Origin of the sequence: Nocardia sp. NPDC005978, from assembly GCF_040614455.1 — a bacterium.
Lineage (GTDB): Bacteria > Actinomycetota > Actinomycetes > Mycobacteriales > Mycobacteriaceae > Nocardia.
The window spans coordinates 57672-114211 of record NZ_JBEXUS010000014.1 but is presented as its reverse complement, the minus strand read 5'-3'; the positions used below and the strand labels follow the sequence as shown (position 1 = coordinate 114211).

The following is a 56540-nucleotide window of genomic DNA, read 5'->3' as shown; positions in this document are numbered from 1 at the left end:
GCCGTCCAAGCCCGGCGTGCGCGCCCAGCGCCGCATGGACCACGACTTCGAGCGCCTGGCGGCCTACCGGGCGATCAACGTGCCGTGCCTGTCGGTCGGATTCGCCGATGACCGCATGATTCCGCCCTATCTGTCCCGCGAGGTCGCCGAGGCCATCCCGGGCGCTCGGTACCACGAGATCCCCGATGCCGGGCACTTCGGCTACCTGGAACGACCCGAAGCGGTGAACAAGATCCTGCTGGAATTCTTCGCCGCGTGAAGGTAACCGCCCGGGCGTAACACCACCCTTGCTAGGGTCGAATCAACGTCGGGGGCTAGTCCCGTCGCCGCGGTGCCCTACCGTGGTCGACGGACGAACCGTCAGCGTTCCCGTACACAGCGCCAGTATCCAGTGAGGTGAAATGAGCACCAATCCCTTCGACGACGAAGACGGCCGGTTCTTCGTCCTTGTCAACGACGAGGAGCAGCATTCGCTGTGGCCCGCCTTCGCCGAGGTCCCGGCGGGTTGGCGAGTCGTCTTCGGCGAGGACTCACGCGCCGCGTGTGTCGAGTATGTCGAGAAGAACTGGACGGATATGCGTCCGAAGAGCCTGCGTGATGCCATGGCCGCCGATGACGCGGCCCGTCAGGCGGCGCAGTCCTGACAAGAGCGGTTGACCCGATACTGCGTGGGAACGATTCCGAACGCGGCCGGTGGGGCCACAAGCCCCGCCCGGCCGCCGCTCGGCCCTGACCCCGACGGTATCGAAATCACCTGGGGAACCCGGCTTTTCCGCGCAGCCGGCCTACCTGGTTATGATGGGCACCGCTTTCCCGCCTCCTTAGCTCAGTGGTAGAGCACCGCTCTTGTAAAGCGAAGGTCGTCAGTTCAATCCTGACAGGGGGCTCCCCCGCCTCCCCGCGACTTTTACGGTCGCCGGGGAGGCCATTGCGTTTCATCCCCGGACTCACCTACGAAGGTGGCTGAGTTCTGGGCGTACCCCGGGAGTTACCCCGAAGGTCGCGAGATCAGGCGTTGCATACCCCTTTCGGCTCGCCTTCGGCATCGCGCTCGGGGGTTGACGAGGCCGCGTGAGCATGGGTGGGTTCCGGGGCGAGCGGTCGTCAACGTGCCGCGGTTCCGGGAGGTGTGTCGCTCTCGGTGAGAAAGTGGTGCAGGGCTGTCGCGAAACCTGGTGCGGCGGGGACGAAATGGCCTGCGCCGGGGGTCCTCAGGCGGTGGGCGTCGAGGGCCTCGGCCAGGTTGTCGCAGATCGTTTCCAGGGCGGGGGAGTGGGCGCCGGAGGCGACCAGGGACGGGATCCGAGCCTTTCGTAGCGGTTCTAGGTCGGGGTGGGCCTCGGAGGGGAGTCGGGCTCCGGTGGCCCGGCGCAGGGCGGGTTCGGAGAGTTCCAGGGTTTCGGCGGGCGGCGCGCCCGCGAGGGTGAGGAACTCGCGGAGCATGGCGGGGTCGGCATCGCGGCCGCGGGTCAGGACCTCGGTGCCGAGAGCTTCTATGCGGGCCACGGCCGGGTCGGCGGGGGCCAGGTAGTAGAGGGGTGGCTCGATGAGGGTCAGGGAGCGTAGGGAGCCGGGGGTTCGGGTGGCGGCTATGAGGGTGCCCAGGACCCCGTAGGAGTGGGCCATGACGTGGGGGCGGTGGGTGCGGAAGAGGGGGTCGAGGTCCGCCGCGTCCACGTCGAAGTCCTGGCGGCCGTTCGGGGGCGGCGGGCTGTCGCCGTAGCCGCGGCGGTGGACGTAGTGCAGGGTCCAGTGGGCGGTGAGGGGTTCCAGGCCCCGCCAGGTGGTTCTCGGGCCTGCGCCGCCGTGGACGAGAACCAGGGGCGGGCCGCTGCCCAGGGTGGTGATCGCGAGGGCTTGCATGGGTTCGAGTGTGCGCTTTTGGGGCGTCCGGGGGCTCGCAGGAAACTCACAGGGAAGGTCCAGGGAGATCACCGGGGGTGCGCGCAGGATGGGGGTATGAGCGGTGTGGGGTCTGTGCGCGAGGTCGAGGCCAAGGTGCTGGTTGTCGACGACGAGCCGATGATCGTCGAATTGTTGTCGGTCAGTCTGCGGTTCCAGGGGTTCGAGGTCGCCACGGCGGGTAGCGGGACCGAAGGGCTGGACCGGGCGCGGAGCTTCCGGCCGGACGCGTTGATCGTGGACGTCATGATGCCGGGGATGGACGGGTTCGGGTTGTTGCGGCGGCTGCGGGCGGACGGGATCGACGCTCCGGTGTTGTTTTTGACCGCGCGGGACGAGGTGGAGGACAAGGTCACCGGGCTCACGCTGGGGGCGGACGACTACGTGACCAAGCCGTTCAGCCTCGAAGAGGTGGTGGCGCGGTTGCGGGTGATCCTGCGGCGGGCCGGGCACAGCGCGCCGATCGAGAAGTCCTCGCGGCTGCGGTTCGCCGACATCGAACTGGACGACGACACGCACGAGGTGTGGAAGGCGGGGGAGCCGGTGCCGCTCTCGCCCACCGAATTCACGCTGCTGCGATACTTTCTCGTCAACGCGGGCACCGTGCTGAGCAAACCGCGGATTCTGGATCACGTGTGGCGCTACGACTTCGGCGGTGAGGTCGGGGTGGTGGAGACCTACGTGTCGTACCTGCGCAAGAAAGTAGACACGGGCCCGGATCGGCTCATTCACACCCTGCGCGGGGTCGGCTACGTCATGCGGGAATCGCAGCGCACGCCGGGCGCGCGATGACCGAGCCCGCCTCGGCCGGCCGCGCACTGCCCGGCGGGACGGCGTCTCCGCGCGAAACCGGTGTGCGAGCGGCACTGTCGAACCGGCTGTCCGCGATTCCCCTGCGCACCACCCTGGCGCTGGCGCTGGTCTCGCTGGCGGGTCTGGGCCTGCTGGTCTCCGGGATCGGTGTCACCGCGCTGATGCGGGACGTCCTGGTGGACCGCATGGATCGCCAGCTCGCCGACGCCAGCCACGGCTGGGCCGCGCCGGGCGCGCGCCGGCCCGAGGTGCTGCCGCAGCCGGCCGAGAACAAGGAGCGCCCGCCGGATCTGATGTATGTGCGGGTGGAGGATTCGACCGGCAAGAACACCCTGCACCTGGACGTGGGCACGGGTCAGCCCGATGTGCCCGCCGACCTCGGGAACAAGCCGATCACGGTCGGCTCGGTCGGCGACGCGGGGGAGAAGTGGCGGGTGCTGCGGGTGCGCACCGACAAGGGCACCAGCACCCTGGCCCTGCGCATGGATCAGACCCGTTCGATCCTGGACCGGCTCATCCTCTTGCAGGCCGGCATCGGGCTGGCCGTGCTGACGGCGCTGGCGTTCGTCGCGCGCCTGGTGATCCGGCGCAGCCTGCGGCCGCTGCAACAGGTCGAGCAGACCGCCGCCGCCATCGCGGGCGGTGATCTGCATCAGCGAGTCCCGGTGCGCGGCACCGACACCGAGGTCGATCGGCTCTCGCAATCGCTGAACACGATGCTGACCCAGATCCAGCAGGCTTTCGCGGCCACGGAGGCATCCGAGGAGGCGGCGCGGCGCTCGGAGGCCAATATGCGGCGCTTCGTCGCCGACGCCAGCCACGAACTCCGCACCCCGCTCACCAGCATCAAGGGCTTCTCGGAGCTGTATCGCCAAGGGGCGATCCAGGATCCGGCGCTGGTCATGGATCGCATCGAACACGAATCCAAGCGGATGGGCCTGCTGGTGGAGGACCTGCTCATGCTGGCCAGGCTGGACGCCCAGCGCCCGATCGAACGGCGGCCGGTGGATCTGCTCACCGTGGCCAGCGACGCCGTGCACGGCGCGCGGGCGCTGGACGCGGTGCAGCACCCCGACGGTCCGGCCCGGCGCATCGACATCGAGATCTGTTCCGGCGCGGGCACACTGGAGGTGCTCGGGGACGACCAGCGCCTGCGTCAGGTGCTGGCGAATCTGGTGAACAACGCGCTCGTGCACACCCCGCCCGACGCGGCGGTGACCGTAAGACTCACCCCCGAAACGGACGACGTGCTGCTCGCGGTCGCCGATACCGGCCCGGGCCTGGAACCCGAACAGGCCGAGCGGGTTTTCGAGCGCTTCTACCGCGCCGACGATTCGCGCAGCCGGGTCAGCGGCGGTACCGGTCTGGGTCTGTCGATCGTGCGCGCGCTGGTGGCCGCGCACGGCGGCACGGTGTCGGTGGCCAGCGTCCCGGGCTCGGGCACCACCTTCACCGTGCGCCTGCCGCGCGAGCGGTAGCGGCTATTCGGGGACGTTCGCGCCGTAGCCGAGATCGCGCAGCGCCTGCTTGATCTTGGCCTGCGCCTCGTCCAGCGACTCCTTGCTGGGTTCGGGATCCGCGCCGGTGATGTCGAAGTCACCGAGTTCGAACGCCGGGAACACGTGCAGGTGCAGATGCGGCACCTCCAGGCCGGCGATGAGCATGCCCGCCCGCGGGGCGTCCCATGCCGCGCGCACGGCCTGCCCGATCTTCTGCGACACCGCTGTCATCCGCGCGAACGTGCCGGGATCGACGTCCTGCCACTGATCGATCTCCTTGCGCGGCACGACCAGCGTGTGCCCCTGCGTGACCGGGGAGATGGTCAGGAACGCGACGAATTCGTCGTCCTCCCAGACGAATCGGCCCGGCAGCTGACCTTCGATGATCATTGAGAAAACAGAAGCCATGCCGGGCAGACTACGCGGATCCGGTCCGGTCGCCCGCGCCTCGCCCGCATGTCCGCCGGACATCCGGGGCGGCTCCGGATTCCGGGGGCACGGGGGCGGCGGCCGGGCCCGTCGGACCGCGCCGCGCCAGCGGTCAGACGGCGACGAAGTGCGAGAGGATGCCCTGCACCTCGTAGATGTCGACCTGCCGGTTGAACCGTTTCTGCAGCGGATCGTCCGCGCCGGAGATCCAGATCTTGAGTTCGGCGTCGAGGTCGAAGGTGCCCGCGGTCTCCACCGAGAAGTGCGTGATGGCCCGGTAGGGCACGCTGTGATAGCTCACCTTGCGGCCGGTCACGCCCTGTTTGTCCACCAGGATCAGCCGCCGGTTGGTGAAGAGCAGGGCATCGCGGACCAGCAGGTACGCGGCGTAGACCTGTTCGCCCTGACCGAGCAGCTTGCCGTACTCCTGTTGCGCCCCCGCGGGATCGATGCGTCCCGCATTGCCCATGATTCCGTCGATCAAGCCCATCGCAGGCACATCCTCAGTGTGATTCGCGGTGACCGCCGTCATCGACCATCATCCCCGTGACCGGCGGGCAGCGCACGGATACCGGGCGAGGCGACCGGCGGCCCGGCGGTGTTCGCGCACGCTTTAAGCTGTCAGCCGTGCGCGTACTCGTCATCGGTTCCGGAGCCCGTGAACATGCCCTCGTCCTGGCCCTGCGCCGGGACCCGTCGGTGTCGGCGGTGTACGCGGCGCCCGGCAACGCGGGCATCGCCCAGCACGCCGAGGTGCGCCCGGTGGACGCCTCCTCCGGCGCCGAGGTGGCGGCGCTGGCCCAGGAGCTGAACGCCGATCTGGTCGTGGTCGGTCCCGAGGTGCCGCTGGTGCTCGGCGTGGCCGACGCGGTGCGGGCCGCGGGCATCGCGACCTTCGGGCCGTCGGCCGCCGCCGCGCAGATCGAGGGCTCGAAGGCCTTCGCCAAGGACGTCATGAACGCGGCCGGGGTGCGCACCGCGCATGCGGAGATCGTCGATCATCCCGGCGAGCTCGACGACGCGCTGGATCGCTTCGGCCCCACCTGGGTCGTGAAGGACGACGGCCTGGCCGCCGGCAAGGGCGTGGTGGTGACCGCCGATCGTTCGGTCGCCCGCGACCACGGCGCGGAACTGCTGGAGAACGGGCATCCGGTGCTGCTGGAGTCCTTCCTGGACGGTCCCGAGGTCTCGCTGTTCTGCCTGGTCGACGGCGAGAACGTGGTGCCGCTGCTGCCCGCGCAGGATCACAAGCGGGTGGGCGACGGCGACACCGGGCCCAACACCGGCGGCATGGGCGCGTACACGCCCCTGCCCTGGCTGACCGACGAGACGCTGCGGGCCATCGTCGACGACGTGGTCAAACCCGTTGCGGCGGAGATGGTCCGGCGCGGGGTGCCGTTCAGCGGCCTGCTGTACGCGGGGCTCGCGATCGGCTCGAACGGCCCGGCCGTCATCGAATTCAACTGCCGCTTCGGTGATCCCGAGACCCAGGCGGTGCTGGCCATGCTGGACAGCCCGCTCGGCGAGCTGCTGAACGCGACCGCCACCGGCACCCTTGATCAGGTCGCCGCCCCGCGCTGGAAGGACGGCGCGGCCGTCACCGTCGTGCTGGCCGCGGAGAACTACCCGGCGCGCCCGCGCAGCGGCGACGTGATCACCGGGGCCGAATCCACCGGCACCGGAACCGAATCCGAGGTGCTGCACGCGGGCACCGCGCTGCGCGAGGACGGCGCGCTGGTCTCGGCGGGCGGGCGCGTGCTCGCCATCGTCGGCCAGGGCGCGGACCTGACCGTGGCCCGGCGCAACGCCTACGACCGCCTCGCGGGAATCAAGCTGCCGGGCGGGCACTTCCGCTCCGATATCGCCCTCGCGGCGGTGGAGGGCCGGATCAGCGTGCCGACCCCGGCGGTCTGAGAAGTCTCCGAAGACTCGGCCCCTTGCGATCACGCAAGGGGCCGAGTGCTTTCCGGGCGACGTCGTTCCGCCGGCCGTGGTGATCGGGCCGGGTCGTCCGGAGGCCGAGCCGGGCGGCGTTCGCGTGGCCGACTCGTCGCACGCGCCCCGCCGACCCGCGTTCGGACGGCAGGTGGTGCGCCCGTTCGCAAGTCGTGCCATGTGCGTCCGAGCCGTAGCTGGGCCGGGTGCCCGCCGGACCTTGCCGGCGGGCGACGGCCTCAGGTGAGCATGAGCCCGTGCAGGGCCAGCCACGCCTGGGGATCCACGCGCTGCCCGTTCTGGACGATCTCGAAATGCAGGTGCGGCCCGGTGGAATCGCCGCGGTTGCCGATGCGGGCGATCTGCATGCCCGCCGGGACGCGTTCGCCCGCGGAGACGAAGAAGTCGTACATGTGGCCGTAGATGGAGATGGTGCCGTCATCGTGCCGAATGCGCACCCACAGGCCGAAGCCCTGGGCCGGGCCGGCTTCGATGACGGTGCCCGCGGCGACCGCGTAGATGGGTGAGCCGAGCGGCCCGGCGATGTCGATGCCCGCGTGGAAGGTGCCCCAGCGCGGTCCGAAGCCGGAGGTGAACATGCCCTGGGCGGGGAGGGCGAAATTGCCGACGCCGGGCAGCACGAAGGTGCCGGGCGCGGTGGTGGTCATCCAGTCCTGATGTTCCCCGGCCACGGCGGCCGCGGCTTCGGCCTTGGCGCGTTCCAGGGTGGCGCGGGCGGCGGCGGCCACCACCGCCCCTTCGCGCAGTTTCTCGCCGTTGTTGATGGCGTCGAGATAGCGCTTGGCCGATTCCGCTGGCGTCTGCACCTGAATCGGATGCGCGCTCGGAACACGCAGCGCCGTACCGGGTTCCAGGGGCGCGTCGGTGGGGAACCGGCCCAGGGCGCCGTCCGCTCCCACGAACACGACCACCGCGACCAGCCCGGCGATCAGCACCCGATGTCCGACGGCCCAGTCCCTGGCGATCGGCGCCTGCCGTCGCGCCTCGTCCCGCCCCCGCGCGAGCAGCTCGGCCGCCTCGGCTCTCGACCGCGGTCGCCGCCCCCAGAATTCGAGCGCTCTGTCTCGCACCGCGGGCGCTCGCCCGCGCGCCCACGCCACCCCCGAGGCTCCCGCCCGCGCGGCCCGGGCGACCCGCTCCCGCGCCGGAATGTCCGAGTCGCCGTGCAGCGGTAGTCGTAGCCCGGGCGTGTAGCTGTCCGGTATCGCCCGCCGCACCGTGTCCGCTTCGGGCACTGGCGCTTCGGGCTCGGACGGCCGCGCCGTGCTGCTCGAGCCGGTCCGCGCCGGGCGTAGCCGCCGGAATCCGCGACCGGCCCCACGGGCCGCCGCCGACCTGTGGACGTCCAGCCCCGGAGCCGCGGTCGATCTGCCGACACCTGTTCCACCGCCGGGTGAGGACTCGCTCTGGTCCTCGGCAATGAATGACAATTCGCCGTCGGCCTCGCGTACGGATGGCAACTCGCCACCGGTTCGTGCCTTGCCGTCCGGTGCCTCCGCGCCTTCGGCCCGGGGTGCACTCCCGGCCGCGCGGCCGCCGCGCCACCGGACGAGCCCGCGTCTGCGCGCGGTCTCGGTTCTCGATCTTCCGGCGGGCGTGTGCGACTCGTCGCCTCCGGGTCTCGCCGTGTCTTCCGCGCCGCCCCCGGGTCTGCCGGGGCTCGGCTCGGGTGTCGAGGTGGGGTGCTCGGCCGCGGTGTAGGCGAACGGGTGGGCTGCCGCCGAGTCTTCCTCGGTGGCCGCTCCCCCCGGCACGCGTCCCTCCTCAGCCATTCACACGCCTATTACCGGACAGTGGGGAGAGCGAGTGCTCTACCGTCTGTCGGGTGCGTATCGAATCTCGGCGGTCGGCCATCCCACCTTTCTACGTCATGGATGTCTGGAAGGCAGCAGCTGAACGGGCGCGTACACACGGAGATGTGCTGGTATTGGCGGCCGGGCAGCCGTCCACGCCCGCGCCGCGCCCGGTGTTGCGGGCCACGAAGGCGGCGATGGACGCCGAGTTGCTCGGCTACACCGAGACTTTCGGCATTCTGTCGCTGCGCGAGGCGATCGCCGCGCATCACCGGAGTGTCTACGGCATCGAAGTGGACGCCGATGACGTCGTGGTGACCACCGGTTCCTCCGGCGCGTTCACCCTGATCTTCCTGGCGGCTTTCGATCTGGGCGACACCGTGGTGGTGGCCCGGCCCGGCTACCCGGCCTACCGCAACACCCTCACCGCGCTGGGCTGCCGGGTGGTGGAGCTCGATTGCGGTCCGGAGACCCGTTTCCAGCCGACCGTCGCCATGCTCGAGGCGCTGCCCGAGCCGCCGGCCGGCCTGATCGTGGCGAGCCCGGCCAATCCGACCGGCACCATGATCGATCCGAGCGAGCTGGCCGCGCTGGCCCGCTGGTGCGACGAGCACGGCACGCTGCTCATCTCCGACGAGATCTATCACGGCATCGCGTACGACACCGAGTCGCCGGGGGCCGAGCCGACGTCCTCGGCGTGGGAGACCTCGCGCGAATCCATTGTCATCGGCTCGGTCTCGAAGTATTTCTCCATGACCGGTTGGCGGCTGGGCTGGATGCTGGTGCCCGCGGGTCTGCGCCCGGCGTTGCAGCGGCTGGCCTCGAATATGACGGTGTGCCCGCCCGCTATCTCCCAGTACGCGGCGGTGCACGCGTTCGGCGCGGAGGCGAAAGCCGAATTGGACGGGCATGTCGCGCGGTACGCGGCGAATCGCCAGTTGCTGCTCTCGGGGCTGCCGAAACTCGGCATCACCGATCTCGCGCCCGCCGACGGCGCCTTCTACGCGTACGCCGATATCGCGCACCTGACCGATGATTCGATGCGCTGGTGCACCGAGGTGCTGGACGCGACCGGGGTGGCGCTGGCGCCGGGCATCGACTTCGACACTGTCAATGGGTCTCACACCGTGCGGTTCTCGTTCGCGGGCGCGAGTGCCGATATCGAGGAAGCACTGGACCGGTTGGAACGGTATCTCGCCTGATTCCCCAGTCGAATCGCCCAGGGAATTGGAATCACCACAGATCGCACAGATTCGGCACAGATGAACCGATGATGACTGGCACGATTGCACCGTGACCACTGCGACGACTCCGAAAGGCGAGAAGCGTCGCCAAGCGTTGGTATGTGCCGCCGCCGAGCTACTACTCGAGGGCGGCTTCGAGGCGGTGCGGCACCGCTCGGTAGCGACGCGGGCGGAGTTGCCGCTGGCTTCGACCACCTACTACTTCGAGTCCCTCGAGGATTTGATCGCGCGCGCGGTCGAATTCTCCGGCAATGCCGAATTGGAGGCCATGCGCCGCCGGGTCGGCGAGGTGACCCATCGCCGGCGCGGCGCGGAAGCCACGGTCGATCTGGTGCTGGACCTGTTGGTCGGCCCGGAGCACAACGACGACGATGCCCGCGGCCAGCTGATCGCCCGCTACGAACGAACCGTGGCCTCGGCCCGGCATCCCGAGCTACGCGAGGTCCAGTTCCGACTACGCGCCCAGCTCGACGAGCTATTGGCCGACGTCCTACGCCGCTCCGACCGCCTGGTCCGCCCCGAGCAAACCCGCAGACTCGTCGCGGTGGTGGACGGGGCCGTGGTGACCGCCCTCGGCGAGCCCGACCCCCAACCCCGCCGCATGGCCCGCGGCGCCCTGCTGGAAGTGATAGACGTCGTCGCCCCGCCCGCCTAGCCGCGTGTCGGCAGCCCGCTCGCGAGTGCGACGCCATCACCCGGAAGATGCACCCGCCCGAACGATTCGCACGCCGGTGGTTCGCGGCCGTCTCGTTCTGGACTGAGTGGAGCGGGGGAGCGAAGCGGAGGAGCGGAGGGAGGGAAGAACGAGACTTCGGGGCCGCGAACCCGCCCGTAGCGAAGCGGAGGGCAGATTAGACACAGCCCCGCGAACCCGCCGGAGCGAAGTGCAGGCAAAATAGACTCCGTGACCTTTGTGCCGAACGTTCTTGCTACCCGTTACGCCTCTCCGCAGCTCGTGCAGCTGTGGTCGCCCGAGTACAAGATCGTGCTCGAGCGCAAGCTGTGGCTCGAGGTGCTGCGCGCCCAGGCCGAACTGGGCGTGGACGTTCCGGACGGTGTCGTCGAGGATTACGAGCGGGTCATCGACCAGGTCGACCTGAAGTCCATCGCCGACCGTGAGCGCGTCACCCGGCACGACGTGAAGGCGCGGATCGAGGAGTTCAACGCCCTCGCCGGGCACGAGCACGTGCACAAGGGCATGACCTCGCGCGACCTCACCGAGAATGTCGAGCAGCTGCAGATCCGGCTCTCGCTCGAGCACGTGTACGCGCACGGCGTCGCGGTCGCCGCCCGGCTGGGTGAGCGGGCCGCGCAGTACCAGTCGCTGGTCATGGCCGGTCGTTCGCACAACGTGGCCGCGCAGGCCACCACCCTGGGCAAGCGGTTCGCCTCGGCCGCCGACGAGGTGCTCATCGCGCTGACCCGGATCCAGGAACTCCTCGACCGGTACCCGCTGCGCGGTATCAAGGGCCCGATGGGCACCGCGCAGGACATGCTGGACCTGTTCGACGGCGATGCCGCCAAGCTGGCGCAGCTGGAGCAGAAGGTCGCCACCCACCTCGGTTTCAAGAACGTGCTCACCAGCGTCGGCCAGGTGTACCCGCGCTCGCTGGACCACGACGTGGTCTCGGCGCTGGTGCAGATCGGCGCGGGCCCTTCGTCTTTCGCGCACACCATTCGCCTGATGGCCGGCAACGAGCTCGTCACCGAGGGCTTCCAGAAGGGGCAGGTCGGTTCCTCGGCCATGCCGCACAAGATGAACTCGCGCTCGGCCGAGCGCGTCAACGGCCTGCAGGTGATCCTGCGCGGCTACGGGTCCATGGCCGCCGAGCTCGCGGGCGCGCAGTGGAACGAGGGCGACGTGTTCTGCTCGGTGGTGCGCCGCGTCGCGCTGCCGGACGCCTTCTTCGCCGTCGACGGCATGATGGAGACCTTCCTGACCATCCTGGCCGAATTCGGCGCGTACCCCGCGGTCATCGATCGCGAGCTCGAGCGCTACCTGCCGTTCCTGGCCACCACCCGCCTGCTGATCGCCGCGGTCCGGGCCGGGGTCGGCCGGGAGACCGCGCACGAGGTCATCAAGGAGCACGCCGTCGCGGTGGCCCTGGACATGCGCGAGCAGGGCCGCGAGCCCGATCTGCTGGATCGCCTGGCCGCCGACGACCGCATGCCGCTGGACCGCGCCGGCCTCGACGCTGCCCTCGCCGACCGCTCGGCGTTCATCGGCGCGGCCGAGGCGCAGACCGCGGCGGTCATCGCCCAGGTCGAGAAGCTGGTCGCGGACAATCCGGAGGCGGCGCGGTACACGCCCGGCGCGATCCTCTAGAGCGAGCGCTGTCGCGGCCCGGTTCCCTGGGAACCGGGCCGCGTCGTATCCGCGGGGTGGCCGGGCCGGCGGCGAAGGCGGCCGCCCGATCAGTCGAGGTTCTCGTATTCGGTAGTGCCCGAGCATGTCTCGTGTCAGCCTCGCCGACAAGCGGTGCGGCGCGAGCCCGACCGGCGCGTATGGCACGCTCCCAGCATGGATCCGTACACGATTTTCGCCGACATCGTCGCCGGTCGCGCACCCTCGAGCAAGGTCTACGAGGACTCGGATGTGGTGGCGTTCATGGACATTCGCCCCTTCACCCCCGGGCACCTGCTGGTCATTCCGAAGGTCCCCGCGCGCAGTCTGGCCGAGTTGGACCCGGAGGTCGGCGGCAAGCTGTTCCGGGTGGGGCAGCAGCTGGCCGCGGCGCTGCGCGAATCCGAGGTGGGCGCGGACGGGGTGAACTTCTTCCTGGCCGACGGCGTGACCGCGGGACAGGAGGTTTTCCACGTCCACCTGCATGTGATTCCCCGCACCCCCGGTGACGGCTTCGGGCTGCGCGGGCGACCCACCTCGCCGCCGCGGGCGGACCTGGATTACCTGGCCGGATCCATCCGCGGGGCAGTACAGCGAAACGCTGACATTTAATAGCTGAATCGCATTACCATATGTGAGCTACGCGGTTTGCCAGGGACACGCGGAATCATGATTATTCCTCGCTATGCCCATCACTCGAGTTACGTTGGATAGCGCTTGTGATGGGCTGATGGAGGTGGGGCCATGCGTCGAAGAACCGTCGCCGCGGCAATTCTTACGGTTGCCTGCGGTTTGCTGAGTCCGGTTGCCATATCGCCGCCAGCGGCGAACGCGGCCCAGGTCGTCCGGGTGGACGAGCTGAATTCCACCCGCTCGGCCCTGTTCATCGATTCGCCCGCCATGGGCCGCGTCATTCAGGTGCAGGTATTGCATCCGGCCGGTGGCGGTTCCCGCGGCAGTTACTACCTGCTAGACGGTCTCGACCCCGGCGCGACCCAGTCCACCTGGACCCAGGCCACCGACGCCGAACCCTTCTTCCGCGGCAAGAACGTCAACGTGGTGCTGCCGATGGGCGGCCAGGCCAGCTACTACACCGACTGGATCAGCGATGATCCCCGCTTCGGCCGGTATCGCTGGGAAACCTTTCTGACGCAGGAACTTCCGCCGATCGTCGACGACTACTTCAGTGGCAACGGCGTGAACGCCATCGGCGGGCTCTCGATGGGCGGCAACGCCGCCTTCACCCTCGCGGTGCGTCATCCCGAGATGTACACCGCCGTAGCCGGTTACAGCGCCTGCCCGGACACCACGATCGCGCAGGGGGCCACCATGTTCTCCATCGCCAATCGCGGTGGCAATCCGCTCAATATGTGGGGTCCGCCCGGCGATCCCGCCTGGGCGGAACACAATCCGGCGCTGCTCGCCGAGCGCCTGCGCGGCAAGACGATCTTCCTGTCCACCGGCACCGGTATCCCGGGCCCGCACGAGCTGGAGATCAAGCCGCAGCTGCCGGAGAACCTGTTCTTCGGCGGTCCCATCGAGGTCGGGGTGAACGCCTGTGTGAGTGCGTTCGCGTCCCGGCTGGCGCAGTTGAACATTCCCGCGCGGGTGGATTACAGCCCGGTGGGCACGCATTCGTGGTCGTACTGGCAGGACACCTTGCACGCGTCCTGGCCGACCATCGGCGGTGCGCTGGGAGCCTAGGCTCCCAGCGGCCGCGAATCGGGACGAATCAGGCGGTGGGACGGTTGAATTCGCCGTCCTTGGCCCCGGCCACGAAGGCTTTCCACTCGCCCGGGGTGAAGATCAGCACCGGTCCGTCCGGATTGCGAGAATCGCGCAGACCGATGTTTCCGCTTGCCAGGAAGGCGATTTCGACGCCCTCGGTGCGATCGTCGCTGCGCCGCCATACGACGTCCGGCTCGATCTCGCGGTTCTTGGCTTCCACCTGCGGGGCCCCCTACCTGGCTGCGGGTACTGGTCGGTGATGTAGATCGCACTCATGATGCCAGTGTTTGCGGAGCTGTCGGATCGGATATTCCATTCTGTGTCCGCGAAAGGAGGTATGTGGTGCGTACGTCTTGGTCACACCAGCGCGCTGCCCCCATCTCCGACAGCTGTGATGTCGTCCCGGAACGGTTCACGGTGGAGATGGCACAGAGCATTCTGGGGATTCACCAATCCTGCCCCACCGATCAGTGCGCCCGCCGAAAATCGGCGGTCTTCTACCTCTACGAGCACCGCGAACTGCGCCGCTGACCCCGCCGGGACACCGGCTCAGCGGCGGGCCACCCGCACCACCACGGCCAGCAACACCCCCACGGTCACCAGCAGCCCGGCCGCCAGCGCGGCCGAACCGGCGGGGAATCCCAGGAATTCGAGCGTTTCGGTGCGGTGTACGACCCGCCGGTAGTCCTTGTCCTCGGTGGCGGTGAGCGTGAAGTCCGAGGTGATCTCGGCAGGCTTCGGTATGACGACCGACAGTTCGGTCAGGTAGTCGCGGCCGTTCGCGGCGAGTTCCCGCAGCGCCGGGTCGTCGAGTTCGGTGACCCGCCCGGCGAATTCGACGTTCACCTGCTGTTTTCCACGATCCGGATCCGAGCGCTGGACCCGGTGCTCACCCAACACGTAGAGCCGCACGGTCTGGGCGCTCGTCGCGGCGGACGACATGCGCATGGGGTAGACGAGCCGGTCGGCGGGGAAACTCAGCCGTACCGGATCCAGGTCCCCGCTCAGCGTGGCGGTCCCGGTGAGCCGCATGGCCACGAACGACCAGCCCTCGGCCAGGTACGGGGCCATGGTCGCGACGACCTCGGCCCGCATCACATACCCGTTCTCGTCCAGCCACGCCTGGATGCCGGAGACGTCGCCCCCGGTGAGGGTGGTCGCCTCCAGCGGACCCAGTTGCACCCGGTCCAGCACCGTCGGCGCGGCCCGTCCCGGCGCGCCGCCCATCGAGCCGTCTGCGGTCTCCTCGAACCAGCGGTGTTTCGTCACCACCTCCGGCGCGGTGCGTTCGCGCAGCTCGGTGAACACCGCGGCGTCGGCCGCGGTGACGGTGGCCGGTGCGGGCGTGGGCACGATGAGCGCCGCGTGATCTCCGCCGCTCTGCAGTGCCAGTTGCATCACGATGGTTTCGGTCGTGCCGTCCCAGCCCAGCAGGGCGACCTCGTTGCCCACCGTCGCGGTCGCGCCGGCGGGTGCGGCCACCCCGCCGCAGGCGCAGGCGGAAGCCGGTGCGGCCAAGCCGATTCCGCCCGCGGTCACGATCATCGCCGCCACCGCGACCAGGCGCGCGGCCTTACTCGAGAACATGGCGGGGAGCCTAGTCAGGGGACCTTGCGGTTTCCTTGGACTCGAATGCGGGAGCGGGTGATGCGGGTCGGCGGTGGGGTGCGGGGGTGCACCACTAACGTGGACGCATGGCTTTGGACAGCAGCGACAGCGCGACCTCGAATCCCGGCGCGGCGGTGACCGCGCCGATCGCCAAGCGGGTCCCGACCCAGCGCGAGCACCACGGTGACGTGTTCATCGACGAGTACGAGTGGCTGCGGGACAAGGACAATCCCGAGGTCATCGAGTACCTGAAGGCCGAGAACGCCTACACCGACGCACAGACCGCGCATCTGGCGCCGTTGCGCGAGAAGATCTTCGCGGAGGTCAAGGCGCGCACGCAGGAGACCGACCTGTCGCTGCCGAGCCGCAAGGGCGAGTTCTGGTACTACTCGCGGACCTTCGAGGGCAAGCAGTACGCCGTGTCCTGCCGCTGCCCCATCGCGGGCCCGGACGACTGGACGCCGCCCGAGCTCGAGGTCGGCGTCGAGATCCCGGGCGAGCAGGTTCTGCTGGATCTGAACGAGCTGGCCGAGGGCCACGACTACTTCTCGCTGGGTGCGCACTCGGTGAATCACGCCGGTGATCTGCTGGCCTTCAGCACCGACTTCGAGGGCGACGAGCGGTACACGCTGCGGTTCAAGAACCTCGGGACCGGGGAAATCCTGCCCGACGAGATTCCCGGGACCGCGGGCGGCGCGACCTGGTCGGTCGACGGCACGCACGTGTTCTACGTGACCGTCGACGAGTCGTGGCGGCCGGACAGCGTGTGGCGGCACCGGCTCGGCACCGGCAAGGACGACGACGTCAAGGTGTACTTCGAGGCGGATCAGCGCTTCGGGGTCGGGGTCGGCAGCACCCGCTCCAAGAAGTTCCTGGTGATCGGCGTCGATTCCAAGCTGACCAGCGAGATGCTGATCCTGGAGTCGGACAACCCCGCGGGCGAGTTCCGGGTGCTGCTGCCGCGCCGCGAGGGCGTCTCCTACGCGGCCGAGCACGCGATCATCGGCGGTCAGGACAAGGCGCTGATCCTGCACAACGACGTGGTCGACGGGGTGAAGTCGGAGAACTTCCTGCTCGCCATCGCGCCGTGGGACGACCCGGAGAACCAGACGATCCTGATTCCGCACCGCAAGGAAGTTCGGCTCGAGGATGTCGACGCCTTCTCCGACAAGCTGGTGCTGAGCTACCGCCGCGAGGCGCTGCCGCGAGTCGCGGTGTGGCCGTTGACATCCGAGGGCGGCTTCGGCGAACTGACCGAGGTCGACTTCGGGCTGACGCTGTCCGCCTCGGGCCTGAGCGTCAACTCCGAATGGGAGACCCCGACCCTGCGGATGGGTGTGCAGTCCTTCATCACCCCCGCCCAGGTCTTCGACTACGTGCCCGGCACCGGCGAGCTGATCCTGCGCAAGGAACAGAAGGTGCTGGGCCACTACGATCCGGCCGAGTACGAGCAGCGCCGGGAATGGGCGGTCGCACAGGACGGCACCCGCGTGCCGATCTCGATCGTGCAGCGCAAGGACGTCCCGGCGGGCCCGAAACCGTTGCTGCTCTACGGCTACGGCTCCTACGAGTCCAGCATCGACGCGTACCTGTCGGTGGCGCGGCTCTCGCTGCTCGATCGCGGCATGGTGTTCGCGGTCGCGCACGTGCGTGGCGGCGGCGAGATGGGCCGGCTCTGGTACGACAACGGCAAGATGCTCACCAAGAAGAACACCTTCACCGACTTCGTCTCCTGCGCACGGCATCTCATCGATTCCGGGCTGACCGCGCCGGACCGGCTGATCGCCGACGGCGGCAGCGCGGGCGGGCTGCTCATGGGCGCGGTCGCGAACCTCGCGCCGGAGCTGTTCAAGGGCATCCTCACCAACGTGCCGTTCGTCGATCCGCTGACCTCGATGCTGGACGCCTCGCTCCCGCTGACGGCCGCGGAATGGGAGGAGTGGGGAAACCCCTTGGACGACAAGGAGGTCTACGCCTACATGAAGTCCTACTCCCCGTACGAGAACGTCGAGGCCAAGGACTACCCGGCGATCCTGGCCATGACCGGTCTGAACGACACCCGCGTGCTGTACGTCGAGCCGGCCAAATGGGTGTCGGCCCTGCGGGCCACCAAGACCGGTGATTCGCAGCTGCTGCTCAAGACCGACATGACCTCCGGGCACGGCGGCCCCAGCGGCCGGTACGAGCAGTGGAAGGAAATCGCCTTCGAGTGGGCGTGGGTGCTGGACACCGTGGGGCTCGGCGAGGTCGAGCCGGCCGGTGCGGAGGCTGCCGCCGCGAGCTGATCCCGGTTCCGAACGGCGCGAAGGGGTTTGCGGATTTCGATCCGCAAACCCCTTCGGCTCTACCGAGATTCGATGCGTGGTTCCGGTATCCCGATGCCTGCGGGATTACCCCGCCCGGCCTCGAAGAGCAGATCCACGGCCTGGCGGCGCGCCGTGCGCCGAGCTTCTTTGAAGCCGGGCGGGTATCCCGACGCCGGCGGATAACCCCGCGACCGGGCCCGCGCGGTTCGTGTCGAGCCTCGGTGCTGTCGCTCGCCGCCGCTCCGCGGGCTGCATCCGGGACGGCCGCGTTACCTCACTTGCCTTTACCCTTTCCCGGCGTGGGCTTGCTGCCCGGCTTCGGCTTGGCAGCGGCCGTCTTCGACTTCGCCGCCGCCGACTTCGGTTTCGCGGCAGCCGGTTTCGCCGCTGCGGCCTTCGACTTCGCCGTGCCCCCGGACGATTCCGGCAGCACGTGCAGCGCGGGTGTGCGTGGCAGCGGGACCGCGGCGTGGGCGCTGTGCGTGAAGCCGCCCGCCTCCGCGCTGGTCAGCGAGGTCGCCATGGGGTGCGCCCGGAGCTGGGTGAGGCAGCGGGCGACGTCGGCCAGCAGCAGATCGGCCATATCGACGGTGAAGCCGTGCCGGATGACCGCGCGCATGATGGTCTCGTCGCCGCGGTCGGCGGGCAGGGGATAGGCGGCGATCAGCCAGCCGCGCGAACGCAGCCGATCGGACAGGTCGTACAGGTTGAAGACCTGCTCGCCGCGCAGCCGCCAGCACACCGCGGTGATGCCGCGCAGCGGATCACCGTCGTGGATCAGCTGGAAGGGGCCGATGCGGTCCAGCCCGGCCGCGAGATGCCGTGCGACACCGTAGATCGACTCCTGCAACCGGGTGTAGCCGGTGCGGCCCAGGCGGATGAACTCGTAGTACTGGGTGATGACCTGACCGCCGGGGCGGGAGAAGTTCAGGTTGAAGGTGGCCATGCTGCCGCCGAGGTAGTCGACGTTGAAGATGAGTTCCTTGGGCAGATCCGCAGGGGTGCGCCACATGGCCCAGCCCGCGCCCAGCGGCGCGAGTCCCGTCTTGTGGCCCGAGGCGTTGATGGACCGCACGCGCGGCAACCGGAAGTCCCACACCAGATCCGGTGCGGCGAAGGGCGCGAGGAAGCCGCCGCTGGCCGCGTCCACGTGCAGCGGGATGTCCAGGCCGGTCTTGCGCTCCAGCGCGTCCAGGGCCTTGCTGATGCCGGCGACGTCCTCGAACAGTCCGGTGAAGGTCTGCCCGAACGTGGCGACGACCATGATGGTGTTCTCGTCGCAGAAGGCCGCCACGTCCTCGGGATGCATGGTGAGCCGGTCGCCGCGCAGCGGGATCTGGCGGATCTCCACGTCGAAGTAGCGGGCGAACTTCTCCCAGCACACCTGGACCGGGCCGCACACGAAATTGGGGGTGCCGGTGCCGCCGCGTTTGCGCCAGCGGGTCTTGGCGGCGAGGCCGCCGAGCATGGCGGCTTCGCTGGAGCCGGTGGTGGAGGTGCCGAGGGTGGCGGCCGGGTCGGGTGCGTGCCACAGGTCGGCGATCATCCGCACGCAGCGCTTCTCGAGTTCGGCGGTCTGCGGGTACTCGTCCTTGTCGACGATGTTCTTGTCGAGGGACTCGTCCATCAGTCGTCTGGCCTGGTCGTCGATCCAGGTGGTGCAGAAGGTGGCCAGGTTCATCCGCGAGACGCCGTCGAGCAGCAGTTCGCCGTGCACGACCTCGTAGGCGACCTGCGCGGCCATTTCCCGGTCCGGGAATCCGTGTTTGGGCGCGGTTCTGCTCAGCCCCGGCAGCGCGAACAGATCGTCGGGTTCCGGTGTGCCGCTCATTCGACCTCCAGTTTTCGCGTGAAACTGCTGGTTTTCCTCGACTGCCGAATGCTCATCGCCCACTGCGAAATTCGTTGTGGAATGTCCCGTTTCGCCGTCAAGTGATGGTTGCTGAACGATTACTATTCAGCGCTATGGACTATGAGAATGTCATAGAACAGGTGCTGTCGGTGACAGCGCCACACGTCGGGGAGGGTGCGGTCCCGGACTACATTCCCGGGCTGGCCTCGGTCGATCCCCGGCAGTTCGCGATCAGCGTGGCGACGGTCGACGGCCGGGAGTTCCACGGCGGCGACCATGCCGTTCCCTTTGCTATCGAAAGTATTTCCAAGGTCTTCGCTTTGGCGCTGGTGCTCGCGCGCAAGAACACCGGCATCTGGAAGCGGGTGCGGCGTGAGCCCTCCGGGATGCCGTTCAACGATCTGATCGAGCTGGAACTGGAGCGGGGTCTCCCGCGCAATCCGTATATCGACCCCGGCGCCATTGTGGTAGCGGATCAATTGCTCGCCGATACCGGCGATGGGTTGGCCGCGCTGCGGGAACTGCTGCGCGCCGAGACCGGGAACACGACGCTCGAAGTCGACAGCGTCATCGCCGAATCCGAACTCGGCGCCGGGGATCGCAATCGGGCCATGGGCTATCTGATGGCCAGTTTCGGCAACATGCGGTGCCGGGTGGACGAGGCGCTGGATCACTACTTCCGGCAGTGCTCGTTCACGCTCACCTGTGCCGAGCTGGCGCGGGCGGGCCTGCTCGTGGCCCGGCACGGGGTGCGCGCGGACGGCAGCCGGCTGCTCGACCCCGAACCCGCCCGGCACATCACCGCGCTCATGGCGACCTGCGGAACCTATGACGCGGCAGGGGAATTCGCGTACGAGGTCGGGCTGCCGTGCAAGAGCGGGGTGGGCGGGGGGATTCTGGCGGTGGTGCCGGAGGTGTGTTCGGTGGCGGTGTGGGGGCCGGGGCTGGACGCGAAGGGGAATTCGGTGACGGGCGGGATCGCGCTGCGGGAGTTCGCGACGGCGTCCAAGCTCTCGGTGTTCTGAGCCGTGTTCTGAGCCCGGCGTCCGGACCCGCCGGGCGCGCGGATGCGGCGGTCGGCGCGCGGATGGACGAAAATGCCGGGATGACCGACGATTCCCGTACCGCCGCCCTGCGCGCGGCGGCCCGCGGCCTGATGCCGCGGGCGAAAAACGATCTGACCGAGCTCGTTTCGTTCCGGTCCGTCTACGACGCGCGGCAGTTCCCCGTCGAGGAATGCGAACGGGCTGCGCGGTGGGTCGCGGACGCCTTCGCCGCCGAGGGGCTCACCGATGTGGGCCTGCACGAAACCCCCGACGGCAGTAAGGCCGTCATCGCCCGCTACCCGGCGCCGGCCGGTGCGCCGACGGTGCTGCTGTACTGCCACTACGACGTGCAGCCGCCGGTCGACGAGGCCGCCTGGGATACCCCGGTCTGGGAGCTGACCGACCGCGACGGTCGCTGGTACGGCCGCGGCAGCGCCGACTGCAAGGGCAACATCGTCATGCTGCTGACCGCGCTGCGCGCCCTGCGCGAGGTGCACGGCGACGGGTACCCCGTGGGCCTGATCCTGGTGTCGGAGGGTTCCGAGGAACAGGGCACCGGCGGCCTGGAGGAGTTCGTCCCCGGCAACGCCGACCTCCTGCGCGCCGACACCCTGTTGATCTGCGACTGCGGCAATTTCGCGGTGGGCGTGCCGACCCTGACCGAAACCCTGCGCGGGAACGTGAATCTCGTGCTCACCGTCGAAACCCTGGCGAGCTCCATGCATTCCGGGATGTTCGGCGGCGCGGCCCCCGACGCCCTGGCCGCCCTGATCCACCTGCTGTCGACCCTGCGCGACGCCGACGGCAACACCACCGTCGCGGGCCTGGCCAACGATCAGACCTGGGACGGGGTCCAGTACCCGGACGCCCAGTTCCGTTCGGACGCGGGCGTTCTCGACGGCGTCGACATCGTGGGCTCGGGCACCGTCTCCGACATGCTCTGGGCCCGCCCCGCCCTGACCGTCCTCGGCATGGACGTCCCGCCCGTGGTGGGCTCCGCAGCGGCGGTCCAGGCGAAGGCCGCGGCCCGGGTCAACCTCCGCATCCCCCCGGGCACGGATCCGGAGTCCGCCCTGAAGGCGCTGACCGCCCATTTGGAAGCCAACGTCCCCTGGCACGCCAAACTCACGATCACCCCGGAAGCGACGGGCGCTCCGTTCCGCTCGGCCGCCGGCGGCCCCGCCCGCACGGCCCTGGAATCAGCCTTGGCCGTGGCCTACGACCGCCCGTCGACAACCCAGGGCCAGGGCGGCTCGATCCCCCTATGCAACGTCTTCGCCGCCACCTATCCCGACTCCGAGATCCTCCTGCTTGGCGTGGAGGAGCCGACCTGCCTGATCCACGCCCCCAACGAGAGTGTCGACCCGTCGGAGATAGAGAACCTGGCCCTGTCGGTGGCCCTGTTCCTGTCCTCCTACGCCTGAGCCCGACTACAGCGAGGCCAGCAGGGGCTTGGCGAACATCGCGACCACCAGCGCGAGGATGGAGCACAGCACCGCGTATTTCGCGGGCTCCTCCTTGCGTCGGTGGCCGAACCCGGCGATGTAGAGCGCGGGAATCCACAGCAGCGGGACCGACACCACCGCGGCGGCGCTGAGGAGGAACGACAGCGCGGACAGCAACGGCAACGGAGTTCGCTTCGGTCGGTCGGCTGTCAGGTCGTCCGGGTCGAACGGCAAATCCTCGCGCACAAACGCCACGCGGCCACCTTATCCACAGTCATCCACCGACTCCTGTGGATTTAGTTGCTGCCATGGGTATTACCGCAACTCCATACCGAAGACGAGCCGGTCCTGGCCCGGGCCGCTGTAGTCCGGCACGAGTTCGGTACCGAACCCGAGGCTGCGGTGAAAGGCGATCGAGCCTGCATTGGCGGGGGAGGTAATGGCTTTGAGGCGAGCGGCGCCCTGTCGGCGGGCCGCGTCGGCGAACGCGGCGTAGAGGCGGCGGCCCAGGCCGGTGCCGCGGGCGTCGTCGCGGGTGGCGATCAAGTGCGCGTAGGCGGTGGCGGCGGGGGTCACGAAGCCGAGTACGTAGCCGTGTATTTCGTTGTCGCACACCGCGACCAAGCTGGTCTCGGGGAACTCGCGGACGAGGACCGGTAGGTGTTGGGCGCGGAGGTCCCGGTCGCCCCAGTACCGGGGTTGGTCTGCGAGCAGTTCGTGTAGGTCCTGAATGCTTGCGCGCCTGATCAGTTCAGTGGATGTCATCGGTGGTGGCCCGCTGTCGGCCAGTCTGTTCGGGCGGCGCGGGCGTGGCACGGCAGGGTCTGTGCGGCGGCGAAGTAGATCGGATCGGTAGCCGACCGGGCGGTGGGTGCGTGGATCGAGACCTTCGTGATGATCTCGCCGAGCGGGGCTTGCCGGCGCGCTGGGTGGGACATGGTGGGAATCGTATGCGGATCGCGGATGGGGAGCGTTTCGAAGTTGGTGCGGGCTTCGGAGATAGGCGGGCGCTGCGTCTCGAAACATTCAGGTGGGTGTGAGGGGATTGTTAATCGATGCCGAGTCTGAAAAGTGTTGTATCACAATCGAATTGAGCTATATCTGCTAGCTATTGAGGCGTAGAATGGAGGTATGAATTCGGGAGGGGAATCCACAGCCGCGCAGGGTGCACTCGCACTCGGTGCCGCGGCGGAAACCCTGCTCGAAGCACCCCTGTATTCGATGAGTGATGACGAGGTCATCGAACTCATGCAGGACATCGAAACCATCACACGCCAACTCGATGCCGCGAAACAACGACTCGTGCTCGAATGCGGCACACGGAACCTGCCCGCGCGGGCGGGAGTGAAGAGCCCGGTCCGGTTTCTGCAAGAGACACTGCGACTTTCCCACGGTGACGCCGCGGCACGGGTGCGGAATACCGAACTGCTGTCGGCGTTGTCGGAGGGTACGTTCGAGCGGCCGCCGGTGTTGCCGTTGGTCGCCCAAGCGCAGCGGGCCGGGGAGATCTCCCTCGACCACATTCGGGCTATTCACGAGGTGATCAAGCAGATCCCCGCCGGCGCGGACGCGGAAGCGAAAGACTTCGTCGAGCGGAACCTGACGGTGTACGCGCGCCAGGGGGATCCGGCGGGGATCACCACGCTCGGTGTTCGGGTGTTGTTGCACATCGATCCCGATGGGTCCTTGACCGAGCATCGGGATCAGCAGATGCGGCGGGGGTTCACGATCGGGCATCCACGTGCGGACGGGATGGCTCCGGTGTCGGGGTGGGTGACCCCGCAGTTCCAAGCGGTAGTCTCCCCGGTGCTCGAGAAGCTCGCCCGCCCCGGCATGTGCAACCCCGACGATCCCGAGAGCCCGTGGAGTGCTGCCGAACTCGGCATCGATACCGACGCTGACGACGGCACCGGAACCGACGGCACCGATTCCAGCGCGGAGGCCGCGGACACCGTCGATTCCTCGATGAGCACGGACGAGCAAGCCCGCGCCGCAGCCCGCGCCGCGCTGCGAGCAGCGGCCACACGCGATCACCGCACCGCCGCCCAACGCAATCATGACGCGGTGATCGCGTTCCTGCGCCCGGACATGGGACCGACCAGGCTCGGGAACCACCGTGGACTGCCGGTCTCGACCGTGATCACGATGAGCATCAACGACCTCGAACAGCGCACCGGCAAAGCGACCACCGCCACCGGCGGCACCCTTTCGATCCGGGACGCGGTCGAACTCGCCGCCAACGCCACTCCGTACCTGGTCATCATCGACGCCGACGGCCGACCACTGCACTTCGCACGCGGAGAACGCCTCGCCACCCCGGAACAGCGCCTGGCGCTCACCGCCGTCGAACGCGGCTGCACCCGCCCCGGATGTGATGCCCCAGCGACCCGCTCGGCCGTGCACCACATCAAGGAATGGGCCGATGGCGGCGAAACCGACATCGAGAACCTGACCTTCGCGTGCGATGCCTGCCATGCCCAGGTCAACTCTGGCCCGAACGGCTGGAAAACGATAGTCATGCCCGAAGATTCGGAGCATCCGGGCAAAACAGGGTGGATACCACCACCGCATATCGACCCGGCTCGCAGACCTCGGGTGAATTTCCGTCATCACCCGCAAGTGCGAGGTCCCTCGGGGATCCCGGGTATCCCGGCGCGGCGACTCTGCTAACACGCAGCGCGACGCCGAAAGTCCAAAGCCAAGAACAAGAAACGGCCATCGGTATTCACTCCAGTGGCCGACGTAGCCCCGAACCCACACGCACTCTTCGCGTTCCAGCGGGGTTCGGGAGAACAAGCACGAACAACGAGGCAGTGCTGGTCACTTCGCCTGCCGTACCCTACTTCGGCTCCCCAGCTGGGAGCCGACTCGCCCTCCCGGCCTGGCTGGATGGCCGTGGGAACCTTCTCGAGACTTACAAACACAAGATCCGTCATTGCTTGAATGCTGGTACTGCCTCTGGTGGTGATTGTGGTGAGCGGTAATCGATTCGAGGCGTGCTCGTACCCCCGCCGGTGGTCGATCACGTTTATCGGCCCGGTAGGGCTGGTACCGCCGTCGAGGCTCCCAACCGGCCCCGGCTGGTATTCCGTTATCCAGGCTGCTCTACCTCGGCAGGGCTGGAACCGCCGCCCTGCCTCTCCGACCGGTCCCCGCTGGTACTCGTCATCCAGGCTGCTGTTCCTGCGGTAGGCCACCCAACCGCAGCTGGACGCCCGAACTGCACAACGCTGGTTCTCGTTATCCAGTCGTCTCTCAACGCAACCAGGGCCCCACGCTCCGATTGTCCGAGACCAGGCCACGCATCCACGCCCCCCGATCAGCCAGGTACAGCCGAATCCGCAGCTAAGAATCGAACCCGCATTCCCCGGACTCAGCCCCGATCGAACCGCCCACTCCGCACAGCGGCGGTGAACACATCCCAAGCTCCCGCCTCGAACACAAGAACAGGACTCCCCGCCCCGAGCTTCGAATCACGCAGGGCGACGATGCCATCGAGGTGAGCGGCCTCCACACACTCGCCGCCGGAACTGCTGCTGTACGAGCTCTTGAACCAGTTGGCCGTGAACGGATCGATCATTGCGCGCCGTACTCCTTGGCTATCGACAGGATGAACTGCCTAGATGTGTCTCGATCCCACGCTATACGGGCAATCTCCGCGAAAGTGTCGCGATACCGCTGCACTTCGGTGGCGCGTTCCAAGTAGAGGTCGCCGGTGAGGCACTCGACGAAAACCACTGGCGGCTCGATCATTCCGGTGGCAGCGAGCTTCGGGAACTCCAGCAGCGTGAAGGATTCCACGAGTGATCCGCGATGCGCGGAGGCGGTGAAGGGCACGACTCGGATGGAGAGATTCGGGCGCTCCGACGCTGCTGCAAGACTGTTCAACTGATCTTCCATCACGCCGGGGCCGCCGACCTGGTCACGAAGTACGCACTCCCACAACAGTATGTCCATCGTGAAATCGGGGTCGTGCACGCGATTCTGTCGGCTGGAGTTCATCTCAACCCGCTTGTCCACTTGTGCACTAGGCATATTCGGAGATTCGGTCCATGCGATCGTCCTGCGATACGCCCGCGTCTGGAGCAAGCCGGGAACAAGTCGGTTGCGCCAGATCGACAGCTTCCGCGCGGCTTCCTCCAGTCCGAGTAGATGATCGAACCCGGTGTTCAGTTCGTCGGCGTAGGCACGCCACCAGCCGCCACCCGATTTCTGGGTGGCGCGGACCTCCTGCGCCAGTTCCAAGATGGCGCTTCGCTCGTCCGCGGTGGCTTCGTAGCCATCGCACAGAACGTTCATATAGAGATCCGAGACCTTGGTCGGCAGACCGTCTTCCAACCGCCCGATCGTTTGCGGTGAAACACCAATGAGCTTTCCGCCCTGGGATTGAAAGAGACCCTTCGCTTCTCGAAGTCGTTTCAGTTCTCGTCCCAATGCTCTTCGCGCGAGGGTGGATCCAGTCAACATCTCGTTAGCCTCACTATCGGATGTATCGAATTTTGGATGTCTCCGCCACGGGGCTGTGGAATCTGGGCGCGCCCGTGCGGGAATTATCGCACTTCTGCGGAGAGGAAGGAACTTTGGAGATTCCAAAACGTAGCTGCAAGCGTCTACTTGTGACTAGCTGATGGGCGGAAGCTGTGGACAGTCCATCGGGTTCGGTCGTCAACCGAGGGATGAACCATGGCTACCAGGCACGATCCGCCGGACTATCCGGTCATGAATCTTGATGTGGCAGTTGGTGGACAGCGAGCGCACGCCGTTTGCGACGCGGAAATATGCGCGGCCAAGAGATATTTCGATCGGCTCGTTCCCCGATTGCGGCGGGCAGCTGGAATGGCAGAGGGGGAATTGTGAACAGCTTCGTGTTTGTCGGATTGGTTGCGGTGTTCGCGGCGGTCCTGATCGCCTGTGGATATCTGTTCATGGGTGGGGATGATTGTGCGGCAGCGCATTACGCCGGGTTCGGCTCGATCACCGTTGCCGAGATCGGGCGGCGGCTGGCGGCCGAGTCGAGCGCCGATCGTGTTGGCGGGCAGGCGAATATGTGGCTCTCGGCGTGGTCGCACTCCGCGCCGGAGGGCGTACTGACCGCCGCGCAGGCGCATGACGTCATGCGCCTGCACCGCGAATGTCAGATGCGGGGCTGTGCGCGCAAGCGGGCTGCCTATTGGGCGCTGGTGGATGCGGGGCGGGTGCGGCCGGATGTGCGGGCCGAGCGGTGGGGGAGCGGCGGTTAGTTGGCCGGCCGGGGCTTCCGCGTCGCTGCACTCGGTGTGACTCTCACCCGCCGAGCTTGACAGTCACCGAATCGGCTCGGCAGGCAAAACCTTCACCGGTAGGCGGTTCTAGAACTCGGTCTGGTCCTCCGGCTCGATCAGTTTGAATTCCGTTCCGGCGGGGCCCATTTCGCTGAGGCGGCCCATGTAGATGCCCTGTGCCGCCGGTTCGATGATTCCGTAGTGGATCGGGAAGGCCGTCCGGGGATTCACCGCGCGCAGGTAGTCCACCGCCTCGCTGATCCGCATCCACGGGGCGGCCGCCGGGATAGCCAGCACGCCCACCGGCACCGGGGGCACCCAGAGCGAATCGCCGGGATGCACCAGCTGCGCGGGATCGTCGGGGGTGCCCAGTTGGAACACCGTGTTGTCGATGACCGGGATCTCCGGGTGGATCACCGCGTGCCGTCCACCGCCGCCGGTGACCTGTACCTCGCCGACCTTCAGGACGTTCCCCGCGTGCACCGCCTCCCACGGCTCCCCGCGCTGCTGCGCGGTCTGCGGATCCGAGAGCAGGCGCGCCTGGGGATTGGCGTCGATCAGCGCCTCGATCCGGGCCGGGTCGATGTGATCGGGATGCTGATGCGTGATCGCAATGGCGTCCAGCCCGGTGATGCCTTCGAACCCGTGCGAGAGATTGCCGGGGTCGAACAGGATCTTCGCGCCGTTCAGCTCCACCAGAATGCAAGAGTGTCCGAAATGGGCAATGTGCATGGATGGAACGGTAGTCCGCCCGGGACGGCCTGCGCCATGCGACGCGATCCCTTCCGCACACCACCCCGGGTGCACCAGCATCGGAACCCGCCCCCGCGCCCGCCGAGATGCGCGCCTCCCGCCCGCTGTGGCGCGCGCCACGTGCGGTCCACCCGGCGGTGAGTGCCCAGCCCCCGCCAACTACCCTGGTCAGCGAAACCCCCGCTCGGTCGCCCGGTGCTCAGCACTGCGCTCCGGGCCCGCCCCACCAGCTGAGGAGCAACGCGTGGCACGTGTCGTGGTCGAGGTGATGCCGAAGGCCGAGATCCTGGATCCGCAGGGTCAGGCGATTGTCGGCGCGCTGGGGCGCCTGGGACACCCGGGAATCTCGGAAGTGCGGCAGGGCAAGCGATTCGAACTCGATGTGGCTGACGATGTGAGCGACAGCGAGCTCGAGCAGATCGCCGAATCGCTGCTCGCCAACACCGTCATCGAGGACTGGAAGGTCGTCCGGCTGTGACCGCTCGCATCGGTGTCATCACCTTCCCGGGCACCCTGGACGATGTGGACGCCGCTCGCGCGGCCAAGCTCGCCGGGGCCGAGGCCGTCAGCCTCTGGCACGGCGACGCCGATCTGAAGGGCGTCGACGCGGTCATCGTGCCCGGCGGCTTCTCCTACGGCGACTACCTGCGCACCGGCGCCATCGCCCGGTTCGCGCCGGTCATGGAAGAGGTCATCAAGGCCGCCGGACAGGGCCTGCCGGTGCTCGGCATCTGCAACGGTTTCCAGATCCTGTGCGAGGCCGGCCTGCTGCCGGGCGTGCTGACCCGCAACGAGGGCCTGCACTTCATCTGCCGCGATGAATGGCTGACCGTGGAATCCGCGGACACCGCGTGGACTTCCCGCTACGAGCCGGGCGCGCAGATCCTGATTCCGCTCAAGTCCGGTGAGGGCCGCTACCAGGCGTCCGCCGCCGTGCTCGACGAACTCGAGGGTGAAGGCCGCGTCGTGTTCCGCTACTCCAGCGACAATCCGAACGGTTCGCAGCGCGGCATCGCGGGCATCAGCTCGGCCAACGGTCGCATCGTGGGGCTCATGCCGCACCCCGAGCATTCCACCGAGGCGCTGACCGGTCCGTCCGATGACGGTCTGGGCATGTTCCTCTCGGTGCTGGACGCGCTCGTCAAGGCGTAATCCACCGCGCGGCACAAAACTTCGGAGAGCCCGTATCGCCCGGCGATACGGGCTCTTCGCCGTCCAGGTGCAACACGACGGGTCTTTTTGTACAGACACCGTTTTCGGGGTTAAACGGATAATTCGGACATAGTTTCTCGGGAACGGCATTGCGCGCCGAAGCACCATTCCCGAACGCTGTTCTCCGAATCCCGCAATACCGAACGGTTCAGGCGCAGATTCGGTCGAGAATCTCGAAGCGCACGCCTTCGGCGCGTGCGATATACCCCGGCAGCACCACTTGATTACCGTCGAAACCAATACGCCCCGAAGGGGTTTCGAGCACCGCCCCCTCGACGGCCGCGTGCAGTCGCCGCACGTCCAGGGAACCGGCCGCGGTCACCATGGCGGCCAGGGTGCGAATCGCCTCGTACTCGGTGTTGCTGAAGTTGGTGAGCGCGGGCGCGAACTCCCCGTGCAGTCGCCGGTACCCTGCCAGGCGCTCGCGCCCGCCCGGCCCGTTGACGAAGAAACTGGACGGAACGTAGAGGTTCCGGTTGGCGTGCCGTCCGCCCGCGAGCAGCACGTTGTCGTCCACCGCGGGACTCACCCGCAACAGTCGCAGATCGCGCCCGGTGCGCGCGAATTGCCGGTTGAAGCGCGCCACATCCGCTCCGACCAGCAGCACGATGACACCGTCCACTCGATCCAGCACCGGATCGGTCAGGAAGTCCTCGAAATCGCGGGTGCCCAACGGCACGAACATCTCCAGCGGCACCGTGCGCTCGAGCGCCGCCGCTCCGCGCTCGCCCAGCTCGGCGCGTACCGCGTCGGCCGTGCGCCGCGGCCACACGTAGTCGTTGCCGATGATCGCCCAGCGCCGCGCGCCGAGTTCGCGCCGCAACCAGCGCAGCGCGGGCAGGATCTGCCGGCCCGGATCGGAGCCGACCATGAACAGCCCCGGCGGTGGATCGCGGTCCGTGCCCTCGTGATCGGTGGCGAACAGGTACGGCACGCGCCCGGCGGTCACCCTGGCCACCGCCGTGCGCACCGCCGAGGTGTGCCAGCCCGTCACCGCGTGCACCATTCCGGTGGCCAGCAGTGCGGAAACCTCGCGCGCCACTTCCTGCGGTTCGCGGCCGCCGTCGATGTGCGTGGCGCGCAATTCCCGGCCGAGAATTCCTGCCCCACTGTTGATTTCTTGCACCGCCAGGGAAATGGCGGCCTCGCACGAGGGCGCGAAGATACCTCCGGGTCCCTGCTGCGGCACTATGTTCAGGATCTCGATACAGTTCTCGGGGCTCCCGCAGAACGAGGTCATCGGATACCCTTCCCCTCGTTCAGTGAATTTGACGGGCGGGAATTATGGCGACAATTCTAGGTGGCATTTCCACACTGCACGGCACGCTGCGTGCAGCGGAGCGCAGTTGGCTTCGTCACCTCGACGCCGCACTGTGTGCCAGGCGGCTCACCGCCGATCAATGGTGCATGCTGACCAACCTCTCCAGTGACTCCGGCATCACCATGAGCGAACTGGCCGCCCGCACGCAACTTCCGCCGTCCTCGGCCACCCGGCACGCCGATCATCTGGCCGAGCGCGGGCTCATCTTCCGCGTCGCCGCCGCCGATGACCGCCGCCGCATTCTGATCGGCCTGAGCCGGCGCGGGGTCGAACTGGTGGAAGAGGTGCGCGTGGAGGAGGAGCACGCCGAGGGCGCGCTGCGCCGGCACCTGGGTGGTGAGGACTACCTCGAGCTGGTGCGCCTGCTGGAGCGGGTCGCCGAGGTCTCGCAACCGCTCTAGCGAAAACGGTTCGCGAAATCCGGTAATTCACAGCCGAATCCGTTCGCCACACCGTGCGGGCGTGTCGATACCCCGTCCGTGGGCGGAAACTGAACCGATAATGCTTAGGATCGCAGGCATGCCCGTTGCCGAGACCACCGCGACCGCCGCCGGACTGTGCGAATTCATCGACGCCTCCCCGTCGCCGTTTCATGTGTGCCGCACCGTCGCCGCAGAACTCGATGATCACGGCTTCACCCAGCTCTCGGAATCGGCGCCCTGGCCCTCCAGCAGTTCGGGCCGTTTCTATGTGGTGCGCAGTGGCTCCCTGGTCGCCTGGGCCGACGGCGGATCGGGCGCGCCCAGCGGATTCCGCAGCGGACAGGCCACGCCCTTCCGCGTCGTCGGCGCCCACACCGACAGCCCCAACCTGCGCGTCAAACAGCATCCCGACACCGCGGTCGCGGGCTGGCAGATGGTCGGACTCGAACCGTACGGCGGGGCCTGGCTCAATTCCTGGCTCGACCGCGATCTCGGCATTTCCGGCCGGCTCTCCATTCGCGACGGAAACACGGTGCGCGAGAGGCTGATTCGCATCGACGAGCCCATCATGCGGGTGCCGCAGCTGGCCATCCACCTGTCCGAGGACCGGCGCGGAGTCACCCTGGACCCGCAGCGGCACGTGAACGCGGTGTGGGGCATCGGCGGCGAACCCCGCTCGTTCCTGGCCTTCATCGCCGAACGCTCCGGCATCGACGCGAGCGCGGTGCTGGGCTGGGAACTCATGACCCACGATCTGGTGCCGTCCAAGCTCATCGGCCGGGATCTGGATCTGGTCAGCGCGCCGCGCCTGGACAATCAGGGCACCTGCTACGCCGGGCTGCGCGCGTTCCTGGCCGCGGTGGATCAGCCCGGCGCGTCGGTGCCGGTGCTGGCCATGTTCGACCACGAGGAGGTCGGCAGCCAATCCGATCGCGGCGCGCAATCCGGGCTGCTGCCCACGGTGCTCGAACGCATCGTGCTCACCCGCGGCGGCGGGCGCGCGGAATACCTGGCCGCCATCGCCGGATCGGTCTGCGCTTCCGGCGACATGGCGCACGCGACCCACCCGAACTATCCGGATCGGCACGAACCCATGCACCGCATCGAGGTGAACGGCGGGCCGGTGCTCAAGGTCAATCAGAATCTGCGCTACGCCACCGACGCCGAGGGCGCGGGCGCGTTCGCGCTGGCCTGCGCCCAGGCCGACGTGCCGCTGCAGCGCTACGTGCACCGCGCCGATCTGCCCTGCGGCTCCACGATCGGTCCCATGACGGCAGCGCGCACCGGCATGCCGACCGTGGACGTGGGCGCGGCCCAGCTGGCCATGCACTCCGCCCGCGAAATGATGGGCGCGGCCGACGTGCCCGCCTACGCGGCCGCGCTCGCGGCGTTCCTCACGCCGGAAGCACAGAAGTAGCCCGATCCCGGGCGGACCACACGGAATGCCTCGCGCGGGCGGAGTGAACGGACTGCGGCCCACCTCGATTCGAGGTGGGCCGCAGTGGCGTGTGGATGCGGGGACCCGGCCGGCTCTCAGGCCGCCGCGGTCACGGCGGGCTCCGGCTCCGCGGCCCGGGGGACCGGCCGGTACCGCACCGCCGCCACCACGAAGATCGCCAGCGTCAGCAGTACATAGCTGCTGCCCAGGATCTGCTCCCACCACGACCAGGTCAGCTCGATCCCGTGGTCGAAGGGCAGCAGCCACTGCGGCTGCACCGTGAACGCGACGATCGCGAGCACGAATGCCAGCAGGAACAGCGGATCGCGCCGCCCGCGCAGAATCGCGTTGGCGGCGATCAGCAGCGCGGGGGCGGCCCACACCCAGTGATGCGACCACGACACCGGCGAAATCAGCAGCACCATACCGGCGTTCACCATGAGGGCGGCCGCGTTCGCGCCGACGCTGAACAACCGGCGCATGAGGATGATCGCCAGCACCACGGTCAGCACCGACAGCGAGAGCCAGACGATGTTGGCGATCCCGTCGGATACTCCCAGCCGGAAGGCGAAACCCTTGAGCGACTGATTGCCCGCGAATTCGGGCTGCCCGATGCGCGAGGTGTCGAACAGGGTGGTGAACCAGTACGTCACCGAATCATGGGGCACCACCGCGAATCCCACCGCGATCGCGCCGAACACCGAGGCCACCATGGTGTACGCGGGCACCGGGACCGTGCGCAGTCGCGCCCACAATCCCTGCGGCGACAGCAGCGGGCCCACCGCGCGCGCCTTGGCCAGCGCCGGGCCCCAATCCTGCTGCACCAGGAAGTAGAGCAGGTACGCCGCCGGGGTCAGCTTCACCGACACCGCGATGCCGATCAGCATGCCGCGCGGCCAGAAAGGCTTGCGCACCAGGCAGTCCAGCGTGATGGCGGCCATCAGGATGAGGTTGATCTGACCGAAACCGTAGGTCTGCCAGACCGGCTCCAGCCCCTGCGCCAGCGCCGTCGCGCCGATGACCACGGCCAGCCGGGTCGCGGCGGTCATGTTCGGCCGCAGTCGCTGCAGCACCACCCAGAGCGTGAGCGCCAGCGCCAGGATGGAGGAGATCAGCACCACCCACTCGGCGACATCGAGCGACATCAGGGCCAGCGGGGCGAAGAAGAACGCGGCGGGCGGGGGATAGGTGAAGGGCAATCCGATGCCGAACACCTCCGGCATCTGCCCGTAGAGGTCCTTGCCGTCCAGCAGGGCCCGGCCGCCGTTGCGGTAGACCTGCAGATCGATGTAACCGTGCCAAGCCTTTTCGCTCGCGACCTTCACCGACACCGCGAACATGACCGCCGCGATCACCAGCAGGACCACCTGCTGCCGCGTCAGCCGCGTCCTACCTTCTGGCGCGGTCACGGGCTTCGCCGGATCCGCGAGCCCGGATCGATCGCTCACGGGCCAAGAGTAATGGGTGCGCCCGCCGCCCCGGGTGCGCGGCTCGACCACGACCGGAACCGGGCCCACTGTGCTCGCGGACACATCAGCAGGTGGGCGCGGGCAGGAAATAGACGGCAACTAGACTCACCTGCGTATCTCGCCGATATCCAGCATGCCGGCTCTCGGTTCTCACCTGCCCGGCCGAAAGGACTCTGGTATTCCCGTGACCAGCCACGTCGATACCGTCAGCAACGCCGCGGCCACCCCGGACCTCCCGCAGCCCTACAAGGAACTCGGCCTCAAGGACGACGAGTACGCCCGCATCAAGGAAATCCTCGGCCGCCGGCCGACGGATGCCGAGCTGGCGATGTACTCGGTCATGTGGAGCGAGCACTGCTCGTACAAGTCCTCCAAGGTGCACCTGCGCTACTTCGGTGAGACCACCACCGAGGAGATGAAGTCCGCCATGCTCGCCGGCATCGGCGAGAACGCGGGTGTGGTGGACATCGGCGACGGCTGGGCGGTCACCTTCAAGGTGGAATCGCACAACCACCCGTCCTACGTGGAGCCCTACCAGGGCGCGGCCACCGGCGTCGGCGGCATCGTCCGCGACATCATGGCCATGGGCGCGCGCCCGATCGCGGTCATGGACCAGCTGCGCTTCGGCGCGGCCGATCACCCGGACACCCGGCGCGTGGTCGACGGCGTGGTGCGCGGTGTCGGCGGCTACGGCAACTCGCTCGGCCTGCCGAATGTCGGCGGCGAGACCGTGTTCGACGCCTCCTACCAGGGCAACCCGCTCGTCAACGCGCTGTGCGCGGGCGTCATGCGGGTCGAGGACCTCAAGCTCGCCTTCGCCTCCGGTGAGGGCAACAAGATCATTCTGTTCGGCGCGCGCACCGGTCTCGACGGCATCGGCGGCGTGTCCGTGCTCGCCTCGGACACCTTCTCCGGCGACGAATCCGGTTCCGGACGTAAGAAGCTCCCGAGCGTGCAGGTCGGCGACCCCTTCACCGAGAAGGTGCTCATCGAGTGCTGTCTCGAGCTGTACCACTCCGGCGTCGTCGTCGGCATCCAGGACCTCGGCGGCGCCGGGCTCTCCTGCGCCACTTCCGAACTCGCGGCCGCCGGCTCCGGCGGCATGCGCATCGACCTCGATCAGGTCCCGTTGCGCGCCGCCAACATGTCCGCCGCCGAGATCCTTTCGAGCGAATCCCAGGAGCGCATGTGCGCCGTGGTCGCGCCCGAGAACGTCGAGCGGTTCATGGCCATCTGCAAGAAGTGGGAGACCAACGCCAGCGTGATCGGCGAGGTCACCGACGGCGAGCATCTCGAAATCACCTGGCGCGGTGAGGTCGTCGTCGACGTGCCGCCGCGCACCGTCGCCCACCACGGCCCGGTCTACGAGCGCCCCGTGCAGCGCCCGGACTACCAGGACGCCCTCGTCGCCGACTCCACCAAGGCGCTGAACCGGCCGCAGACCGGCGACGAACTGCGCGCCACCCTGCTGCAGATGCTCGCCAGCCCGCAGCTGTGCTCGCGCAAGTGGATCACCGAGCAGTACGACCGCTACGTCCGCGGCAACACCGTGCTCGCCGAGAACGCCGACGCCGGCGTCATCCGCGTCGACGAGGAGACCGGCCGCGGCATCGCGCTCGCGACCGACGCCTCGGGCCGCTACACCAAGCTGGACCCCTACACCGGCGCGCAGCTCGCACTGGCCGAGGCGTTCCGCAACGTCGCCACCACCGGCGCCACTCCCAAGGCCGTCAGCAACTGCCTGAACTTCGGCTCCCCCGAGGATCCGGGCGTCATGTGGCAGTTCCAGCAGGCCGTGCGCGGTCTCGCGGACGGCTGTGTGGCCCTGGGCATTCCGGTCACCGGCGGCAACGTGTCCTTCTACAACCAGACCGGCCAGGACGCCATCCTGCCGACCCCGGTCGTGGCCGTGCTCGGCGTCATCGACGACGTGCACCGCCGCATTCCGACCGGCCTGGGCCTCGAGCCGGGCGAGACCCTGATCCTGCTCGGCGAGACCCACGACGAGCTGGACGGCTCCATCTGGTCGCAGGTCGTGCACGATCACCTCGGCGGCGTGCCCCCGAAGGTCGACTTCCCGCGCGAGCAGCTGCTCGCCGAGATCCTCACCGCCGGTTCGCGCGACGGCATGATCAGCGCCGCGCACGACGTGTCCGAGGGCGGGCTCATCCAGACCGTCGTGGAAGCCGCGCTGGCCGGCGAAACCGGTTGCCGCCTCATCCTTCCCGAGGGCGCCGACCCGTTCGTCACCCTGTTCTCCGAGTCGGCCGGCCGGGTGCTCGTCGCCGTCCCGCGCTCGGAGGAGATCCGCTTCACCCAGATGCTCGACGCCCGCGAACTCCCGTGGGTGCGCATCGGCGTGGTCGACCAGGGCTCGGATTCGGTCGAGGTCCAGGGCCAGTTCAGCGTGCCCCTGACCGAGCTCCGCACCACCTTCGAAGGAACCCTCCCTGCCCTGTTCGGCGCCTTCGAACACTGAAAACCGCACTGACATAACGGAAACCACCCCGCCCGACCCGGACCCCTCGAACAACCGGGTAGAGCGGGGTGGTCCCGTTCTCCAGCGCAACAACCGATTTGGTTCCGGCCGGGGTTACTCCGGGGGCACTCCCGAAATCGCGCCCCGCTCAACGCACCACGCGTGCCCGGCCGGCGACGGCTCCCCAGTTGTGCGCTGCGTATTCGGGGAGGCGGATCCGTTCGCCAGCGCGACAACCGATTTGGTTCCGGCCGGGGTTACTCCGGGGCACTCCCGAAATCGCCCCCCGCTCTCAACCGCACCACGCGTGCCCGGCGATGACGGCTCCCCAGCAGTGCGCTAGGTATTCGGTGAGGCGGAGCCGCTGCGGCGTGTCCATCGATGGCGCAGGGGGCCGGCGAACGGGCGCGCCTGGACCAGCGGGCCGATGAACTGGAACACCGGGGGCATCATCTGGAGCTGCTGGGTCAGCTGGACCATGGGAGGCCGTTCTCTCCGGCGCGCCGCTGGGCCTCGTGCATGTCGCGAATGACCTTCGCCAGGGTGAACGTGCTGCTCACCAGGAACAGGGCCGTCATCGCGAGGAACCCGCGCTGCCAGATGTCCAGAGGCAGCTTCACGATCCCGATGATGGTGGCGGTGAAGCTGACGACGAAGGCGATGGCGGCCTGGGCCAGAAATGCCATGGTGCTCTTGGTCTGTGGGCCGTTGGTGCTCATGGGAATCGAGTCTGCTGTGCGCCGCCGCCCGCGAACCCCGTACAACTACTCGAGTGCCGATGGGTAGATGCAACGGCTGGGGATAGCTGTGGATATCCCGGCGCGGGGCCGCGCGGGCGATACCCGGCGGGTTGCCGCGATGGTGGCTCTCACACGCGCAAGTCCCCGGATTCGGGCGGGCTGCGGCCATACTTGACGGGTGCTGGACTCCGCTCGTGCCTTGAGACGGCTGCGCATCAGGGGCGCGGCGCTGGTCAGGCACGGTTGGGGACGGCGGGTCGCGGTCGCGGCCCGGCGGGTCGAGGAGATCATCGACCTCAATCACACGGGGCTCGTGGTGGCGACGCTGTTCTTCGCGTGGTCGGTCACGCCGTCGCTGGTGCCGCGCGACTGGCTGTTCCAGGGCCTCATCTCCGGCATCAACGCCGCACTCGGCTACGGCGTCGGCTGCGTGCTGCAGTGGCTGTTCTTCCTGTGGATCCGGCCGCGGCTGAAGTTCGCCGGACCGCCGGAGTGGGTGCGCTACGCGGTCAAGGTCGCGATCGTGCTCACCTGCGCGCTCGTCGCCGCCTACATGCTCGTGCTCTCCGCCGACTGGCAGCGCGAGATCACCAGCCTGATGGGGATGGAAGGCACCACGCGCGCGGCCTATCTGCGCACCGGCGCACTGAGTTTCGCGGTCGGGGCGCTCGTGGTGGCGGTCTATCGCACGCTGCGCGAACTCGTGCGCTACCTCGGCCGCCAGCTCAGCCGCTGGGTCCGGATCCCGGCCGGGCTCGCGCCCGCCACCGGGGCGCTGCTGCTCACGGTCCTCATCGTGACCCTGTTCAACGGCGTCGCCACCCGCGCCTTCTTCAGCGTCGCCAACTCCGCCTTCAGCGCGCGCAACGACAAAATGACGCCGTTCGCGGTGCAGCCCACGCTGCCCGAACGCTCGGGCAGCCCGGAATCGCTCGCCAAATGGGAGACCCTGGGCTCGGAGGGACGCTGGTTCGTCTCGCACGGACCCGACCCCATGTTGATCACCGCCGCCACCGGAAAGCCCGCGCGCCAGCCGATTCGGGTGTACGTCGGCCTGCAGTCCGCGACCCCGGAGGTCACCGAGGAACAGCTGGCGGTCGCCGAACTCGAGCGCACCGGGGCCTTCGACCGCAAGGTCCTGGTCATCGTCACCACCACCGGCACCGGGTGGGTCAACACCATGAGCGCGGCCGCGCTCGAGTACATGTACAACGGCGACACCGCGATTCTCGCCTCGCAGTACTCGTACCTGCCCAGCGTGCTGTCCTTCCTCGCGGACCGCGAGAAGGTGGCGGTCGCCGGGAAGAAGATGTTCGACGCGGTGTACGAGCGCTGGTCCGCGCGCCCGCCGGAGTCGCGGCCCAAGCTGCTCGTTTACGGCGAGAGCCTGGGCTCGCAGGGGTCCGAGGCGGCCTTCACCGGGCTCGCCGACCTGCGCTCCAAGGTCGACGGCGCGCTCTGGGTCGGCCCGCCGAACTCCAATCGCCTGTGGGAGCAGTTCATTTCGCGCCGCGACCCGGGCACCCGCGAGGTGCAGCCGATCTACGCCGACGGGCTGGTGGTGCGCTTCGCCGCCGACGCCGACGACCTCGCTCAACCCTCGGACGATTGGCGCCGCCCCCGCATCGCCTACCTCATGCACCCGTCCGACCCGATCGTCTGGTGGTCCACCGATCTCCTGACGTCGCAACCGGATTGGCTCTCCGAACCGCGCGGCTCCGACGTCTCGTCCCAGATGCGCTGGTGGCCCTTCGTCACCTTCTGGCAGGTCGCCGCCGACCTCACCAATGCCCAGGGCGTCAGCGACGGCCACGGCCACCGCTACGGCTCCCTGGTCCTGGACGGCTGGGTGTCGATCGCCGCCCCACCCGACTGGACCCCCGAACTCGGCGAAAAGATCCGCACCCAAATCGAATTGGCGGAGATGTTCGAACGAACGGTGAAATAAGGTGCCCCGCCGCGCCGGTGCGGCCCGACCGGGCCGCGGACGGTCGCCGCACGGCCTGTCCGGGGTCGAGCCGCTCGCCTCGACGACCGCGCACGACAGCGGGTGGACCGGCGAGGTCCGGGCGAGCGCGGGGTGACGGCGCGGACGGGTGGGGCGATTCCCCGGTCGGGCAATGGCCGGGACGAACCGGCTTCGACGCCGGCGGCCGGGGTGAGACTTGCTGCGGCCGTGGGGCTTCCGGTGGTGTGGAGCAACGCCTTGCTGCCCGCGCTCGAGTTGAACGTGCGCGGGCGGACCACCGCCAACGCGGTGTTCGCCACCGCGTACGCGCTCGCGCTGGGCGGGCGGCCGCGGTGGGTGTCCCGGCGCGGACTCGGCGTGGGGGCGGTCGCGGCGGGCGTGGTCGTGAGCGGTTACGTTGCGGCACTTGCCGTTCCGCGAGTGCGGCGGCACCTGGCCGAGCTGGCTGATCGCGGGCCGGACGTCTCCGCCGCCGAATGGACCGCCGTGCACATCCCGATCGGGACCGTCTACGCGGAGGAACTCGTCTTTCGCGCTACCCTGACGCCGCTGTTGCGCGAGCGGCTGGGCCGGCCCGGAAAATGGCTGGGGGCACTGACTTTCGGGCTCGTCCACGTTCGGCCCGCACGGTCGGCGGGCGACCCGGTGGCCGGGACCGTCGGCGTCACCGCCCTGGCCGGGGTCGTCCTGGACCACCTCTACGAGCGGACCGGCAGCGCGCTCGCGCCCGCGCTGCTGCACACCGCGATCAACGCCGGAGGCGCGGCGCTGCCGATCGTGGCGCGGCTGCTCACCCCGCCGGTGCACTCGGACTCGACCCCGGTCGAGCCACCACCGGACGCGGACACCACGCGCTCCGGCGAGGACGCTCTACTGCCCTGAGCGCGCTCCGGCCACGACCGCCGGGCTGGTGCGCACGCCGCGACCTTCGCCACCGCGCCGTGTCGTCGGCCGCGGTGACGTGGCGTTGCCTTGTGCGTCCCGCCGGGCGCGCGGCGCTGCCGATGCGCGATGGAACCGGCCGAACGCGTCGCACGGGCGCTACGCGGCCGCCCTGTCGGGCCGCGCCGGTAGCCTCTGGACCGTGGCAGCACGAGGGAAGGTCGATCCGGCGGAGGTCAGGGCCGCCGTCGAAGCGGTGGGGGAGTGGCTGCGGGACGAGACCGCGGCCGCGCCCGGACGCAAAGAGCTGGGCGCCGCCGTCCGGGGTACCGCGCGGGCTCTCGCGGCGGACGCACCCGGGGGCTCGGTCGAGGTGCGGGTGCCGCCGTACGTGGCGGTGCAGTGCATCGAAGGGCTGCGGCACACCCGGGGGACGCCACCCAATGTCGTCGAAACCGATGCTCGCACTTGGCTTCTGCTCGCCACCGGACTGCTGGCATTCGACGACGCACTCGACTCCGGCGCGCTCACCGCATCCGGCAGCCGGGCCGGCGACATCGCCCGCTGGCTGCCCATCGCCCCGCTCTGAGCCGGGCGCGCACCGGTGCCCGGACCTGGGCCGAGATCGTGCCGCCCATGCCGCCGCCGCCCTTCCCGGAGCTGCCCGGGTCGCCGCGATCGGACCGCAAGTCCCGGGGAATCGGAAGCTCCTGCGCGCAGGTGACCACGATCGAGTGGGGAGCCCTTGTGCGTGAACCCGGCGAGTCGGGAGCCCCTGCGTGCGAACCCGGCGGGCCGGGAGCCCTCGCGCGCGACCCGGCGGGTCGATCAGGCCGGGGTCGCGGCCTCGGCGGAGGGCTTGCGCTCCAAGCCTTTGCGGTCGTAGTAGGCGGTGATTACCAGACCGAACACCAGTCCGATCGCGAGACCGAGCGCCGACATCCAGAACCCGCGCGCCAGCCCGGCCTGCGCGTTGCCCTCGAAATACAGGATCGAGCGGGTGCCCAGGAACACCTGGTGCATGGGCTCGAAATTGGCCAGCCACCCGAAGTACTTGGGCGTCGCCTCGATCGGCACCGTTCCGCCCGAGGACGGCAGGCCCAGGATGATGAAGATGATCAGGTTGATGATCAGGCCCGCCGTGCCCACCGCCGCGAGCGTCGAGGTGCACGTCACCCCGACCGCCGTGATCACGAACGCCCCGTAGATGAACAGCAGCAGCGGTTTGTCGATCGGCATGCCCAGGCCCTCGGCGATCGCCATCAGCGCCGCCGAGACCAATACCGCCATGGTCACCACCGCGGCCCATTTCAGCAGCAGCGTGCGCACGCGGGAGATCGGCGCCTTCGGGTAGTGCACGTACCAGGGACCCCACTCGGTGGGCAGGAACCCGAGCGCGGAATCGATGAGCTGATGGATGATCATCGCGCCGACCATGCCGATCAGCAGCAACAGCAGGCTGTAGAAGAACGCCGTCAGGCCCTCGCCGGAACCGCCGGGCAGCGGCCGGAACTGGTCCACGACGATATCGAGCGGTTCGGCAAGCACCAGCGTCGTGGCCGCGGTGAGCTCCGGCGCGGGCGGACCGCCCGGCGCCGGCGCGAGCTTGGCCTTGACCTGCTCGGTGAGCTGCTTACCCACCTGCTCCTGCACCTGCGACAGCGCCTGCTCACCGAACTTCTGGGTGATGGCGGTCGCGAAAGCGCCGGTGCGCGGGTTGGTTTGCAAGGTGATGACGGGTTTGGAGATCTCGCCGGGCACCACACTGCCCACCCCGAGAATGCCGAGCCGCTTGGAGAAGTCGCTCGGAATGATGATGGTCCCGTACACCTGCGCCGACTGCATCTGCAGCTGCGCCTCGTTGATGCCGAGCACTCGAAGATCGATCTTGTCCGAGGGCACCGCGTCCTGCAGGCCCTTGGCGACCTGATCGCCGAAGTTCACCTTCTGCGGCTTCTCCGGCGTCCCCAGATCGTCCCCGTCGTCCTGATTCACCAGGGCGATCGGGAAGTCGTGGAGATTCTTCTCCGGATCGACGATGTAATCGAGGTACATCACGCCCAGCAGTGAGGCCAGCAGGGTGACCACCACGATCGGCAATGCCCACCGAATCGGGGTGAGATGCCGGGCCTTGGGACTCGATGCCGAATTCTCCGTGCTCGCCACCGTCGAACGCTAACAGCATTCGCGGTCTCGTTCCCGTTATCCCAGCGGTGGGTTGCGCGATGGTTACCCGTAGGATGGGTCCTGCCCCCCGCCCGCCTAACAGGGAGCAAACGGTGACCCAGCCCCCCGAAGCCACCACCCCCGATCAGCCCGAGAACGAACCTCGCGAAGAATGCGGTGTTTTCGGTGTCTGGGCTCCGGGCGAGGATGTGGCCAAGCTCACGTACTACGGACTCTACGCACTTCAGCATCGGGGCCAGGAGGCGGCGGGCATCGCTGTTTCCGACGGCTCCCAGATCCTGGTCTTCAAGGATCTGGGCCTGGTGAGCCAGGTCTTCGACGAACAGACCCTCGCGGCGATGCCCGGCCATGTGGCCGTTGGCCATTGCCGCTACTCCACCACCGGGTCCACCAGCTGGGAGAACGCCCAGCCGATCTTCCGCACCACCGCGGTCGGTACCGGACTTGCCTTGGGGCACAACGGAAATCTCGTGAACACCGCCGAATTGGCCACTCGCGCACGCGAACTCGGCCTCATCAGCGGACGGCTGGCCGGTCCGATCGCCGCCACCTCGGACTCCGACGTGATGACGGCGCTGCTCGCGCACGCCGCCGCCGACAAGAGCATCGAACAGGCGGCCATGGAGCTGCTGCCGACCGTGAAGGGCGCGTTCTGCCTCGCCTTCATGGACGAGCACACCCTCTACGCCGCGCGTGATCCGCACGGTGTCCGCCCGCTGTGCCTCGGCCGCCTGGACCGTGGCTGGGTGGTCGCCAGCGAGACCGCAGCCCTCGACATCGTCGGCGCCTCCTTCGTCCGCGAGATCGAACCGGGTGAACTCCTGGCGATCGACGCCGACGGTGTGCGCTCCTCGCGCTTCGCCAACCCGACGCCCAAGGGCTGCGTCTTCGAATTCGTGTACCTGGCTCGCCCGGACAGCACCATCTCCGGCCGCTCGGTGCATTCGACCCGCGTCGACATCGGCCGCCGCCTCGCCCTGGAACACCCCGTCGAGGCCGACCTCGTCATCCCCGTCCCCGAGTCGGGCACCCCGGCCGCGGTCGGCTACGCCCAGGGCTCGGGCGTGCCGTACGGGCAGGGCCTGATGAAGAACGCCTACGTGGGCCGCACCTTCATCCAGCCCAGCCAGACCATCCGCCAGCTCGGCATCCGGCTCAAGCTGAACCCGCTGCGCGAGGTCATCCGCGGCAAGCGGCTCATCGTGGTGGACGACTCGATCGTGCGCGGCAACACCCAGCGCGCGCTGATCCGCATGCTGCGGGAGGCGGGCGCCCTGGAGATCCACGTGCGGATCGCCTCGCCGCCGGTCAAGTGGCCCTGCTTCTACGGCATCGACTTCGCCTCGCGCGCGGAGCTGATCGCCAACGGCGCGGGCACCGGTGGCATCGCGGGCACCAGCGTCGATGACATGGTCGAGGGCGTGCGCCGCTCGATCGGCGCCGACAGCCTCGGCTACATCTCCATCGACGAGATGGTCGCCGCCACCGAACAGCCCCGCTCGCGCCTGTGCTGCGCCTGTTTCGACGGCCAGTACCCGATCGAGCTCCCCGCCGAGTCCGCGATCGGCAAGAACGTCCTGGAAAGCGTCCTCGGCGGCGCGAAGGAGTCGGAACTCTTGGCGGACAACGCAAACGCGAGCGCCCTGAGCCGCCCGTAAATTCGCATGAAGCCACCTCGTGCCCGCCCGCGGATACCGCGGGCGGGCACGAATACTCTGTGCGGCCCCGTTCGACGAGGCGATGGCTGATTTGGTTCCGGTCGCGGTAACTCGTGGGGCACGCCCAAAATGGATGCGGTTGCTATCGCAACTACGCGTGCTGGAAGGGTCGACGGCTCCAAGGCCGTGCGCTGAAGTAATCGGGGAGGCGGTACTGTGATCAGGCATCTATCCACCCCGATTCGGCTTGGAGCTCTCCCCGACAATGACTGAACAGACACCCAGTGGCGCCGGTGCTTCCTACGCGGCGGCCGGAGTGGACATCGAAGCCGGCGACCGCGCAGTAGAACTGTTCGCACCGCTGGCCAAGAAGGCCAGCCGGCCCGAGGTACAGGGTGGACTCGGCGGATTCGCCGGACTGTTCGCACTCAAGGGTGGCTACAAGGAGCCGCTGCTGGCCGCCTCCACGGACGGCGTCGGCACCAAGATCGCCATCGCGCAGGCCATGGACAAGCACGACACCGTCGGGCTCGACCTGGTCGCCATGGTGGTCGACGATCTGGTGGTGTGTGGCGCGGAGCCGCTGTTCCTGCAGGACTACATCGCCGTCGGCAAGGTCGTGCCCGAGCGCGTGGCGCAGATCGTCTCCGGCATCGCCGAGGGCTGCATCCAGGCAGGCTGCGCGCTGCTCGGCGGCGAGACCGCCGAACACCCGGGCCTCATGGGCGCCGACGACTACGACATCTCCGGCACCGGCGTCGGCGTGGTGGAAGCCGACGCCGTGCTCGGCCCCGACCGCGTCCGCGCGGGCGACGTCGTCATCGCCATGGGCTCCTCGGGCCTGCACTCCAACGGCTACAGCCTGGCCCGCAAGGTGCTGCTCGACATCGACCGCATGTCCCTGGCCGGGCACGTCGAGGAATTCGGCCGCACCCTCGGCGAGGAACTGCTCGAGCCGACCAAGATCTACGCCAAGGACTGCCTGGCCCTGATCGCCGAGACCGACGTGCGCACCTTCTCGCACGTCACCGGCGGTGGCCTGGCCCAGAACCTGGCCCGCGTGCTCCCGCCCGGCATGGTCGCCGAGCTCGACCGCGGCACCTGGAACCCGGCCCCGGTCTTCAAGCTCATCGCCCAGCGCGGCCGCGTCGAGCGCGCCGAGATGGAGAAGACCTTCAACATGGGCATCGGCATGGTCGCGATCGTGGCCCCCGAGGACGCCGACCGCGCCCTGGCCGTCCTGACGGCCCGCCACATCGACTGCTGGACCCTCGGCACGGTGAAGAAGGCCAAGGACGCCGACGCCGTCCGCGCCGTCCTGCTGGGCGAGCACCCGCGCTTCTGAGAGCCCCCCGCCTCTCCGCGAATTCGAGCCTGACTCAGGCGGTGGGACAGTCGCGTCGGCCGCCGGCGGTTGGGTGCGGGGCCAATTAGCCCGTACCCCTGGAGTTACCCCGATCCTTGCGAGATCAGTGGCGCGGTTGCGATGAAGACACCGGCGAGCAAGGCTTACGCGAGCAAGGCTTAGGCGAGCGAAGCTTGGGCGACGAAGACATAGCAGAGGCCCCGAGCACTTTCGAGTGCTCGGGGCCTTGCTATTTGTCTGGAATGTCGAATTCCGGTGTGGGGGTAGTTGATCCGTTGCGGCTGGAGGCTCGCAGCGCGTCAGCTACCGAGAACACACGTCTGCGCCTCACCCTGGTGGGTGAGACGCGTGTGAATCGGCTATCCGGAAAGAATGTCGTCGAAGACTCGGGGCGACGTGCCGAAGGGGCAGACCGTACACGGGCCTGCCCCTTGGAACGTCGAGAAAATCCGAGTCAGCGGCGCCAGTCGTCGTAGTCGTCTTCGTCCCAGCGCGACTGCGAGTCCTTCGCGTCGTGCTCGTCGGAAAGCACTGGGCTCCGAGGCAAGTCCGCGGGACTTCCTGACAGCTCACTCCCCGACAGCTCGCGCTGAAGGTTCTTGAAGTCGGTAGGCGCCGAGCTGTACTTGAGCTCGCGCGCTACCTTGGTCTGCTTTGCCTTAGCCCGGCCACGGCCCATGGCTGACCCCCTCGCGTCACTGCGGGGCGGCCTGGGGTGGTTTGGCGGCCCCGTTCGAATTAATAATCTTCCTGACAGACACTTTAGCGTGTGTCAGGCGGTCTCGCTTCCAGGAGTGGGGCAGAAAGCGCCGAAGTGCCGCCCGGGACCGCCGCCGCGAGGCGTTCCGGGCTGTCGAACGAGAATCGGGCCGATGGGATTCCGGGGTCAGAGCACCCCCGGAATCGCGCGAATGACACCCACCCGGGCGCCGCCGCCGAGCACCGGGGTGGCCGCCAGCTCCACGTGCTCGTCGGTCCACTCGATACCCATACGCTGCAGAATGGCCGTGGTCAGCGGCAGTCGCGCGCGATCCGCGCCGTCGTCGATCTTGTAGGCGAAGGCCGAACCGTCGGGCAGCGCACCCGCGTGCACCCCGTCCGCGCCGATCTTGCAGAGCAGCCCGGGGGTCGCGGTCATGATCCGCAGATCGGGACCGTCCGTGCCGGAAATCACTCGCGGGTGCGCGCGAATCGCGTCCGCCACGGCGCGTTCCGGGCTACCTTCCGGCGCGGTGGTCAGCGTGGCGTAGGCCCGGGCCAGATTCACCAGCGATACCGGCACGATCGGCAGCCCGCAGCCGTCGATGCCCAGATCGGTCTCCGGCTCACCGGTGACATCGGCGATCGTCGCGAGCACCGACTGCTGCAGCGGATGCCCGAGCTCCATGTATCCGCTGGTCGGCCAGCCGTTGAGCTTGCAGGTCGCGAGCATGGCGGCGTGTTTGCCGGAGCAGTTCATGAAGATCGGACGCGCCGCCTTGCTGCGCTCGCGCCCGGCCAGCACCGCCGCGCGCGAAAGCTCCTCCGACGGCAGGTCCGGCGGGCACTCCAGGTCGTCCTCGGTGAAGCCGAAGCGGTCCAGCAAACGCTGCACCAGCTCCACGTGATCGGGCTCGCCGAAGTGCGACGCGGTGGTGATGGCCAGCTCGGCCCGGTCCAGCGGCTCGAAACCGTTGCGCAGCAGGCCCAGTGCCTGCAGCGGCTTGTTGGTCGAGCGCGGGAAGATCGGGCCGTGCACGGCGCCCAGCTCGACCAGCGGCTCACCGTCGGGGCGCAGGATCACCAGCGACCCGCGATGCACGCACTCGCGGAACCCCGAGCGCACGACCTCCACCAAATCCACGCTCACGCGTTCGCTCCCTCCGACGGCCGGGATGCCCGGGCCGCCGCGTTGTCGTGCCGCCGCCGATGGCGCTCGATCTGCATGCGCACATCGTCGGAGACGGTCGGCTCGGACCGGAGCAGCAGCTCCAGGCGCGCCATGTCGGCGCCGGTGAACAGATCGCGCACGGTGACCCCGTGCGCGGGCTCGGACAGCACTCGCACCGCGTCGCCCGCGCCGATCGTGCCCGCGGTGATCACCCGGAAGTAGGCGCCCGTATTCGCCTGTGCGGTGAACCTTTTCACCCACTGCTGCTCACCGCTCCAGCGCTGGAAGGTGGCGCACGGCACGCGCGGCGCCGACACCTCCAGCACGGTGTCGCCGATGGCCCAGCGCGCGCCCAGCACGGCGTCGCTCACCGGCAGGCCGGAGACGCGCAGATTCTCGCCGAACCAGCCGGCCGGCAGCTCCCGGCCCAGCTCCTGCGCCCAGCGCCGCGCGTCCTCCTCGGCGTAGGCGTAGACGGCCTGGTGCACACCACCGTGGTGCTCGACATCACAGACGTGGTCGCCCTCGAGACCGAGCGGGCGCACCGGAACCCGGTGCGGCACCGGCCGTTTGTCGATGGCGGTGCGGCCGACCCGGCCGGGGTTGTCCAGCTCCTCGAAGACCACGCACACCGCGAGCACCTGCCCGGCCGAGCCGGGCACGGGTGCGTTCATCGACCGCGCAGCTTCTCGACGGCGAGCCGGCCGGCCTGCGGTTCGTCATGGGCGGGAACCGAATCCGCGTCGATGGAGGCGGCGCTCGGGCCCACCGTCAGCGCGGTGTCGGCGGGGATGTTGCGTTTGATCAAAGCCAGTGCGACGGGGCCGAATTCGTAGTGATCGACGACGGTGCCCAGCACGCCCACCGCGCGGCCGCCGGCGGTCACGGCTTCGCCCGGCTCGGGGCGCGCGTCCGCCGAGCCGTCCAGGTGCAGCAGCACCAGGTGCCGGGGCGGCTTGCCGAGATTGTGGACCCGGGCCACCGTCTCCTGGCCGCGGTAGCAGCCCTTGTTCAGGTGCACCGCGCCGAACTGCTCGATGCCGCCGATCCAGTTCGCCTCGTGCGGAATGGTGCGGTCGTCGGTGTCCAGGCCGATGCGCGGGCGCAGCGCCACCACGCGCAGCGCCTCGAAGGTCCAGCTGCCCGCGGCCTCGGCGCCCGCCTCGCGCAGTCGAGTCCACCAGGTGGCGAGCTGATCGCGCGGGATGATCAGGTCGAATGAGTCCGCGGTGGGCCAGGGCATGCGACGCAGGAAACCGCCGCCGGGCAGGGCCACCGCCCGGTACACCTCGGGCAGGGCGTCGATGCCCAGGGCGCCGGTCAGCTTCGCCGCGTCCGGGCCGATCAGGCTCAGCACCGCGTGATCGGGAGCGGCCACCGGCTTGGCGTCGGCCCAGAAGACCATCTTCTGCAGGAAGTTCAGGAGTTCGGGCCCGCGGTCGGCCTCGGTGTCGATCCACACCGTGCCGTCCAGCTCGGTGAGCACGAAGTGGTGCAGCACCCGGCCGTTGAGATCGAGATCGAGGTTCTCCGCGGACTGCCCGTCGCCCAGATCCGCCACGTGCTGGCTGGAGATGGTGTGCAGCCACGTCAAGCGCTCTTTACCGGTCATGGCCAGCACGAATCGGTGCGAGCGATCGATCACCGCCACCCGGTGCACCGCGGCGCGTTGCTCGCCCAGCGGATCCCCGTAATGCCACGCGACCGCCGCGTCGGGAGACCCGGGCGGCCCCGCGACAGCCCCCGGAAACTGCAGAATCGGACTGGGTGCTACCTCGAAGGACACCCCACCACATTAGCGGTGCTCGATCGCGGGCCTCCGCCCGCGTGTTGGATCGCACCCCGTCGACGGGCCGATCGCGGGCGTCGCGCGGGGGCGATGGCGGGGGTGACAGCGGGCCGGTCGGGGGTGTCGCGCGCGGGCCGGCGCGGCCCGCGCGACAGGTCCGGCCCGCGGTCCCGGCGACGCGGTTATCACTCCGTGACGCGCGCGCTGTCCTAGGCTCGGCTGCATGGTGGAACGGGTTCTGGTGACTCTTGACGGCGCGATCCGGGATCCGGACGCGCCGCTGTTGTATGCGGACGACATCGGTGCGCTGCGCGGTGACGGCATCTTCGAGACGGTGCTGGTGCGCGACGGCGTGGCCTGCGCGCTGGAGCTGCATCTGGCGCGCCTGCGGCGTTCGGCGCAGGCCCTCGAACTGCCCGCGCCCGACCTGGACGCCTGGCGCTTCGCGGTGGAGCTGGCGGCCGAGGAGTGGGGGCGCGAGCGCGAGGGCATGCTGCGCCTGACGCTGACTCGCGGCCGGGAGAGCGAACAGGGTTCAGGCAAACAATCAGCTAACAAGGCCGGTGGCATGTCCGCCGCCGAACCCCCAACCACCGGATACGTTTTGGTGCAGGCCGTGGCCGATCGGGTGAAAACAGCTCGCGCCGAAGGTGTTTCGGTGATCACACTCTCGCGCGGCATCTCGGTCGATCTGGCGCAGGCCGCACCCTGGCAGCTACTGGGCGCGAAAACCCTGTCCTACGCCACGAACATGGCCGCGCTGCGCTTCGCCCAGCGCATGGGCGCCGACGACGCCATCTTCACCAGCACCGAGCATCGGGTGCTGGAAGGCCCGCGCTCGACAGTGGTTGTGGCGCGCGACAACCAGCTCATCACCCCGCCCGCGCGCATCGGCGTCCTGCCGGGTACCACGCAGCGGGCGCTGTTCACCCAGGCCGAGAAGGCGGGGTGGGACTGCCGGTACGAGCCGCTGTTCACCGCGGATCTGATCACCGCCGACAGCGTCTGGATGCTCTCCAGCATCACCCTGGCCGCCCGGGTCAAATCCCTGGACGGGCTGCGCATGTCGGCCCCCGACAATGCCGCCGAGATCGCCGCGCTGGTGGACCGCGGCATCGCGCTGCCAGGGAGCGTCGCGGACTGGTAGTTCGAGCGGGAATGCGGAATCCGGCCGGGTCCACGTGACCGGCGCCATGTTCGCGCGGCGCTGAGCAGGACTTCGGTCGGATCTGCTATCACACTCCAGCAAACTTTCGGCGCACTATGGCGCGGCACACGTTGATCTGACGACGGCAAGGCGTACTGTTCGGTACTACGTCATGTCGTAGATCGGCCTGGAGGTCGGATGAGCGTCGTGGATCTAGCGCGCTGGCAGTTCGGTATCACCACCGTGTATCACTTCATTTTCGTGCCGCTCACCATCGGTCTCGCCCCGGTCGTAGCCGGAATGCAGACCGCATGGGTGATCACGGGAAAGGAGCACTGGTTACGGCTCACGAAGTTCTTCGGGAAGCTCTTCCTGATCAACTTCGCACTCGGTGTTGCCACCGGCATCGTGCAGGAGTTCCAGTTCGGCATGAACTGGAGCGAATACTCCCGCTTCGTCGGTGACGTCTTCGGCGCACCCCTGGCCATGGAGGCGCTGGTCGCCTTCTTCCTGGAATCCACCTTCCTCGGACTGTGGATCTTCGGCTGGACCCGGTTGCCGAAGAAGGTGCATCTGGCAACCATCTGGCTGGTCGCCATCGGCGTGAACGCCTCGGCGTACTTCATCATCGCGGCCAACTCGTTCATGCAGCACCCGGTCGGGGCGAAGTTCAACCCCGAATCCGGTCGCGCCGAGCTCACCAGCATCTGGGCGCTCATCACCAACAACACCACCCTCGCCGCCTTCCCGCACGTGGTCGCCGGAGCGTTCCTCACCTCGGGCACCTTCGTCGCGGGCATCGCGGGGTGGTGGATGGTGCGAAAAGCGCGTCAGGCCAAGGCCGAAGGGTCCGAGGCCCCGCTGCACGAGGCCCGCACCATGTGGCGCTCGGCCTCCCGGGTCGGCGCCTGGATCGTGCTGATCGCCGCGGTCGCCCTCGTCTACACCGGCGACGTGCAGGGCAAGCTCATGTTCAAACAGCAGCCCATGAAGATGGCGTCGGCGGAATCGTTGTGCCACACCGAAACCGATCCCGACTTCTCGGTGCTGACCGTCGGCACGCACAACAACTGCGACAGCGTCGACCACCTCATCGAGGTGCCGTACGTGCTGCCGTGGCTGGCCGAGGGCCGGTTCAACGACGTCACCCTCGAAGGCGTCGTCGATCTGCAGCAGTCCTACAACGAGAAGTACGGCCCCGGCGACTACCGGCCCAACCTCTTCGTCACCTACTGGTCCTTCCGGGCGATGATCACCTGGATGGCCGGATCGCTGCTGCTGGTGCTGGCCGGGTTCTGGGTCACCCGCCGCGGCCGCATCCCCGATCAGAAATGGTTCTCGTGGCTGTCGCTGCTCGCCATCGCGACACCGTTCCTGGGCAACATGTCCGGCTGGGTCTTCACCGAGATGGGCCGCCAGCCCTGGGTGGTCGCACCCAACCCGGACGGGGACCAGTCCATTCGAATGACCGTGCAGGAGGGCGTATCCGGCGTATCGGCCGGCACCGTAGTCACCTCGCTGGTGGTCTTCACGCTGCTGTACGGGTTGCTCGCGGTCGCCTGGTTCTATCTCATGCGCCGCTACGTCGTCGCCGGACCGGAAGCACCGGCCCCCGTCGACACCGGCCCGCGCATGACCGGGGATCCCGGGGATTCCGTCGACAAGCTTTCCTTCGCCTACTAGGAGCCCGGGATGAGTCTCCCTGAATTCTGGTTCTTGCTGATCGCGGTGCTCTTCACCGGCTACTTCGTGCTGGAGGGCTTCGACTTCGGCGTCGGAATGCTCATGCCGATCCTCGGAAAGGGCAACGAGACCCGAAAGCGTGTGGTGCTGAACACGATCGGGCCGGTGTGGGACGGCAACGAGGTGTGGCTGCTCACCGCCGGCGGTGCGATGTTCGCCGCCTTCCCGGAGTGGTACGCGAGCCTGTTCTCCGGGTTCTACCTCGCGCTGCTGCTGATCCTGGTCGGGTTGATCGTGCGCGCCTGCGCCATCGAATGGCGCGGCAAGATCAACGACGACCGGTGGCGGCGCTGGTGCGACATCGGCATCGGGCTCGGCTCCTGGATTCCCGCGCTCGCCTGGGGACTGGCCTTCGCGAACATCGTGCGCGGGGTGAAGCTCAACGAGCGCAGGCACATCGAGGGCAATCTGCTCGATCTGCTGAACCCGTACGGGCTGCTCGGCGGGCTCACCACGCTGCTGCTCTTCCTGCTGCACGGCGCGGTGTTCATCACCCTCAAGACCGGCAACGAGATGCGGGACTCCGCACAGGCGATGGTGCGCAAGCTGTTCGTGCCCACCGCCGTGGTGGTCGCCGCCTTCGGCATCTGGACCCAGCTCGCCTACGGGAAGGGCTGGACCTGGATTCCGCTGGCGCTGGCCGTGATCGGACTACTGGTCGCGGGTTTCGCGGCCACCCAGGGCCGGGACGGATGGGCCTTCACCGGCACCGCGCTCACGATCGCCTCGGCGACCGCGCTGCTGTTCGGCGCACTGTTCCCGAACGTGCTGCCCTCCACCATCGACGCGGCCTTCAGCCTTACCGTCGACGGGCGGGACGGCACGGTCTCGGCCAGCTCGACCCACTACACGCTGGTGGTCATGAGCTGGGTGGCGGTGGCCATGGTGCCGGTGGTGCTGATCTACCAGGGCTGGACCTACTGGGTGTTCCGGCAGCGGCTGACCGTGGAGCAGATCCCGCCCTCGATCGGGCTGCCCGTGGAATCCACCTCGAAGTAACGACGACAGTACGGATTCGAACCGATGGCACGACCGGTAGACCCGCGCCTGTGGCGGTACGCCCGCTCGGCACGCATGTATCTGGCGCTGAGCGTGGCGTTGTCGCTGCTGACCACGGTGAGCATCGTGGCCGCGGCGCTCGCCCTGGCGCGGGTGCTCGCCGGGGTCATCACCGATCCGAGCCGGCGTGACATCGGTTCGTGGCGTACCGAATTGGCGATCTTCACGATCGCCGTGCTGTGCCGGGTCGCCGCCACGTGGTGGCAGTCCCGGCTCGCACACCGCGCGGGGGCGCGGGTGGTCGCCGAACTGGAGACAGCCGTGCTCACCGTCGGCGCGCAGCTGCCGCCGCGCGAATTGGAGTCGCGGCGCACCGAATTGGCCGTCGTGGTCGGCTCGGGCTTGAGCGGCCTGCGCGCCTACCTCGCGGGATACCTGCCCGCCCTGCTGCTTTCACTGCTGGTTCCCCCGATCGTGCTGGTGGTCATCGCCACCCACGACTGGATCTCCGGCGCGATCATCCTGGTCACCCTGCCCCTGATCCCGATCTTCATGATCCTGATCGGGCTGCTCACCAAGGGACGCGCAGCGGAAACCCTGACCGCCACCACCCGGCTCTCGGATCAACTGCTGGATCTGTTCGCCGGCATGCCGACCCTGCGCGCGCTCGGCCGCGAAGGCGGCCGCGACGGTGCGGCGGCGGCTCCCATAGCACCGCACCGCTACGGCGAGCCGGCTCCGATGCGCGCTCGCGCGACCGAATCGACGACCGGACCCGACGCCGAGACGCCGTCGGTCGCCGACCGCGCCACCATGCAGCATCGCGTGCGCCGCCTCGGCGACGATCTGCACCGGCGCACCATGTCCGCGCTGCGCATCGCCTTCCTGTCCTCGATGGTCCTCGAGGCCCTCGCTACGCTGTCGGTCGCGCTCGTGGCGGTGTCGATCGGCCTGCGCCTGGTGTACGGAGAGATGGGTCTCTACGCGGGCCTGCTGGCGCTGATCCTGGCCCCCGAGGTGTACCTGCCGCTGCGCGCGGTCGGCGAGCGCTTCCATGCCGCCCAGGACGGAATGGCGGCCGCCGAGAAGGCTTTCGCCGTACTCGACCCGGACACGGTCGGCCCCCGCACCGCCGTGCCGGAGGCCCGCACCCCCGGCGCTGCCGGAGCGGAGGTGGGGCAGGGCTCGGTCGATTCCCGAGAACAATCCGGTCACATAGAGATTCGCGGACTGTCCGTCGCGGCTCGGGACGGCATGGCCCCGCACGCGCTGTCGGGCACGATTCGCCGGGGTGCGGTCACCGTGCTGGCCGGAGCCAACGGCAGCGGCAAATCGACCGCCCTGCAGGCGATCCTGCGTCTGGTGCCGCCCGCCGCGGGCACGATCACCATCGACGGCGTTCCCGTGGCCGAACTGGACCCCGACGCGTGGTGGTCGCGGGTGGCATGGCTGCCGCAGCGCCCGGTGCTCGTCCCCGGAACCCTGCGCGACAACATCGAACTCCTCGGCCCGCCCGCAGGCACCGACCTACTGGACGCTGCCTGCCACGCAACCGGTTTCGACGAGGTCCTGGCCGAACTCCCCGACGGCTGGAACACGCGGGTGGGCGCGAACGGCGCCGGACTGTCCCTCGGTCAGCGCCAGCGCCTCGCCCTGACCCGCACCCTCGCCGCCGACCGCGCCGTCCTCCTCTTGGACGAGCCGACCGCCCACCTGGACCCCGACTCCGAGACCCGCGTCCTCCAAGCCCTCCGCGCCCGCGCGGCAGCGGGCACGACCGTCGTCCTGGTCGGCCACCGTCCAACCGTCCTCGCCATCGCGGACGAGATCTTGCCTGTCGACGCTATCCACGCCGTGTCCGCCGACTCGGCACCTGCGGCAGTACCGACCACGGATGTCGATTCGGCCCGGCCGGTCGCGCCCGGGCCCGGCCCGGCAGCCAGCGACAACGTTTTCGGATCCCGGCCGATGAGTTCGAACGCGGCCCGAGCGGGCGTCCACGTGTCGAACGCGATGGCGAGCGGCTCATCTCGCCACTTGATGGGTGATGCCGGCGCCATGACGACAAGTTCGACTGCTGGGCACCGGGATCGGTAGGCGGGAGCGCGATGAAGAGCATGCTGGCGGATTTTCGGGGGGTGCGGGAGCTGTTGGAGCTTTCGCGGTGGCGGATGGCCGTGTCCATCGGGTGGGGGACGGCCGCGCTCGGGAGCGGGTTCGCGCTGGCGGCGCTGGCGGCGTGGTTGATCGCGCGGGCCTGGGAGATGCCGCCGGTGCTGGACCTGACCATCGCGGTGGTCACCGTCCGGGCGCTGGGGATCGCGCGGGGACTGTGCCGGTACCTCGAGCGGCTGGCCACACACGACGTCGCCCTGCGGTCCATGAGCCTGGCGCGGACCAAGACCTATCGGGCGCTGGCGGGAGCCGACATCTGGAGACCGCGGCGCAGCGGCATCGAAGCCGATGCGGGACAGGGCGATCCGGCGCGACTGCGCCGGGGTGAACTGCTGGGGCGGGTCGGGGCGGACATCGACGACCTCGGAGCCGTGGTCGTACGGGCCTTCGTGCCCATCGCGGTCGCGGCGGTGCTGTCCCTGGCCGCGGTGGGGCTGCTCGCCGTCATCTCCATCCCGGCGGCGCTGATTCTCGCGGCGGCACTGGCGATTTCCGGGATCCTCGCGCCGTGGCTCTCGGCGCACGCGGCCCGCGACGCCGAGATCGCGGTGCGCGCCGACCGGACCGCGTTCACCGCCGAAGCACTCACCGTGCTCGACCACGCGCCCGAACTCCGCGTCGCCGGAAGGCTTTCCAGCGCCATCGAGGCCGCACGGGCCGCGGGCGGACGCGCGGTGGACGCCGAGGACCGGGCCGCCGCACGCAGCGCCTGGGCGGCCGCCGTGCTACCGCTCTCCATCGGCGCCAGCGTGCTGGGCGCGCTGCTGATCGGTATCACCCTGTACGGCAACGGCTCCGGCGACCGCGTGCTCGGCTTCCAGACGGTGCAGCCGGGCGGCATCAGCCCGATGGCGCTCACCGTGCTGGTGCTGGTCCCGCTCTCGGCCTTCGAAGCGGTCGCGGTCCTGCCCGCCGCCGCCCAGGCCCTCACCAACGGCCGGGCCGCCCTGCGCCGGCTGCGCCGCCTGGAACGGTCCGAAACCGGCGCTCCGGCAACGGAACCGCCGCCGCTGCCGGACGGCCGCCGCATCGCGGTCACCGGCCCCAGCGGTGCGGGCAAGACCACCCTGCTCATGTCCTGGGCGGGCCTGTTCGGCACCCCGCGCCCCGGCGTCACCTTCTTCGCCGAGGACGCCCACCTGTTCGGCACCAGCGTGCTGGAGAACCTGCGCGCGGCCCGCGGCGACATCACCGCCGCCGAAGCCGAGCACACGCTGCGCGCGGTCGGCGCGGGGGAGTGGCTGGACGCCCTGCCCGATGGCCTGGACACCGATCTGGTCGGCGGCGCGGCCGCGGTCTCGGGCGGTCAGCGCCGCCGGCTGCTGCTGGCCCGGGCACTGCTCTCCCCGGCCACCGTGCTGCTGCTGGACGAGCCGACCGAACACCTCGAAGCCGAAGCCGGCGCGGAACTCCTGCGCCGATTGCTGGACGCGGACAGCGGCCTGGCCGACCCCGCCCGCACGGTCGTGGTCGTCACCCATCAACTGCCCCCGGACCATCGCGCGGACACCCTCGTCGAAGTCGACCCGAATGGAACCGCGAACATCCGACGGACTATTCCCGTATCCCGGTCCTGACCTGCCATTTCGCGGTCCGAGAAAATACGTTGCCGCCGGTCGATCACGCGACTAGTTTCGTGTGTACACAAGGAAGGAGGTGATTCGAGTAATGGTTTATTCGAGGACGCGTGAGGTG

The 56540-nt window shown here is 68.8% G+C and carries 52 protein-coding genes and 1 tRNA gene (1 of these 53 only partly in view); 32 read left to right on the top strand and 21 right to left on the bottom strand.

From position 1 onward, the window contains the following. The 3 genes from ABZ319_RS09505 to ABZ319_RS09495 all read left to right on the top strand — a co-directional run. Positions 1-259, top strand: the final stretch of a protein-coding gene (locus ABZ319_RS09505) for an alpha/beta hydrolase (RefSeq protein WP_354985888.1). The gene continues 575 nt to the left of window position 1, outside the view; the window shows 259 of its 834 coding nt (coding positions 576-834); its start codon lies beyond the left edge, outside the window; its stop codon occupies positions 257-259. 142 nt (positions 260-401) lie between these two features. Beyond that, the gene (locus ABZ319_RS09500; protein ID WP_019931522.1) at positions 402-644 is read left to right on the top strand and encodes an MbtH family protein; all 243 of its coding nucleotides are present in this window, start codon (positions 402-404) and stop codon (positions 642-644) included. A gap of 171 nt (positions 645-815) precedes the next feature. Next, positions 816-887 (top strand) — tRNA-Thr (locus tag ABZ319_RS09495). A gap of 217 nt (positions 888-1104) precedes the next feature. On the opposite strand, the gene ABZ319_RS09490 is transcribed toward ABZ319_RS09495, so the two are convergent. Further along, positions 1105-1863, bottom strand: coding sequence for an alpha/beta hydrolase (locus tag ABZ319_RS09490; RefSeq protein WP_354985887.1), 759 nt, complete (start codon positions 1861-1863; stop codon positions 1105-1107). Positions 1864-1959: 96 nt separating this feature from the next. Between ABZ319_RS09490 and ABZ319_RS09485 the strand changes: the two genes are divergently transcribed. Beyond that, entirely contained in the window at positions 1960-2694 is a 735-nt protein-coding gene (locus ABZ319_RS09485; RefSeq protein ID WP_354985886.1) for a response regulator transcription factor, read from the top strand. After that, entirely contained in the window at positions 2691-4193 is a 1503-nt protein-coding gene (locus tag ABZ319_RS09480; protein WP_354985885.1) for an ATP-binding protein, read from the top strand. Before ABZ319_RS09485 ends, ABZ319_RS09480 begins: the two co-directional genes overlap by 4 nt. 3 nt (positions 4194-4196) lie before the next feature. Here the strand turns inward: ABZ319_RS09480 and ABZ319_RS09475 are convergent, their stop codons facing one another. Beyond that, positions 4197-4622, bottom strand: coding sequence for an HIT family protein (locus ABZ319_RS09475; RefSeq protein WP_354985884.1), 426 nt, complete (start codon positions 4620-4622; stop codon positions 4197-4199). A gap of 133 nt (positions 4623-4755) precedes the next feature. Further along, entirely contained in the window at positions 4756-5133 is a 378-nt protein-coding gene (locus tag ABZ319_RS09470) for a PH domain-containing protein (protein ID WP_354985883.1), read from the bottom strand. Positions 5134-5270: 137 nt separating this feature from the next. On the opposite strand from ABZ319_RS09470, the gene purD reads away from it, so the two are divergent. Further along, positions 5271-6557 (top strand): phosphoribosylamine--glycine ligase, encoded by a 1287-nt coding sequence (gene purD / locus ABZ319_RS09465; RefSeq protein ID WP_354985882.1) that lies wholly within the window; start codon positions 5271-5273, stop codon positions 6555-6557. A gap of 260 nt (positions 6558-6817) precedes the next feature. Here the strand turns inward: purD and ABZ319_RS09460 are convergent, their stop codons facing one another. Then, positions 6818-7834: a M23 family metallopeptidase gene (locus tag ABZ319_RS09460; protein ID WP_354985881.1), complete on the bottom strand. Its 1017-nt coding sequence runs from the start codon at positions 7832-7834 to the stop codon at positions 6818-6820. Between the two features lie 590 nt (positions 7835-8424). On the opposite strand from ABZ319_RS09460, the gene ABZ319_RS09455 reads away from it, so the two are divergent. The 5 genes from ABZ319_RS09455 (at position 8425) to ABZ319_RS09435 (ending at position 13684) form a co-directional block, all read left to right on the top strand. After that, complete coding sequence (locus ABZ319_RS09455; RefSeq protein ID WP_354985880.1) at positions 8425-9594, top strand: pyridoxal phosphate-dependent aminotransferase; 1170 nt, start codon at positions 8425-8427, stop codon at positions 9592-9594. A 91-nt stretch (positions 9595-9685) separates the two neighbouring features. Beyond that, positions 9686-10291 carry a TetR family transcriptional regulator C-terminal domain-containing protein gene (locus tag ABZ319_RS09450; protein ID WP_354985879.1) on the top strand — a complete coding sequence of 202 codons (606 nt, stop codon included), beginning with the start codon at positions 9686-9688 and terminating at the stop codon, positions 10289-10291. A 249-nt stretch (positions 10292-10540) separates the two neighbouring features. Continuing rightward, positions 10541-11962 carry an adenylosuccinate lyase gene (gene purB / locus ABZ319_RS09445; RefSeq protein WP_354985878.1) on the top strand — a complete coding sequence of 474 codons (1422 nt, stop codon included), beginning with the start codon at positions 10541-10543 and terminating at the stop codon, positions 11960-11962. A gap of 195 nt (positions 11963-12157) precedes the next feature. Next, complete coding sequence (locus ABZ319_RS09440; protein WP_354985877.1) at positions 12158-12592, top strand: HIT family protein; 435 nt, start codon at positions 12158-12160, stop codon at positions 12590-12592. A 132-nt stretch (positions 12593-12724) separates the two neighbouring features. Continuing rightward, positions 12725-13684, top strand: coding sequence for an alpha/beta hydrolase family protein (locus ABZ319_RS09435; protein WP_354985876.1), 960 nt, complete (start codon positions 12725-12727; stop codon positions 13682-13684). A 28-nt stretch (positions 13685-13712) separates the two neighbouring features. Here ABZ319_RS09435 and ABZ319_RS09430 read toward each other — a convergent pair whose 3' ends face one another. Continuing rightward, complete coding sequence (locus ABZ319_RS09430; protein ID WP_354985895.1) at positions 13713-13907, bottom strand: DUF397 domain-containing protein; 195 nt, start codon at positions 13905-13907, stop codon at positions 13713-13715. Positions 13908-14050: 143 nt separating this feature from the next. Between ABZ319_RS09430 and ABZ319_RS09425 the strand changes: the two genes are divergently transcribed. Next, positions 14051-14239, top strand: a complete 189-nt coding sequence (locus ABZ319_RS09425; protein WP_354985875.1) for a hypothetical protein — start codon at positions 14051-14053, stop codon at positions 14237-14239. Positions 14240-14257: 18 nt separating this feature from the next. Here ABZ319_RS09425 and ABZ319_RS09420 read toward each other — a convergent pair whose 3' ends face one another. Beyond that, entirely contained in the window at positions 14258-15295 is a 1038-nt protein-coding gene (locus ABZ319_RS09420; protein WP_354985874.1) for a DUF2330 domain-containing protein, read from the bottom strand. A 107-nt stretch (positions 15296-15402) separates the two neighbouring features. On the opposite strand from ABZ319_RS09420, the gene ABZ319_RS09415 reads away from it, so the two are divergent. Continuing rightward, positions 15403-17601: a S9 family peptidase gene (locus ABZ319_RS09415; RefSeq protein WP_354985873.1), complete on the top strand. Its 2199-nt coding sequence runs from the start codon at positions 15403-15405 to the stop codon at positions 17599-17601. Positions 17602-17896: 295 nt separating this feature from the next. On the opposite strand, the gene ABZ319_RS09410 is transcribed toward ABZ319_RS09415, so the two are convergent. After that, positions 17897-19453 carry a glutamate decarboxylase gene (locus tag ABZ319_RS09410; protein WP_354985872.1) on the bottom strand — a complete coding sequence of 519 codons (1557 nt, stop codon included), beginning with the start codon at positions 19451-19453 and terminating at the stop codon, positions 17897-17899. 134 nt (positions 19454-19587) lie between these two features. Here ABZ319_RS09410 and ABZ319_RS09405 point away from each other — a divergent pair, with 134 nt between their 5' ends. Together ABZ319_RS09405 and ABZ319_RS09400 are read left to right on the top strand one after the other, a co-directional pair. Next, positions 19588-20499, top strand: coding sequence for a glutaminase (locus tag ABZ319_RS09405; RefSeq protein WP_354985871.1), 912 nt, complete (start codon positions 19588-19590; stop codon positions 20497-20499). An 80-nt stretch (positions 20500-20579) separates the two neighbouring features. Beyond that, on the top strand, positions 20580-21944 hold the full coding sequence (locus tag ABZ319_RS09400; protein ID WP_354985870.1) for a dipeptidase: 1365 nt from the start codon (positions 20580-20582) through the stop codon (positions 21942-21944). Positions 21945-21950: 6 nt separating this feature from the next. Here the strand turns inward: ABZ319_RS09400 and ABZ319_RS09395 are convergent, their stop codons facing one another. Genes ABZ319_RS09395 through ABZ319_RS09385 form a run of 3 tightly spaced genes read right to left on the bottom strand, consistent with a single transcriptional unit; the run spans position 21951 to position 22903 of the window. Then, the gene (locus ABZ319_RS09395; RefSeq protein ID WP_354985869.1) at positions 21951-22220 is read right to left on the bottom strand and encodes a hypothetical protein; all 270 of its coding nucleotides are present in this window, start codon (positions 22218-22220) and stop codon (positions 21951-21953) included. Between the two features lie 60 nt (positions 22221-22280). After that, complete coding sequence (locus ABZ319_RS09390; protein ID WP_354985868.1) at positions 22281-22730, bottom strand: GNAT family N-acetyltransferase; 450 nt, start codon at positions 22728-22730, stop codon at positions 22281-22283. Further along, positions 22727-22903 carry a hypothetical protein gene (locus ABZ319_RS09385; RefSeq protein WP_354985867.1) on the bottom strand — a complete coding sequence of 59 codons (177 nt, stop codon included), beginning with the start codon at positions 22901-22903 and terminating at the stop codon, positions 22727-22729. The genes ABZ319_RS09390 and ABZ319_RS09385 overlap by 4 nt, the downstream gene beginning before the upstream one ends. Before the next feature lie 193 nt (positions 22904-23096). Here ABZ319_RS09385 and ABZ319_RS09380 point away from each other — a divergent pair, with 193 nt between their 5' ends. Beyond that, positions 23097-24635, top strand: coding sequence for a DUF222 domain-containing protein (locus ABZ319_RS09380; RefSeq protein ID WP_354985866.1), 1539 nt, complete (start codon positions 23097-23099; stop codon positions 24633-24635). Positions 24636-25338: 703 nt separating this feature from the next. On the opposite strand, the gene ABZ319_RS09375 is transcribed toward ABZ319_RS09380, so the two are convergent. Then, entirely contained in the window at positions 25339-25545 is a 207-nt protein-coding gene (locus ABZ319_RS09375; protein ID WP_354985865.1) for a DUF397 domain-containing protein, read from the bottom strand. Next, on the bottom strand, positions 25542-26432 hold the full coding sequence (locus tag ABZ319_RS09370; RefSeq protein ID WP_354985864.1) for a helix-turn-helix transcriptional regulator: 891 nt from the start codon (positions 26430-26432) through the stop codon (positions 25542-25544). Before ABZ319_RS09370 ends, ABZ319_RS09375 begins: the two co-directional genes overlap by 4 nt. Before the next feature lie 386 nt (positions 26433-26818). On the opposite strand from ABZ319_RS09370, the gene ABZ319_RS09365 reads away from it, so the two are divergent. Then, positions 26819-27205: a hypothetical protein gene (locus ABZ319_RS09365; RefSeq protein ID WP_354985863.1), complete on the top strand. Its 387-nt coding sequence runs from the start codon at positions 26819-26821 to the stop codon at positions 27203-27205. A 108-nt stretch (positions 27206-27313) separates the two neighbouring features. On the opposite strand, the gene ABZ319_RS09360 is transcribed toward ABZ319_RS09365, so the two are convergent. Next, entirely contained in the window at positions 27314-27958 is a 645-nt protein-coding gene (locus ABZ319_RS09360) for an MBL fold metallo-hydrolase (protein ID WP_354985862.1), read from the bottom strand. 265 nt (positions 27959-28223) lie between these two features. Between ABZ319_RS09360 and purS the strand changes: the two genes are divergently transcribed. Together purS and purQ are read left to right on the top strand one after the other, a co-directional pair. Beyond that, positions 28224-28457: a phosphoribosylformylglycinamidine synthase subunit PurS gene (gene purS / locus ABZ319_RS09355; protein WP_354985861.1), complete on the top strand. Its 234-nt coding sequence runs from the start codon at positions 28224-28226 to the stop codon at positions 28455-28457. Beyond that, positions 28454-29131: a phosphoribosylformylglycinamidine synthase subunit PurQ gene (gene purQ / locus ABZ319_RS09350; protein ID WP_354985860.1), complete on the top strand. Its 678-nt coding sequence runs from the start codon at positions 28454-28456 to the stop codon at positions 29129-29131. The genes purS and purQ overlap by 4 nt, the downstream gene beginning before the upstream one ends. Before the next feature lie 208 nt (positions 29132-29339). Here the strand turns inward: purQ and ABZ319_RS09345 are convergent, their stop codons facing one another. Beyond that, positions 29340-30431 (bottom strand): substrate-binding domain-containing protein, encoded by a 1092-nt coding sequence (locus ABZ319_RS09345; protein ID WP_354985859.1) that lies wholly within the window; start codon positions 30429-30431, stop codon positions 29340-29342. A gap of 44 nt (positions 30432-30475) precedes the next feature. Here ABZ319_RS09345 and ABZ319_RS09340 point away from each other — a divergent pair, with 44 nt between their 5' ends. Together ABZ319_RS09340 and ABZ319_RS09335 are read left to right on the top strand one after the other, a co-directional pair. After that, a complete protein-coding gene (locus ABZ319_RS09340) occupies positions 30476-30913 on the top strand; it encodes a MarR family transcriptional regulator (protein WP_354985858.1) in 438 nt (145 codons plus the stop codon). 118 nt (positions 30914-31031) lie between these two features. Continuing rightward, a complete protein-coding gene (locus tag ABZ319_RS09335) occupies positions 31032-32351 on the top strand; it encodes a M18 family aminopeptidase (protein WP_354985857.1) in 1320 nt (439 codons plus the stop codon). A 116-nt stretch (positions 32352-32467) separates the two neighbouring features. Here ABZ319_RS09335 and ABZ319_RS09330 read toward each other — a convergent pair whose 3' ends face one another. Next, positions 32468-33820, bottom strand: a complete 1353-nt coding sequence (locus tag ABZ319_RS09330; protein ID WP_354985856.1) for a glycosyltransferase 87 family protein — start codon at positions 33818-33820, stop codon at positions 32468-32470. Between the two features lie 205 nt (positions 33821-34025). Between ABZ319_RS09330 and purL the strand changes: the two genes are divergently transcribed. Next, the gene (gene purL, locus ABZ319_RS09325) at positions 34026-36320 is read left to right on the top strand and encodes a phosphoribosylformylglycinamidine synthase subunit PurL (RefSeq protein WP_354985855.1); all 2295 of its coding nucleotides are present in this window, start codon (positions 34026-34028) and stop codon (positions 36318-36320) included. 467 nt (positions 36321-36787) lie between these two features. On the opposite strand, the gene ABZ319_RS09320 is transcribed toward purL, so the two are convergent. Beyond that, positions 36788-37039, bottom strand: coding sequence for a YiaA/YiaB family inner membrane protein (locus ABZ319_RS09320; protein ID WP_354985854.1), 252 nt, complete (start codon positions 37037-37039; stop codon positions 36788-36790). A gap of 199 nt (positions 37040-37238) precedes the next feature. Between ABZ319_RS09320 and ABZ319_RS09315 the strand changes: the two genes are divergently transcribed. The 3 genes from ABZ319_RS09315 (at position 37239) to ABZ319_RS09305 (ending at position 40500) form a co-directional block, all read left to right on the top strand. Beyond that, complete coding sequence (locus ABZ319_RS09315) at positions 37239-39008, top strand: alpha/beta hydrolase (protein ID WP_354985853.1); 1770 nt, start codon at positions 37239-37241, stop codon at positions 39006-39008. Positions 39009-39236: 228 nt separating this feature from the next. Further along, entirely contained in the window at positions 39237-39911 is a 675-nt protein-coding gene (locus tag ABZ319_RS09310; RefSeq protein ID WP_354985852.1) for a CPBP family intramembrane glutamic endopeptidase, read from the top strand. A gap of 202 nt (positions 39912-40113) precedes the next feature. Beyond that, positions 40114-40500 carry a sterol carrier family protein gene (locus tag ABZ319_RS09305; RefSeq protein ID WP_354985851.1) on the top strand — a complete coding sequence of 129 codons (387 nt, stop codon included), beginning with the start codon at positions 40114-40116 and terminating at the stop codon, positions 40498-40500. Between the two features lie 239 nt (positions 40501-40739). On the opposite strand, the gene ABZ319_RS09300 is transcribed toward ABZ319_RS09305, so the two are convergent. Beyond that, entirely contained in the window at positions 40740-42077 is a 1338-nt protein-coding gene (locus tag ABZ319_RS09300; protein WP_354985850.1) for a DUF3533 domain-containing protein, read from the bottom strand. Between the two features lie 113 nt (positions 42078-42190). Here ABZ319_RS09300 and purF point away from each other — a divergent pair, with 113 nt between their 5' ends. After that, on the top strand, positions 42191-43756 hold the full coding sequence (purF, locus tag ABZ319_RS09295) for an amidophosphoribosyltransferase (RefSeq protein WP_354985849.1): 1566 nt from the start codon (positions 42191-42193) through the stop codon (positions 43754-43756). Positions 43757-44021: 265 nt separating this feature from the next. Beyond that, on the top strand, positions 44022-45101 hold the full coding sequence (purM, locus tag ABZ319_RS09290) for a phosphoribosylformylglycinamidine cyclo-ligase (RefSeq protein ID WP_354985848.1): 1080 nt from the start codon (positions 44022-44024) through the stop codon (positions 45099-45101). A 475-nt stretch (positions 45102-45576) separates the two neighbouring features. Here purM and ABZ319_RS09285 read toward each other — a convergent pair whose 3' ends face one another. From ABZ319_RS09285 to ABZ319_RS09270, 4 genes are all read right to left on the bottom strand, one after another. Then, positions 45577-45801: a DUF3073 domain-containing protein gene (locus ABZ319_RS09285; RefSeq protein WP_354985847.1), complete on the bottom strand. Its 225-nt coding sequence runs from the start codon at positions 45799-45801 to the stop codon at positions 45577-45579. Positions 45802-46008: 207 nt separating this feature from the next. Continuing rightward, positions 46009-46971, bottom strand: coding sequence for an asparaginase (locus tag ABZ319_RS09280; protein ID WP_354985846.1), 963 nt, complete (start codon positions 46969-46971; stop codon positions 46009-46011). Further along, positions 46968-47666 carry an MOSC domain-containing protein gene (locus tag ABZ319_RS09275; protein WP_354985845.1) on the bottom strand — a complete coding sequence of 233 codons (699 nt, stop codon included), beginning with the start codon at positions 47664-47666 and terminating at the stop codon, positions 46968-46970. Before ABZ319_RS09275 ends, ABZ319_RS09280 begins: the two co-directional genes overlap by 4 nt. Continuing rightward, positions 47663-48778: a folate-binding protein gene (locus ABZ319_RS09270; RefSeq protein ID WP_354985844.1), complete on the bottom strand. Its 1116-nt coding sequence runs from the start codon at positions 48776-48778 to the stop codon at positions 47663-47665. The genes ABZ319_RS09275 and ABZ319_RS09270 overlap by 4 nt, the downstream gene beginning before the upstream one ends. Positions 48779-49004: 226 nt before the next feature. Between ABZ319_RS09270 and ABZ319_RS09265 the strand changes: the two genes are divergently transcribed. The 5 genes from ABZ319_RS09265 (at position 49005) to ABZ319_RS09245 (ending at position 56422) form a co-directional block, all read left to right on the top strand. Further along, positions 49005-49928, top strand: coding sequence for an aminodeoxychorismate lyase (locus ABZ319_RS09265; RefSeq protein WP_354985843.1), 924 nt, complete (start codon positions 49005-49007; stop codon positions 49926-49928). A 198-nt stretch (positions 49929-50126) separates the two neighbouring features. Continuing rightward, positions 50127-51611 carry a cytochrome ubiquinol oxidase subunit I gene (locus tag ABZ319_RS09260; protein ID WP_354985842.1) on the top strand — a complete coding sequence of 495 codons (1485 nt, stop codon included), beginning with the start codon at positions 50127-50129 and terminating at the stop codon, positions 51609-51611. Between the two features lie 9 nt (positions 51612-51620). Then, positions 51621-52670: a cytochrome d ubiquinol oxidase subunit II gene (cydB, locus tag ABZ319_RS09255; RefSeq protein ID WP_354985841.1), complete on the top strand. Its 1050-nt coding sequence runs from the start codon at positions 51621-51623 to the stop codon at positions 52668-52670. Positions 52671-52694: 24 nt separating this feature from the next. Next, a complete protein-coding gene (locus tag ABZ319_RS09250; protein ID WP_354985840.1) occupies positions 52695-54767 on the top strand; it encodes an ATP-binding cassette domain-containing protein in 2073 nt (690 codons plus the stop codon). An 11-nt stretch (positions 54768-54778) separates the two neighbouring features. Next, a complete protein-coding gene (locus ABZ319_RS09245; protein WP_354985839.1) occupies positions 54779-56422 on the top strand; it encodes an ATP-binding cassette domain-containing protein in 1644 nt (547 codons plus the stop codon). Positions 56423-56540: the final 118 nt, after the last annotated feature.

What these genes read in the sequence shown, in the direction of transcription:
- ABZ319_RS09360 (WP_354985862.1), bottom strand. Translation starts at nt 27,958, where the DNA reads ATGCACATTGCCCATTTCGGACACTCTTGCATTCTGGTGGAGCTGAAC.
- ABZ319_RS09500 (WP_019931522.1), top strand. Translation starts at nt 402, where the DNA reads ATGAGCACCAATCCCTTCGACGACGAAGACGGCCGGTTCTTCGTCCTT.
- purM (WP_354985848.1), top strand. Translation starts at nt 44,022, where the DNA reads ATGACTGAACAGACACCCAGTGGCGCCGGTGCTTCCTACGCGGCGGCC.
- ABZ319_RS09400 (WP_354985870.1), top strand. Translation starts at nt 20,580, where the DNA reads ATGACCGACGATTCCCGTACCGCCGCCCTGCGCGCGGCGGCCCGCGGC.
- ABZ319_RS09370 (WP_354985864.1), bottom strand. Translation starts at nt 26,432, where the DNA reads ATGTTGACTGGATCCACCCTCGCGCGAAGAGCATTGGGACGAGAACTG.
- ABZ319_RS09410 (WP_354985872.1), bottom strand. Translation starts at nt 19,453, where the DNA reads ATGAGCGGCACACCGGAACCCGACGATCTGTTCGCGCTGCCGGGGCTG.
- ABZ319_RS09440 (WP_354985877.1), top strand. Translation starts at nt 12,158, where the DNA reads ATGGATCCGTACACGATTTTCGCCGACATCGTCGCCGGTCGCGCACCC.
- cydB (WP_354985841.1), top strand. Translation starts at nt 51,621, where the DNA reads ATGAGTCTCCCTGAATTCTGGTTCTTGCTGATCGCGGTGCTCTTCACC.
- ABZ319_RS09285 (WP_354985847.1), bottom strand. Translation starts at nt 45,801, where the DNA reads ATGGGCCGTGGCCGGGCTAAGGCAAAGCAGACCAAGGTAGCGCGCGAG.
- ABZ319_RS09380 (WP_354985866.1), top strand. Translation starts at nt 23,097, where the DNA reads ATGAATTCGGGAGGGGAATCCACAGCCGCGCAGGGTGCACTCGCACTC.
- ABZ319_RS09390 (WP_354985868.1), bottom strand. Translation starts at nt 22,730, where the DNA reads ATGACATCCACTGAACTGATCAGGCGCGCAAGCATTCAGGACCTACAC.
- ABZ319_RS09385 (WP_354985867.1), bottom strand. Translation starts at nt 22,903, where the DNA reads ATGTCCCACCCAGCGCGCCGGCAAGCCCCGCTCGGCGAGATCATCACG.
- ABZ319_RS09345 (WP_354985859.1), bottom strand. Translation starts at nt 30,431, where the DNA reads ATGACCTCGTTCTGCGGGAGCCCCGAGAACTGTATCGAGATCCTGAAC.
- ABZ319_RS09470 (WP_354985883.1), bottom strand. Translation starts at nt 5,133, where the DNA reads ATGGGCTTGATCGACGGAATCATGGGCAATGCGGGACGCATCGATCCC.
- ABZ319_RS09475 (WP_354985884.1), bottom strand. Translation starts at nt 4,622, where the DNA reads ATGGCTTCTGTTTTCTCAATGATCATCGAAGGTCAGCTGCCGGGCCGA.
- ABZ319_RS09335 (WP_354985857.1), top strand. Translation starts at nt 31,032, where the DNA reads ATGCCCGTTGCCGAGACCACCGCGACCGCCGCCGGACTGTGCGAATTC.
- ABZ319_RS09435 (WP_354985876.1), top strand. Translation starts at nt 12,725, where the DNA reads ATGCGTCGAAGAACCGTCGCCGCGGCAATTCTTACGGTTGCCTGCGGT.
- ABZ319_RS09250 (WP_354985840.1), top strand. Translation starts at nt 52,695, where the DNA reads ATGGCACGACCGGTAGACCCGCGCCTGTGGCGGTACGCCCGCTCGGCA.
- ABZ319_RS09245 (WP_354985839.1), top strand. Translation starts at nt 54,779, where the DNA reads ATGAAGAGCATGCTGGCGGATTTTCGGGGGGTGCGGGAGCTGTTGGAG.
- ABZ319_RS09420 (WP_354985874.1), bottom strand. Translation starts at nt 15,295, where the DNA reads ATGTTCTCGAGTAAGGCCGCGCGCCTGGTCGCGGTGGCGGCGATGATC.
- ABZ319_RS09490 (WP_354985887.1), bottom strand. Translation starts at nt 1,863, where the DNA reads ATGCAAGCCCTCGCGATCACCACCCTGGGCAGCGGCCCGCCCCTGGTT.
- ABZ319_RS09265 (WP_354985843.1), top strand. Translation starts at nt 49,005, where the DNA reads ATGGTGGAACGGGTTCTGGTGACTCTTGACGGCGCGATCCGGGATCCG.
- ABZ319_RS09415 (WP_354985873.1), top strand. Translation starts at nt 15,403, where the DNA reads ATGGCTTTGGACAGCAGCGACAGCGCGACCTCGAATCCCGGCGCGGCG.
- ABZ319_RS09320 (WP_354985854.1), bottom strand. Translation starts at nt 37,039, where the DNA reads ATGAGCACCAACGGCCCACAGACCAAGAGCACCATGGCATTTCTGGCC.
- ABZ319_RS09480 (WP_354985885.1), top strand. Translation starts at nt 2,691, where the DNA reads ATGACCGAGCCCGCCTCGGCCGGCCGCGCACTGCCCGGCGGGACGGCG.
- ABZ319_RS09260 (WP_354985842.1), top strand. Translation starts at nt 50,127, where the DNA reads ATGAGCGTCGTGGATCTAGCGCGCTGGCAGTTCGGTATCACCACCGTG.
- ABZ319_RS09375 (WP_354985865.1), bottom strand. Translation starts at nt 25,545, where the DNA reads ATGATCGATCCGTTCACGGCCAACTGGTTCAAGAGCTCGTACAGCAGC.
- ABZ319_RS09485 (WP_354985886.1), top strand. Translation starts at nt 1,960, where the DNA reads ATGAGCGGTGTGGGGTCTGTGCGCGAGGTCGAGGCCAAGGTGCTGGTT.
- ABZ319_RS09405 (WP_354985871.1), top strand. Translation starts at nt 19,588, where the DNA reads ATGGACTATGAGAATGTCATAGAACAGGTGCTGTCGGTGACAGCGCCA.
- ABZ319_RS09340 (WP_354985858.1), top strand. Translation starts at nt 30,476, where the DNA reads ATGGCGACAATTCTAGGTGGCATTTCCACACTGCACGGCACGCTGCGT.
- ABZ319_RS09275 (WP_354985845.1), bottom strand. Translation starts at nt 47,666, where the DNA reads ATGAACGCACCCGTGCCCGGCTCGGCCGGGCAGGTGCTCGCGGTGTGC.